The organism is Luteibacter sp. 621 (assembly GCF_050435445.1).
GTDB lineage: Bacteria > Pseudomonadota > Gammaproteobacteria > Xanthomonadales > Rhodanobacteraceae > Luteibacter.
The window spans coordinates 1-56,115 of record NZ_JBNDKI010000025.1 but is presented as its reverse complement, the minus strand read 5'-3'; the positions used below and the strand labels follow the sequence as shown (position 1 = coordinate 56,115).

Sequence of the window (56,115 nt, the reverse complement as noted above, 5' to 3'; positions counted from 1 at the left end):
GCCGGCAAGCTCGCGCTCGACAAGGTGGCGCCGTACGCCATGCAGCTGAACGTCACGCCCGCCAACCAGGAAGACCCGCTGTACGTCGCGCTGAAGCTTGATGGCGATACCGGGCATGCCGACCTGCGCGTGCCACCGCTCGCGCTGGCTGACTGGTGGACGGGCGTGCAGGCGGGCGGTGCACCCGCCCTGCCGCCCGCATTGGGCAGCGTGGATATGCAGGCACTGGACGCCGGTGGCGTGCAGGTGAAGGGTTTGCGGATACGCGCTACGCCCAACGTTCCGGTATCCACATCCAGCAGCGCGGCGGCGAGTGGCACAAAGTGAACCGTTTCGCCGAAGAACTGCTCCGCTGGTTTGACCACCACGGACGCAAGGATCTGCCCTGGCAACATCCGCGCGATGCGTACCGGGTCTGGCTGTCGGAGATCATGCTGCAGCAGACGCAGGTCATCACCGTGATCGGGTACTTCCAGCGTTTCGTCGATCGCCTGCCTACCCTGCGCGACCTGGCCGAAGCTGACGAGGACACGGTGTTGGCGCTGTGGTCCGGCCTGGGTTATTACCGGCGCGCGCGCTTCCTGCACCTTGCCGCCAAGCGCTGCATGGCGGAACACGGCGGTGAACTGCCGCGCGACCTGGATGCGCTGATGGCACTGCCAGGCATCGGCCGTTCCACGGCTGGCGCTATCCTCGCGCAGGCTTACGGGCTGCGCTTCCCCATCCTGGATGGGAATGTGAAGCGGGTACTCACCCGTTACCACGGCATCAACGGTTTTCCCGGTGAAAGTGCGATCGAGAAGCGCCTGTGGCAGCACGCCGATGCGCACACGCCGGAGCATCGCACCGCGGATTACACACAGGCGATCATGGATCTTGGCGCCACGGTGTGCGTACGGAGCAAGCCCGCTTGCCTGCTCTGCCCGCAGGCCGCGACGTGCGTGGCGCACCGCGACGGGCTGACCGCGGTGCTGCCCACGGCAAAACCCGGAAAGAAAATTCCCACGCGGTCCATCGCGATGCTCTTGCTGCGCGATGCGCGCGGCCGCGTGCTGCTGGAACGGCGCGGCCCTGCTGGCGTTTGGTCCGGCTTGTGGAGCCTGCCAGAGGCGCAGGACGCCGACAGCGCACCGAACGCGGCGGCGGCACTCGCCCGAGTGGGCCCCGCCGATGCCCTACCCGCCTTCACCCACGTATTCAGCCATTACCGACTGGACGTTTCCCCCATCCTGTTCGACCATGCGGCCCCGCTGCGCCGCATAAGCGACAGTGCCGACCGGCGCTGGTGCGCCCCGGGTGACCTGGCGAACCTCGGTTTACCCGCACCCGTGCGCACGCTGCTCGATAATCTTCCGGAGATCACCCCATGACCCGCATGGTCCAATGCGTAAAACTTGGCCGCGAGGCCGAAGGCCTCGATTTCGCCCCATGGCCCGGCGACCTTGGTAAGCGCATCTACGACAACGTATCGAAGGAGGCCTGGGCACAGTGGCTGTCGCACCAGACCATGCTGATCAACGAGATGCGGCTATCACCACTCGACCCGAAGACTCGGGCCTTCCTGTCTGGCGAGATGGAGAAATATTTCTTCGGCGGCGACGTCGTGCAGCCCGCCGGTTACGTGCCGCCCGACGAGGGGGCTTGACGGCGGCGGCCTCACCCGATTTAATACGCGGCTCCACACGCCGCAAGTCATGTTGCTGGCACTCGTGGCTCGGTAGCTCAGTTGGTAGAGCAGGGGATTGAAAATCCCCGTGTCGGCGGTTCGATTCCGTCCCGAGCCACCATTTATTCAGAAAAAAGCCCGCTCATTGAGCGGGCTTTTTTTGTGTCGCCGCATTCGCTTAAACAAGAACAGTTCTCGTTTAATCCCGGCGCGACCATCGCACCCGGCGCCGCGTTGCGCGAACCCGCCGATCTCGCACGAACTGCTACGCCGACGCACAAAGAGGGAATCGCCTACATACGAGACGCTAGGCAGATGCGAACCTAGGCCCTCTCCCCTAACTGGGCCAGTGCGCCTGAAGGACGCCCGATGACTGCAGAGTTCGTCGCCAACCTTGCCGAACGAGTCGGCCGGCTCGAAGTCGACGTCGGCCATATCTCCAGGAACGTTTCCGCGATTGAAGAGCGTATCGCACACATGCCCACCCGCGCCGACCTGTGGAAGACGGTCGCCGTGGCCGCCGGGGCCGTCATCGGCGCCATGTGGCTTGCACTCCAGTTCTTCGCCAAACCGTATCTCGATTCGCTGGCGCCGCAACTGGTCAACTAGGGAGAATAAAAATGCCGCCACGCAGTGTGCGCAACTCGCGATACGCCGCACCAGGGAACAATAACCTGGCGCTCGAAGCCCTGCTGAAAAGCATGGACGGCCGATTGAAAAGCATGGACGGTCGACTAAACGTCCTGGTCGATAAAGTCGGCGGGCTCGAGGCGAGCGTCGCAAGAATCGAAACGCGGCTGGACAGCATGGAGGATCGGGTCGATCGCATCGAACTCCGCCTTGATCGCATCGAGGCCAAGGTCGACAGGCTTGAGGTTCGCGTAGCGAGACTCGAACAGGACGTCGGTACACTCAAGGTCGACGTAAGCAAGCTGCAGGTCGACGTAAGCAAGCTGCAAGTCGACGTAAGCAAGCTACAGGTCGACGTCGGCAAGTTGCAGGTCGACGTCGGCAACTTACAAGTTGACGTGAGTAAGCTGCCAACATGGAAAGGCGTGGGCAGCGCGGCCGCCGCCACCGTTGCCACGACGGGTAGCGCGGTTGCGTGGCTCACCGCTGGAGGCGCCAGGTCGATCGCAAGGTGGTTCAATTAACTTTCGACGTCCCGCCCAGCCTGCGCCACACAAACGCGCAACGCATCGTCGACGATGGCTTGCTCGTCCTGCACATGTCCAGGCGTCGATCTCGACAGGCTGGCGATGCGAACATCCATGGCGGCGCGCAAGCGCTCCTGTGCCACCTGGCCGCATGGGGTGCGCGGCTTCCAGGCGCTGGTCGCGTCGGCTCGCTTCCGCAGCGTCGTGATCAGCGCATCTCGCTGGTCGGCCGACGCACCCTCCGCCGCCGTGACCTGGGCGCGCCAGTCACTGACCACGCCGTGCAGATCATCGCCATCCGCCACTATGGCGGCAGCATCGCGCTGGCGGGCGCCATGGGAGGCGGTCAGCGCGAAGATCAGGGTGGCTAGCGAGGCAAGGAAGGCAACGCCCACCACGGCGACCACAGCACGGCGGCCGTTGTTGGGGGGCCGGGAATCAGGGCTTTGTTCCGACACGGCGGAATCCTTCTGGGGTTCAGACGCTTATTGTGCCCCAGGACGCGCCGCAGGCCGCCCCTGCCCAACGACTCGCGACGAAATGCCCCACCGCCGCGGAAGAACGCGACCTACGTAACACGCCGCCGCCACGTTACGTCGTTATAGTCGAACGCTTCTCCACAGGAAGCCGACCGCATGTCCCGTCTGCGTCACCTCGCCCTCCTCGCCGCGCTCGCCGCCGTCTTTGCCGGCCCCGCGACTGCCACCGAAGACCTGAAGGTCATGTCCTTCAACGTGCGCACCATTACCGGTCCCGATGGCCCGAACCGCTGGGACATGCGCAAGGACCTGTTCGCCGACACGATCCGCCAGATGGATCCCGATGTGATCGGTACGCAGGAACTCGCTCAGCAGCAGGGTGATGACACCGTGGCCCGCCTGCCCCAGTTCGCCTGGTTCGGCCGCGACCGCTTCGGTGGGCACAAGGACGAGCACATGGGCATCTTCTACCGGAAGGATCGCCTGAAGCTGGTGAAGTCCGGTGATTTCTGGCTTTCCGATACCCCCGATAAGGTCGCCAGCATCACGTGGGGCAATATCTTCCCGCGCATGGTGAACTGGGCGCTGTTTGAGCGCCTTTCGGACCACAAGCAGTTCTATGTGCTCGATACACACTTCCCCTACCGCGATAACGACGAAGAGGCGCGCTCAAAGTCGGCGCACGAGATGGCCGAATGGGTGAGGAAGCTGCCCGCCGGGACGCCCGTGGTTATCACAGGTGACTTCAACACCGGGCCTGATAGCGAATCGCACCGCTCGCTTACCGCATCCTTCAAGGATGCGTGGCTGACCGCACCGAAGAAGGAAGGCCCCGAAGAGACCTTCCATAATTTCACCGGTACCGCGACGAAACGCATTGACTGGATCCTTTATCGCGGCCTCGAACCGAAGAGCGTGCGGACGATTACGATTTCGAAAGACGGGCGCTATCCGTCGGACCACTTCCCCGTTCAGGCCGATTTCGTCCTCTGAACCAGCTATGTCCTGGCAGGAGCGGGCTCGGCCTGCTCCTGCCTACGTAGCGGAAGCGCAGCGGGACTTGCGCGCGCGGGGCGCCGGGAAACACGTACTGCGAAAGCTGGATGCCCCAACGGTCGAACGTGCGGTCGAACAGCAATGCGGCTGCGATGACCACGGTGAACGTCGCCGGCGCGGTGAGCAGCGCCGCGGCAACCGGGCCCAGTGACAGGCGGCCAGACAGAAACACAAAGAACCACGCCGAGAAACTCAGCAAGATCGGCAGGTGGACCAGATAGAACGAGTAGGAAATGCGACCCATGAATTGGGCCGGGCGGCTCTGCAGCACGCGATCCAGCACGCCACACCGCACGACATAAAGCAGCATGACGCCACCGGCGACATTGAAGGCCGCCTTACGCACGTTATCGTCCAGCGGCAGCACGCGTGTCCAGTCATACCAGGGCGACACATCGAAACCACCGCAGACAACGGCGCCCACGAGTAACGCGCCGAGCAGCGGCTTAGAGCGCACAAGGGGCATCTCGCCGACATGGCTCCCGATCAGGAACGCCGCGTAGTACGGCCAGTCATTCGGAAAGAACCAAAGCAAAAGCGCCATCGCCATGGCAAAACACAATACGCGCGGCATCCCCTGCAGGAGCGCGCCTGCGCGCGATGCATCTCGTACCGCCAGCGCCCGATACGCAAATACGAAGATCGAGCCCAACAACTCAATCTTCATCGTCCAGAGCGTCGGGTTGAACCGCGACCACCCGCCCAGAATGGTCCCGTAAACGCCGTCTCGCAGCGCCTCCAGAACGTCCGGTGGCTTCTCCCAGAAATCTGCCACCCATGTCGAGCCGGAAAGCGCCCCCGCCTCCCGCGCCTGACTCCAACCCATCGCCATGACAAGCCAGGCAAACATAACCGAGCCGAAGATAGGCACGCCAAGCCTGAGGTATCGACGTGAGGCGCGAAGCCGAATGACAGACAGATCACCCGAGACGAGAAACGCCTTAGTCAGCACGTAACCGCTGAGCACAAAGAAAATGCATACGGCGAACTGCCCATTCCACAGTACAGAAAGGGGCTGAAAGGCAATGATGTGTTCGGCCGCGCCCTCCATCGCCGCAGGGGTCGTGGTATCCGGGTAGATATAAGCAAACCCACCGGGGAGGAACGCCAGGCAGAGGTGGCAGAGCAATACGTTGACCGCAGCCAGGCCGCGCAGGCCATCGGCGGAAAGATCTTTGCGCATCGAAACGTCCGCTGCGTAAAACCCTATCTAAGCAGGGCCGGCTTGGCTCCCGGGTGAATACCGGGGTGGGCTGTTGGGGAACCTTCCGGAACATAAAAGCGAGGTGACGGCTTGCGGTCCGTTACAGCTAACGCGATAGTCGCAATAATTTCCGGGGAGGTTCGGCCCATGCGCCGTTTGATGACAATTCTGTTGCTTGCATTTACGGCGTTCGCGGCTCATGCAGCGCCACCGCCGTCGTACTTCGACAACACCGGGCGCGACGACGTGCTTTCGGGCGGCGTCAAGATGATCACCATCGATACGCCCAAGGGAAAGTTCCGCGTGTGGACCAAGCGCGTGGGCAATAACCCTACGATCAAGGTGCTGCTCCTGCACGGCGGCCCTGGCGCGACCCACGAATACTTCGAGGCTTTCGATAGTTATTTCCCTGGTGCCAGCATCGAGTATTACTACTACGACCAGCTTGGCTCGGCATTCAGCGACAAGCCCACGGACGAATCCCTGTGGGAGATCCCGCGCTTTGTCGAGGAAGTAGAGCAGGTGCGCCAGGCGCTGCACCTGGACAAGGACAACTTCTACCTGCTCGGCCATTCGTGGGGCGGCGTCCTTGCCATTGAATACGCCCTGAAATACCAGCAGCACCTGAAGGGCCTGGTTATCTCGAACATGGTGGATAGCATCCCGGCGTACAACGTGTATGCGAAGACCGTGCTAATGCCTGCCATGGATCAGAAAAAGCTGGCCGAAGTGCAGCGCATGGAACGCGAGCACAAGACCAGCGATCCGGCCTACATGGCGATCCTGACCCCCATGCACTACGAACAGCACGTGCTGCGCATGCCGGCCGACCAGTGGCCTGACCCGGTCACCCGCGCGTTCGGTCACATAAACGAGCAGATCTACGTGTCCATGCAGGGGCCCAGCGAGCTGGGTGCGAGCGGCAAGTTGCTGCACTGGGACCGCAGCAAGGACCTGGCGAAGATCACCGTGCCGACCCTGGTGATCGGCGCCACGTACGACACCATGGACCCGAAGTACATGGAGGCCATGTCCAAGAAATTGCCCCACGGGCATTTTCTGCTGTGCCCCAAGGGCGCGCACCTGGCCATGTACGACGACCAGCAGACGTATTTCACGGGGCTGATCAGGTTCCTGAAGGAGACGGACACGGCTAAGCCCTGAGGCACATCCCATTGCGCGCAAGCGCGCTCCTGGAACAGCCGCCCTGTCGAGGCTATCTGTGATCCCTTGCAGGAGCGCCCTTGCACGCGATCCGGCCTTCCCCGCGCCCCAGTCTTCGCTCCTGAGACGTGTTTCTGGCACCATCCTCCGGTTAACGACGCGCCGAGGCGCGCTGCCGGATCGCTAAATACATGAATTTGCAAGCCAATTACGAACAGATCCCGCTCAAGGACTACGCCGAGCGTGCGTACCTCGATTACTCGATGTACGTGGTGCTCGATCGCGCCCTGCCCTTTATCGGCGACGGCCTGAAGCCGGTCCAGCGGCGCATCATCTACGCCATGAGCGAGCTCAGCCTGGGCGCCCAGGCCAAGCCGAAGAAATCCGCCCGTACCATTGGTGACGTGATCGGCAAGTTCCATCCGCACGGCGATTCGGCCTGCTACGAGGCCATGGTGCTGATGGCCCAGCCGTTCTCGTACCGCTACCCGCTGGTGGATGGCCACGGCAACTTCGGTTCATCGGATGATCCGAAGAGCTTCGCGGCCATGCGCTACACGGAATCGCGCCTGACCCCCATCGCCGAAGTGCTGCTTTCCGAGCTGGGCCATGGCACCACCGACTGGTCGGCCAACTTCGATGGCACGCTGGAGGAGCCCACGTGGCTGCCAGCGCGCGTGCCGCACGTGCTGCTGAATGGCTCCATGGGCATTGCGGTGGGCATGGCTACCGATATCCCGCCGCACAACCTGCGCGAGGTCGCCAGCGCGTGTATCCGCCTGCTCGACGACCCGGACGCCACCATCGCCGACCTGTGTGAGCATGTGCAGGGCCCGGATTACCCGACCAAGGCCGAAATCATCACGCCGCGCCGGGAACTGGTCGCGATGTACCAGACCGGCACCGGTTCGGTGCGTGCGCGCGCCATCTACGAGCGCGATGACAGCAATATCGTGATCACCGCCCTGCCCCACCAGGTATCGCCCTCCAAGATCCTGGAGCAGATCGCCGCGCAGATGCGTGCGAAGAAGCTCCCGATGATCGAGGACCTGCGCGACGAATCCGATCACGAGAACCCGATCCGCCTCGTCATCGTGCCGCGCTCGAACCGCGTGGATGTGGACGAGATGATGCAGCACCTCTTCGCCACGACGGACCTGGAGAAGAGCTTCCGCATCAACATGAACATGATCGGCCTGGATGGCCGCCCGCAGGTGAAGGATCTGAAGACGATCCTTGCCGAGTGGCTGCGCTTCCGCACCGATACCGTCACCCGCCGCCTGAATCACCGCCTGAGCCGCGTCGAGCGCCGCCTGCACCTGCTCGAGGCGCTGCGTATCGCCTACCTCAACCTGGATGAGGTGATCCGCATCGTCCGCACCGAGGAAGAGCCCAAGCCGGTGCTGATCGCTCGCTTCCGCCTCGATGAGGAGCAGGTCGACTACATCCTCGAAACCAAGCTGCGCCAGCTGGCCCGCCTGGAAGAGATGAAGATCAATGAAGAGCGCGACAAGCTCGAGGAAGAGCGCGCGCGGATCAACGTCCTGCTCAAGTCCCCGGCCAAGCTGAAGAGCCTGATCAAGGACGAATTGCGTGGCGACGCCGAAAAGTTCGGTGACGAGCGCCGTTCGCCGCTGATCGAGCGCAGTGTCGCCCAGGCCCTCGATGAGAGCGCACTGGTCGCTTCCGAGCCCGTGACTGTCGTGCTCTCGCAGAAGGGCTGGGTACGCGCCGGCAAGGGCCACGATGTGGACGGCGAGGCGCTGTCTTACCGCGAAGGCGATAGCCTGGCAGCCATCGCTCGCGCCCGTACCACGCAGCAGGTCGCGTTTATCGATTCGACCGGTCGTGCCTACGCGACGCCCGCCCACACACTCCCTTCCGCCCGCGGCAACGGCGAGCCCCTGACGGGCCGGTTCAGCCCGCCCGCCGGCGCACGCTTTGATGCCGTGGTCGCGGCCGACAACGACACCCGCATCGTGCTCGCCACCGATTTCGGCTATGGATTTGTGACGCGCTTCGAGGCCCTCACGGGCCGCCAGAAGGCGGGTAAACAGATCATCTCGCTGAGCGATGGCGCGCGCGTACTAGGCCCCGCCATCACGCCGGATCCGTCGCGCGACCGCATTGTGGTCGTGACCAGCGAAGGCCACCTGCTGATGTTCTCGGTGGCGGAGCTGCCAGAGCTCGACAAGGGCAAAGGCAACAAGCTCATCGAGATCCCGAAGGCCAAGCTGGCCTCGGGCGAAGAGCGCGTGGTCGGCGTTGCCGTGGTCACCGAGGGCAAGGGCGAAGTCACCATGTATGCGGGCGCCCGCAAGCTCACCCTGAAGTGGGCCGACCTGGTGGAATACGGCGGCAACCGCGCCACCCGCGGTGGCGTGCTGCCGCGCGGCCTGCGTCGCGTCGAACGGATCGAAACCAGCGGTTGATAACCGCTCCCTGCAGGAGCGCGCGTGCGCGCTCCTGCAGGTCACAAGCGGGTCGCGTTACAGCCGGGTATAGCTCCACGACACCATCCGCCCGTCCTTGTACGGCATGACGCCATGGAACGGCCGCGGGTCGGCATCGAAGACGAGCGGCAGGAAGTGACGATCGCCTTCCCACATGGGCAAGGCGTCCAGTTCATCCGCTTTCACCCATTCAAGGGTACCTTCCGGGTTGGAGGACAGGGCCTCACCTTCAAAACGGGTGATGACGAAGATAAAGCCCAGCCAGTCTTCGCCGTTCTTGCCGAAACCCGGCCAGTTCAGCGTCCCGCGCAGGCTCATTTCGGTGCATTCAATGCCCGCCTCCTCGCGAATCTCACGACGCATGCAGGCAGCAATATCCTCGCCCGGCTCCATCTTCCCGCCCAGGCCGTTGTACTTGCCCAGGTGCTGGTCATCCTTGCGGGCATTGCGGTGAATCATGAGCACGCGCTGGCCGTCGGGCGACAGCACATAGCCAAGGGTGGCGACAATGGGCGTATAGGGCATGGCGTGATGCGGCAGGGGTAAACCCTGGAGTTTACGCCTACCGGGGCTCGCGCTCCCGTCGCCGTACACGTGCCTTGCGCCAGCCCTTGCGCGCGCCCCGCCTGCCCGGCGAACATCGGTGGATGCCCCACCGTCGTATCCATCGCATGACCAGCCGTTTTCTCATCCGCAGCCTCCCCCTCGTGGGCCTCGCCGCCCTGTCCATCGGCTGCGCCGCGCCCGCGGACGCGGTGGAAGGACGCGAGGTGGTGTTCGATAGCCAGTCGTATTTCGTGGCCAGCGTGGATACGCGCCGCGAGGACATCGAGCTGTACTGGCGCAACCCGGACAGCGGGCAGCCTTTCGCGAGCCTCGAGGCGCTGAAGACGTGGACCGCGGCGAAAGGCCGGCCGCTGGTGTTCGCTACCAACGCGGGCATCTACGATCGTGATTTCCGCCCGCTGGGGCTGTACGTGGAGGACGGCAAGGCGGTCGTGCCGCTGAACCTGGCCCACGGCAATCCGCGTTCGGGCAACTTCTCGCTGCTGCCCAACGGCGTGTTCGCCATCTATGAGGATGGCACAGCCGAAATCCTCCCCACCGAGGCGTTCCGCGCCGCGGGAAAAAAGCCGCGCTGGGCCACGCAATCCGGCCCCATGCTGGTGATCGACGGCAAGGTGAATACGCAATTCGACGATAGTTCGGACAGCATGAAGTGGCGTAGCGGTGTGTGTGCAAAGACGCCGCACGACGTGGTCTTCGTGGTCAGCCGCGCCCCGGTTAACTTCCACTCGTTCGCCCGGCTGTTCCGCGACGAGCTCGGCTGTCGCGACGCGTTGTTCCTCGATGGCACCATTTCCCAGGCGTGGACACCCACCGCAGGCTACGCAGGGGCACCCGCCTTCATGACCAAGCCCTACGCCGGCATGGTCGCCGTGTTCCCCAAGAAACGCTGACCACGCATGCGCCTTGCCCGCCGCCTGTTGATCGGTCTCCTGATCCTGGTCGCACTGGTGGGAGCGGCAGGCTACGCTGCGCTATCGGGCAGCCTGGCGCAGTTGGATGGCACCCTAACCATGCAGGGCCCGGAAGCGCCGGTTACCCTCCAGCGCGATGGCGCGGGCACGCTTACCGTACAGGCGGCAAGCCGCCGTGACGCCGCATGGGCGCTGGGCTTCGCCCATGGGCAAGATCGCTTCTTCCAGATGGACCTGCTGCGCCGGGTAGCCGCCGGCGAGCTGGCGGCACTGGTGGGCGAGGCGGCGGTGGATGTGGATTTGCGGCACCGTGTACACCGCATGCGTGCCGTCGCGGAGGCGGCATACGCCTTCCTTCCGCCCGACCAGCGTGCCCTGGCCGATGCTTATCGGGATGGCGTCAATGCCGGCCTGGGCAGGCTCCACGTACGGCCGTGGGAATACCTGCTGTTGCGGCAGGCACCCTCCCCCTGGAAGAGCGAAGACAGCCTCCTGGTGCTCGGGGCTATGTATTTCGAGCTCAACGAGGATGGCACGAACGGCCGTGAACTCGGACTGGCGCGCTTGCATGCCGTGCTGCCCGGCCCGCTTGTCGATGCATTGGCCGCGCCCGATCCCACGTGGGAGGCGCCGCTGGACAGTTCACGCTCGCCCGATGTCGGGCTTCCGGGGCCCGATGTGATCGACCTGCGTGCGCAGCCCTCGATCGCCATGGCGACCATGCCGTTTCTCCCCGACGCGATGCCAGGCAGCAACAGCTTCGCCGTGGCCGGCGGCTTGACCGAGAACGGCGCCGCACTCGTGGCCGATGACATGCACCTCGGCTTGCGCGTACCGGATATCTGGTTCCGCGCGCGCTTGCGTTTTCCTGACGCAACAGCGCCTGGCGGCATGCGCGATCTCAACGGCGTGACGCTGCCGGGCACGCCGGCGCTGGTAGCCGGCTCCAACGGACAGATCGCGTGGGCATTTACCAACAGCTATGGCGACTGGATGGATTGGGTTCGCGTGGAACGCGACAGGGCCGATCCGTCGCGCTACGTCACGCCGGCCGGCAGCGCCGCATTCGATACCCACGATGAAATCATCGAGATCGCGCATGGCGAAGCACGCCATCTTACGGTCGAGGACACGCCATGGGGCCCGCTGGCGGCGACTGACGCCGATGGCACACCGCTCGCATTGTCGTGGATCGCGCACCGGCCGGATGCCTTCAACCTGGGCATCATGGGCCTTGAGCACGCCACGGGAGTGGCATCCGCGCTGGATGTCGCGCCTCATGCCGGCATGCCGCCGCAGAACCTGCTCGTGGGTGATCGCGCCGGGCATATCGGCTGGACGGTGATCGGCAATGCCATCCCGCTGCGCCAGCCGGGGACGCCCGGCTGGGCGGGCTTTGCCGATGCAACACGCTATCCGCGCATCATCGACCCCGCTGATAGCCGCCTGTGGACCGCCAACAATCGCACCGTGGGTGGCGATGCCCTCGCGTTGCTGGGCAATGGGGGCCACGATCTTGGCGCGCGCGCCCAGCAGATTCGCGATGACCTGCAGGCACGGGAGCACTTCGTGCCGGGTGACATGCTCGCCATACAGCTGGATGACCGGGCGGTATTCCTCTCCCGGTGGCATGACCTTCTCCAGTCGAGCCTCTCGCGCACGACCGACCCTTCACTCGAACCCCTACGGAAGGCGGTCGCGACCTGGAGCGGCCACGCAGCAGTCGACAGCGTCGATTACCGTATCGTGCGCACGTTCCGGCAAAACGTGCGTGACCTTGTCCTTGCCCCTTTCGATGCGCGCGCCAAACAGCGCTTTCCCGACTTCACGTGGCCAAGGGGCACGACAGCAGAAGGCGCCGTGTGGCAGATGCTCACGCTGCGTCCGCTGAACCTGCTGGATCCCAAATGGAAAAACTGGGATGACCTGCTCGCGGCGGCAGCGCGCAAGACGTATGACGATCTTGCGCAAGCACCGGGCGGCATCGGAGCGCGCACGTGGGGCGAGCAGAACACCGCACACATCGTCCACCCACTGTCATCAGCCCTGCCCCATTGGCTCTCGCACTTCCTGGATATGCCTGCGGAACCGCTGCCCGGTGACACGGACATGCCGCGGGTGCAGGCACCGGCGTTTGGCGCATCAGAGCGCTTCGCCATTTCGCCAGGCCATGAAGACGAGAGCTACCTCGAAATGCCCGGTGGCCAAAGTGGGCACCCTCTTTCGCCGTTTCATGGCGCGGGCCACGAAGAATGGGCCCAGGGGCACCTGACGCCGCTGCTCCCGGGCAAGGTCGAACACACACTGACCATCGAGCCGGGGCGCTAGCCAGCCTATCGCGACGGTAGCCTGAGTACGATCCCGTCCGACCACCCGACACGTGCCTTGGTGGGCAATTCGGGGGCGGGATATCGCCGGTAATCCTTGCAATGGTTTCCGTGCACGCACGTGTTCCAGCCCGCTTCGTATACCACGTGGTAGGGCAACTCACGCCCGGCATTACCCTGCAAGGGAACCTCCCAAACCATTTCGTGGCGCGGGTTAAGCGTCGCCGCCAGCGGCGTGGCCTTAGCCAGTGAGCCCGCATGCCGGCGCGCATCGATCCAACTCTGGATCGCGGGGATATCCGGCCGCCACCATGTACTTCGGTAGTACTGACTATCACCATTACTCCGCGTATCGGCCAGTGATAATGCGACCTGCACATTCGACGCGACGGTACGGAGCAGGTTAACCCCGAATGTCATGTCGATGGATGCCGAGTCTGTACTGGCTGTCCGCGTAACGCTGATATCCCCACCGACGCTAATGCTTTCTCCCGTCGACACCGTTACGGAACCGCCATGGGAGTCGTCCGGGAAAAGTTTGCGCAACACCGGCGCAAACGGGCATTCGTAGGGGCGAAACGCGTTCGGGCCATCACAAAGGAACAGATGGACGTTGCCGGAGGCCGGGAATGCCGAATTCAGAGGCCACGCGGTCACGACGCCGGGTGGTTCAATGGGGCCCCACCCTGAGTGAATGGCCGCGTCGAGCATGTCCCTGATGGCCAGGCTCGCCGGGTCATACCACGCATCCGAACCGTACCGGCGCGAGAACCCGGTGCCGGCGCCCTCACCCATGGTCCTCGTCCAGAACACATACGTGGTTGCGGCCGGATCTACTCGGTCTTCGTTACGCATCAGCGCCCACTCAGTCACCAGATTGAGCACGATGTTGTCATCGCCCCGGAATGGCTCGATCACATACTGCGGACCTTCGGCCGCGTGTACGGACAAATTCCCGTACTGGCACCAACGCCGAGCCTCTTTGCGAAAGGCACGTCGACTTGAGGTCGTCGGGGGAGTTTGTCCGAACAAGGCTTCGGCCATCTTGTGAGTGAAGTTCCTGCATGCCGCGGCGGGTGATGTGGCGAGCATGCTGAACTCGACACTTCGCCGCGTACCGGCTGCCAGCGCTATGCCGCGCCGATCCGGCCGGGCGGCCACGGAAAACAAGTCATCGCTCCAGGCCCACCGCCGCAGCATCCGGTTACGTGCATCCTCATCGACCGCATCGAACCCCGAGATACCTAACGAAATGCCAGGGTCGAGAACAATGGTATTCGTCGGCGGCCACGCCCTCGCAAAGTCGGGCCGCACGAGCGCAAGGTCACCGGAACTTCCCGAAAGGACCACGCGCTGCCCATCATCGATGAGCTGACGAATCCTCTGGCGTATATCCGCCGGACTGCCACCATCGCCTATCGCGATCGTTATGACGTCCCGTCCGCCTGCGTCGTTCGCGTCTCGCGCGATCGCTCCGGCGACGGGCACCATTGAGAGAAAGAGCCACTTCCGCATACAAACTCCCCCAGTAAGCCAGGGAAAAGCATGCGGCGGGCGAGAGCTACGCAGTAGCAGGCAAAGCCGTCAGGACGTGTAGTCCTCGCGGAAACGATGACTTCGCGAACGCTCACATCGCGTCAGGTTTTATCCAGGCAACGCTCGCAAATGGCCAGGTACAACCCCGGGAGGGCTTCAAGATCGGCGACGGAGACGCACTCATCGACCTTGTGGATCGTTGCGTTCACCGGGCCCAGCTCGATCACCTCAGCTCCCATGGGCGCGATGAAGCGGCCATCGCTGGTGCCGCCGCCGGTGCTTTGCTCCGGCTCTATCCCGCACAGGTCACGGCACACGCCAGCGACGATCTCGCGCAGGCGCCCGCCCGGCCGTGCCAGGAAGGGGTGACCGGACAGGTGCCAATCCACCTGGTAATCCACACCATGCGCGCGCAGGATGGCCTCCGCGCGTTCGCGCAACCCATCCGCCGTACTTGCGGTCGAGAAGCGGAAATTTATGAGTGCGACAAGCTGGCCGGGAATGACATTGTTCGCCCCTGTCCCGGCATTGATATTCGATACCTGGAACGAGGTCGGCGGGAAATCCGCGTTGCCCTCGTCCCACCGCTCAGCCGCCAGTGCAGCCAGCGCAGGCGCAAAGGCGTGAATGGGGTTCTTCGCCTTTTCAGGGTAGGCAACGTGGCCCTGCACGCCATGCACGGTGAGTGTGCCGGAGAGGGAACCACGCCGGCCGACGCGAATCAGGTCACCCAACGTCGCTTTCGCCGATGGTTCGCCGACAACGCAGTAATCGATCCGCTGGCCCGTGGTTTCAAAATGCGTGACCACTTCGCGAACACCATGCAGCGCGACGCCTTCCTCATCCGACGTAAGCAGCAGGCCCACGGTGCCGGCGTGGTCGGGATGCGTACGGACGAAGCGCTCCAGCGCCACCACCATGGCGGCCACCGAGCCCTTCATGTCTGCCGCACCACGACCGTAGAGCACCCCATCGCGCTGTGTGGGCACGAACGGCGGCGTAGCCCATTGCTCCTCCGGACCACTCGGGACCACGTCCGTATGACCAAGGAACGCCAGTACCGGCGCGTTCGAGCCGTGGGTGGCCCACAGGTTATCGACATCGCCGAAGCGCAGGTGTTCGATGCGGAACCCGAGCGCCGCGAGGCGCCCGGCGATCAGCGGGAGGCAGCCCGCATCCTCGGGGGTTACGGAGCGGCGGGCGATCAGGTCACGGGTGAGCTCGAGGACGTCGGACATATCAGATACCAAAGCGCTTCTTGTAAGCGTTGTCGGTAAAGCCCACGGCAACATCATCGCCCTGGACGAGCACCGGCCGCTTGATGAGGGCCGGGTATTCCTTCAACAGCAAGGTCCACTCGGGATCCGTGCGCGGGTCCTTGCGCTGTGGCAGCAGCGTGCGCCACGTGGTGGAGGCCTTGTTGATCAGCTTCTCCCAGCCACCCACTTTTTCCGACCACGCCTTCAGCGTGGCCGGGGGCACCGGGTTGGCGCGGTAATCCACGAAGGCATGCTCGATACCGAAGCGATCGAGCCAGTTACGCGCCTTCTTGCAGGTATCGCAGGTGGGCAACCCGTAGATCGTGACCGCCATGATGTCAGTCACCGCTACGCAGCAGTTCGTTGATACCGGTCTTGGAGCGGGTCTTCTCGTCCACCTGCTTCACGATGATCGCGGCGTACAGGCTGTGGCTGCCATCCTTTGCCGGCAGGCTCCCTGCGACGACGACGCTGCCCGCGGGCACGCGGCCGTAGCTGATTTCACCGGTCGAGCGGTTATAAATGCGCGTGGATTGGCCCAGGAACACGCCCATGCCGATCACCGAACCCTTCTCGACGATGACGCCCTCGACCACTTCCGAGCGCGCGCCGATGAAGCAGTTATCTTCAATGATCGTGGGGTTGGCCTGCAGCGGCTCGAGCACGCCACCGATGCCGACGCCGCCGGAAAGGTGTACGCCAGCACCGATCTGCGCACAGGAACCGACCGTGGCCCAGGTATCGACCATCGTGCCCGCGCCCACATAGGCACCGATATTGGTGTAGCTCGGCATCAGCACCGCGTCCTTCGCGATGTGGGCGCCACGGCGCACCAGCGCACCTGGTACCACGCGGGCACCGAGGTTGGCGTACTCGGTCGCATCACCATCGGTAAAACGCAGGGGCACCTTGTCGAAAGCGCTGGACGAGCCACCATCCATCACGCGGTTGCCGTTCATACGGAAGTACAGCAGCACGGCCTTCTTCAGCCACGCGTGGGTGACCCAGCCGCCCTTGCCATCCGGTTCGGCCACGCGGCGCTCGCCGGATTCGAGCAGGTTCAGCACCTGGTCGACGGTATCGCGCAGGCCGCTTTCGATTTCGGTCTGGGTCAGGTCGGCGCGACGCTCAAAGGCGTCCTCGATCACGGATTCAAGCGTTTGCATTTGCATCAAGGGTAGTCCTGGGGGTTTCGAAACCGATGTGGCGCAGCAGGCACTCGCGCAGGATGTCCTGGCGCTCGGGCGATAGCGGCGCATTGCTTCGGTCGGTGAGCTGGAAGAAATCTTCGACGCGCTCGCCGAACGTAGCGATACGCGCATCATGCACGCGCACCTCCGCTTCGGCCAGCGCCTGCGACACCGCCGCCAGCAGGCCGGGCCGGTCGGTGCACACGAGCGAAAGCTGCGTGCGTTCGCCAATCGGGTTGAAGGCAATGCGTGGCGGCATCTGGAAATGGCGCAGGTGGCGCGAGATACCACGCTTGGGCGCACTATGCCCCTCGGGGTGGTCCAGTGCGCGCATCAGGCGCAGGCGCAACTCCTCTGCACGCTGCAGGGTTGCCGGCGCCTGGGTATCCGATTCCAGCAGGAGGAACGTATCCAGCGCCATACCTGTATTCGATACGAGGATGCGGGCTTCGACGACGGAGAAGCGCAGCCGGTCGAGGACGGCCGTCACGGTGGCGAACAGGCCATCGCGATCGGGCGTATAGACGAACAATTCCGTGCTGCCGCGGACCGAGAACGGGTGCACTTCAACAAGCGGCGTAACGCCCCCGGCACGAAGGATCGCGGCGGTTTGCCAGGCCACCTGCTCGGGCCGGTGGCGCAGGAAGCTCAGGTCCGGGAATTCGGCCCACACCTTCGCGATGTCATCGGCGGCGAAGTGCTCCGCAACCAACATACCGAGCGCGCGCTCACGGCACTCGCGCACGCGCGAACCGACGATGGCGGCATGGCTGACATCACCACGCAGGGCGAAACGCGTGGCGGTGTACAGATCGGCCAGCAGGCGGTCCTTCCAGGCGTTCCACAGCTTGGGGCTTGTCCCGATGATGTCGGCGATGGTCAGCAGGTACAGGTGATCCAGGTGCTCCCAATCCCCGACCACGCTGGCAAAACGATGAACGACATCGGGATCGGTGATGTCCTGCCGTTGCGCGGTCGTACTCATCAGCAGGTGCTGGCGGACCAGCCAGGCGACCAGTTCCACCTGCTCCTCGGGAAGCCCGAGGCGGGTGCAGAAGGCGCGTGCATCTTCTTCGCCAAGCGCGGAGTGGTCGCCACCGCGGCCTTTGGCGATATCGTGGAACAGCGCCGCCAGCAGCATGAGCTCCGGGCGCTCGATATGCGGCCAGATCTCGCAACCGACCGGGAAATCGCGGCGAGCGGCGGGATCGGCAAAGCGCGCCACGTTACGGAGCACGCGCAACGTGTGCTCATCCACCGTATAGACGTGGAACAGGTCGTACTGCATGCGCCCGACCACTTTGCCGAACGCCGGCAGGATGGCGGCCAGAAGGCCATGGCGGTTCATGCGCCACAGCGCATCCACCGCGGGAGCACCCCGGCGCAGCAATGCGAGAAAGGCATCGAGCACGGCCTGGTCATCGGCCAGGCCCTCGCCATGCAGGGAAACCGCATGCTGGATTCGCCGCATGGTTTCCGCCGTGAACCCCGTGATGCCGGGTTCATCAAGGCGTGCAATGAAGATTTCGACCAGCGCAGCCGGCCTGCGCACAAAGAGATGGGGATTACGTAAAGCGATGCGTGCGCCGTAGCGCACGTAGTCGCTGCCCACGGGTTCCGGCTCGGTGGTCGGATCAAGCATCTCCTCGAAACGCTCGACCAGCTGCGTACCGGAGCGTTCGATCTGCGTGGCGGCGCGGTAATACCCCTGCATGAACTGCTCGACCCCGAGGTTCTTCGCGTGCTCGTCCTCGAACCCCAGCCGCTCGGCCAGGGCGCGCTGGTAGTCGAACAACAGCCGCTCTTCCGCACGCCCCGCTTCCAGGTGCAGTGCGTACCGATAGCGGCGCAACGTGGCTTCGGCGCGGCTGAGGTTCGCCGCTTCCACGGGCTCCAGAAGCCCTTCCGCAACCATCGCATCGAAGTCGGGCGCATTGGCCAGGCGGCGGCCCAGCCAGCGCAACGCATCAAGCGTGCGCAGGCCACCCGGGCCATCCTTCAGGTTTGGCTCCAGGTTCTGCGCGGTGTCGTCGTACCGGGCGTGCCGCGCATCGCGCTCGGCCAGGCGTGCAGCAAGGTATTTGCGCGGCGGCCACAGGGCCGGGTCATCCAGGATGCCGCGCAGCTGCTCGGCCAGGATAGGCCAGCCGGCAAGGCGGCGGCCATCCAGCAGGCTGGTGAACACGCTCGCGTCGCGGGCGGCCAGGTCACGACACTGCTCCACGGTTCGCACCGCGTGGCCCGGCTTCAGCCCGATATCCCACAGGCAGGCAAAGAAGTGTTCCAGCGCCCGGTACAGGGCGGGCGAACTCTCGCCCACCATGGCGAGCAGGTCTACATCCGAACAGGGGAAGAGCATGCCGCGACCGAACCCGCCCACGGCAAACAGGGCAGCGGCCGCCATATCGCCAAGACAGGCGCCCCAGGCGTGCACCACCACCTTTTCAACGATTTCGGCCCGGCGCCGGGCCAGCGCGGAGGCATCCTCGCCTTCACGGAAGGCGGTATCCAGCGCGCGGTCGGCATCACCGAGCAGTTGGCGCAATGAGCGGCGTGCCTCGGGTGAGACACCCGAGCGCGGAACGACGGCGGGCAGGCGTGGAAGCGGGGGAAGCGTCACGTCGGGGCCCCTAGGCGCGTGTTTGGGCGCCCCACGCGCCGCCAGGGCGCAGGGGGCGCAAGGATCGTCAGGCGGCGTCCGGCCAGGGTGTCAGGATTTCGAAGCCATCTTCCGTGACGGCCACGGTGTGCTCCCACTGGGCCGAGAGCGAGTGATCCTTGGTGACCACCGTCCAGCCATCGGGCAGCGACTTGGTGTGTGGCTTGCCGGCGTTGATCATCGGCTCGACCGTGAAAGTCATGCCGGGCTTCAGCTCCAGGCCCGTGCCGGCGCGGCCGTAGTGCAGCACCTGCGGCTCATCGTGGTAGACCTTGCCGATCCCGTGGCCGCAGTACTCGCGGACCACCGAGAACCCGGCGGCCTCGGCATGCTTCTGGATCGCCGCGCCCACGTCACCCAGCGTGGCGCCCGGCTTCACGGCCTCGATACCCTTCATCATGGCCTCGAAGGTGGTATCGACCAGGCGCTTGGCCAACACGCTCGGCGTGCCTACGAAATACATGCGGCTGGTATCGCCATGCCAGCCATCCTTGATCACGGTGACATCGATATTGATGATGTCGCCGTCCTTCAGGACCTTGGTATCGGTAGGAATACCGTGGCAAATCACATGGTTGACCGAGGTACACACGGTTTTCGGGAAGCCCCGGTAGCCGACGTTGGCCGGGATAGCCTTCTGTACGTTCACGATGTGGTCGTGGGCCAGGCGGTCCAGTTCTTCTGTGGTAACGCCCGGCTTCACGTGGGGCACCAGCATGGCCAGCACTTCGGCGGCCAGGCGGCCGGCCTCGCGCATGGCCTGGATCTCTTCGGGGGTCTTCGGTACGACTGCCATGGTGTCTCTCTCTTTTTCCTTTGCCCTCAGGGGGATGGGCCTTCCACCCACGTGGCGGCGCCCCCGGCGGATTTCCAGCCCCATCGCTTGCGGTGCGCCGGGGCCAGAGGCTACAATTAGCGAGTTTTGCTGCCCGGCGAAGCCACCAATGCGTGGCCACGGGAGCGAAACGACATGCGCAATTGTAACCGCACGGCGCCACCATTGGCCCCGGCGCAAGGCAATTGCTTTTAACGCCACACACGCATCGGCACCGCCTTCGGGGTGCCCTGTCCCGCCATCGACGAGCGAAAGGCTCCGTGGCAAGGACCGGGTCGAAGCCGGGGATGCGTGGAGGTCCCAACCCCCATAGAACCGCCTTCAGTGCGGTTCGCCCAGGAGTAATTCCATGGCACAAGTCACCATGCGCGAGATGCTGGAAGCCGGCGTCCATTTCGGCCACCAGACCCGCTACTGGAACCCCAAGATGGCTCCGTACATCTTCGGCGCCCGCGGCAAGATCCACATCATCAACCTCGAGAAGACCCTTCCGCTCTTCAATGACGCGATGAACTTCCTCTCGGGCCTGGCCCAGAAGGGCGGCACCATCCTGTTCGTCGGCACCAAGCGTTCGGCCCGCGAAGCCCTGGCTGAAGAAGCCGGCCGCGCCAACCAGCCGTTCGTCACCGCCCGCTGGCTCGGCGGCATGCTGACCAACTTCCGCACCGTGAAGCAGTCGGTTGCCCGCCTGAAGGAACTCGAAGCCGCCGAAACCGACGGTTCGTTCGATCGCCTGGTCAAGCACGAAGTGCTGGCCCGTCGTCGCGAGCGCGACAAGCTGCAGAACTCGCTCGGCGGCATCAAGGACATGAACCGTCTGCCGGACGCGCTGTTCATCGTGGACATCGGCCACGAAGACATCGCCGTGCAGGAAGCCCGCAAGCTGGGCATCCCGGTCGTCGCCGTTGTCGATACCAACTACGACCCGGCCCTCGTCGACTACGCCATCCCGGGTAACGACGACGCCATCCGCGCCATCCAGCTGTACGCCCGCGCCGCTGCCGATTCCATCCTGGAAGGCAAGGCCGCCGCTCCGCAGCACGCCGCCCGCGGCGATGCCAACGAGTTCGTCGAGCTGGACGAGGAAGGCAACCCGGTCGCGAAGGACGAAGCCCCGCGTGGCGAGCGTCGCAACGACCGTGGCGCACCGGCCAAGAAGGGTGCCCCGCGTCGCGAAGGCGGCCGTGACGGTGGTCGCGGTCGCGCCTAAGCGCCCCGCCCTGTCCAAAGCATCACCCGGCGCCGCGGCAAACCCGCCGCGGCGCCCTTCAAAACCATTGAGGAACTACCATGGCTGAGATCACCGCAAGCCTCGTCAAGGACCTGCGCGAGCGCTCTGGCGTCGGCATGATGGAGTGCAAGAAGGCACTCGTCGAAAACAACGGCGATATCGAAGCGGCAATGGAAGCACTGCGCAAGAGCGGTGCCGCCAAGGCCGACAAGAAGGCCGACCGCGTTGCCGCTGAAGGCCTCATCGCCGTCGCCCAGAAGGCCGGCGTTGCCGTCCTGGTCGAAGTGAACAGCGAAACCGATTTCTCCTCGCGCAACGAGCAGTTCATCCAGTTCACCAAGGATGTCGCCAACGTTGCCCTCGAGACCGGCGCCAAGGATATCGACACGCTGAAGGCCGCCAAGCTCGGCGACTCCACCGTGGAAGACACCGCCAAGTCGCTCACCCTCACCATCGGTGAGAAGTTCGACGTGCGCCGCATGGCCCGCATCGAGAATGACGGCCCGATCGGCGCGTACTCGCACGGTGGCCGCATTGGCGTGCTGGTGTCGCTCAAGGGCGGCTCGGAAGAGCTGGCCAAGGGTATCGCCATGCACGTGGCCGCGATGAACCCCAAGTTCATCAAGGTCGAGGACGTCCCGGCTGATTTCCTCGAGAAGGAAAAGGAAATCGAGCTGTCGAAGATGTCGGACAAGGAAAAGCAGAAGCCGGCGGAAATCCTCGAGAAGATCGTTTCGGGCAAGGTCAACAAGATCCTGGCCGACGTGACCCTCGTGGGCCAGGCCTACGTGATCGACACCGACCTGACCGTCGCCGAAGTCCTGAAGAAGGGCGGCGCCGAGATCGTGGCTGTCGAACGCCTGGCTGTTGGCGAAGGCATCGAGAAGGTGGTGGACGATTTCGCCGCCGAAGTGATGAAGCAGGCGGGCCTGGCGTAAGCCACCCCACCCCGCTGACGAAAAAGGCCGCGAGCAATCGCGGCCTTTTTTTATGCGGTTCATTCACCCGGGGGAATGAACCGATTCCATAGCGCAAGCGCGAATCGTCACGCCCGCGACATTTTTCACGTACCTGTAACAAAGAACGCACGCTACACTACGCCTGTTTTGCCCCACACAATCTGGAGACCCCCCATGAGCACCCCGCTGAAACACCGCCGAATCCTGCTCAAGCTCTCCGGTGAAGCCCTCATGGGCAGCGAAGACTATGGTATCGATCCCAAGGTCATCGGCCGCCTCGCCAAGGAAATCCTCGAAGTCATCGCCGCAGGCGTCCAGGTTGGCGTCGTCATCGGTGGCGGCAACATCTTCCGTGGCGCCGGCCTCGCTGCATCCGGCATGGACCGCGTCACCGGCGACCACATGGGCATGCTGGCCACGGTCATGAACGCCCTCGCCATGCAGGACGCCATCGAAAAGCTCGGCGGCGAAGCCCGCACCATGAGCGCCATCAAGATCAACGAGGTCTGCGAGGATTTCATCCGCCGTCGCGCCATCCGTCATCTTGAAAAGGGCCGCGTTGCCCTGTTCGCCGCCGGCATCGGCAACCCCTTCTTCACCACCGATTCCGCCGCCGCCCTGCGCGCCGTCGAAGTCGGCGCCGATCTCCTGCTCAAGGCCACCAAGGTCGATGGCGTCTACAGCGCCGACCCCAAGCGCGTGGCCGATGCCACCCGCTACGAACACCTCACCTACAACCAGGTGATCGAGCGCCGCCTCGAGGTCATGGATACCGCCGCCATCGCCCTCTGCCGCGAAAACAAGCTGCCCCTGCGCATCTACGACATGACCGAACCGGGCAACCTGATGAAAATCATGCAAGGCGAGCCCGTCGGCACCCTCGTCGACGCCGGGTAAGCCCCATCCCCGGCCCCTGGCGCGGTGCGGCACGGCCCCACCGCGCGCTTTGCTATACTCGCCTGCTGACCTGATCCACGGAAATACCGCCCATGATCAATGACATCAAGAAAGATGCTGAGACCCGCATGGGCAAGAGCATCGATTCGCTCAAGCACGACCTGAAGTCGATCCGCACCGGTCGCGCCAACCCGTCGATCCTCGATAACATCAAGGTGCCCTATTACGGCACGGATACCCCGCTCTCGCAGGTCGCCAACGTGACCACGCCCGATGCGCGTTCGCTCTCGGTCAAGCCGTTCGACAAGGCCATGATCGGCCCCATCGAGAAGGCCATCATGGCGTCCGATCTCGGTATCACGCCCACCACGATGGGCATGGATATCCGCCTGAATTTCCCGCCGCCGACCGAGGAGCGCCGCAAGGAGCTCGCCAAGAGCGTGGCGAAGGAAGGCGAGCAGGCCAAGATCGCCATCCGCAACGTGCGCCGCGACGCCATCCAGCACATCGACAAGCTCCTGAAGGACAAGGCGGTCACGGAAGATGACAAGAAGCGCGCCGATGACGACATCCAGAAGCTGACCGACAAGTTCGTGAAGGAAGTGGATGACGTGGTCAAGGAAAAGGAAAAGGAGCTGATGGCGCTCTGACGCGCCATCGGTCCTGCGCCCATGGCAGCGAAACCCGAGCCCCGGGTTCCCCGCCACATCGCCATCGTCATGGATGGCAACGGCCGCTGGGCGAAGAAGCGCCTGCGCCCGCGCACGTTCGGCCACCACGCCGGCCAGAAGGCCGTGCGTGAGGCCGTCGAGTTCTGCCTGCGCCGTGGCGTCGCTTCACTGACCCTGTTCGCGTTCTCCAGTGAGAACTGGGCCCGCCCCGAGGGCGAGGTCTCGGCACTCATGGAGCTGTTCCTGAAGGCGATCGACCGCGAAGTGGACGAACTGCACGGCAATGGCGTTCGCATTCGCTTCGTCGGGAATCTGGATGCCTTCGCCCCCGAACTGCGCGCGCGCATGCTCGGCGCCATGGAACGCACATCCGGCAATACCGCGCTGAACATGAACGTCGCCGTGAATTACGGTGGCCGTTGGGATATCGCCAACGCCGCACGCCTGGCCGCGGAAGCGATCGCCCGTGGCGAGTTCAGCGCCGCAGAACTCGACGAGCAACGCCTGCACACGTACACCTGCCTTGCCGACCAGCCGCCGCTCGACCTGTTCATCCGCACGGGTGGGGAACGCCGGGTCAGCAACTTCCTGCTCTGGCAGCTTGCTTATGCCGAGCTCTATTTCACCGACACCCTCTGGCCCGACGTCGACCACGCCTGCCTTTCCGAAGCGCTGGATGACTACGCCCGCCGCGAGCGCCGTTATGGCCGCACCGGCGAACAGGTCGCCACGAGCTAACGCCGGACCCCCATGCTGAAACAACGCATCATCACCGCGGCGATCCTCCTTCCGGTTGTACTCGCCCTTATCCTGCTGCCGCCCACGGGGTTCTTCGCCACGCTGGTCGCGATCGTATTCGTCGGGGCCGCATGGGAATGGGCCCAGCTGGCAGGCTTTCGTACGGCCGTCGGTCGTGGCGTCGTGGCGGCAGTGGCTGCCGCCGTCGTGGCCGTCCTGCTGCTCGTGCGCACGCACGGCCTGCTTGCCGCACTGACGTTCGCGGGCGTGGCGTGGTGGATCGGCTGCTGCTTCTGGCTGCGCCACTTCACGTTCGCGGCCGCGCCCAACAGCGAAAACCGCATGCTGAAGCTGGGTGCGGGCCTGCTGGTGATTGTGCCGGCACTCGCCGCCGCCACCGACCTGCACGCGAGTGACCGCGGCCACTGGTGGACCCTGCTCGCCCTGGTCATCGTGTGGGCGGCTGACACCGGCGCTTATTTCAGCGGCCGCTATTTCGGCAAACGCAAGCTGGCCCCGCGCATTTCCCCGGGAAAGACCTGGGCAGGCGTCTATGGTGCCCTGGTGGCTGGCGCCCTCGTCGCCCTGCTGGGCGGCTGGATGCTCGGCGTGGAGGACACCGGCAAGCTGGTTGGCCTGGTCATCCTTGGCATCCTGACCGTCGCCGTGGCGGTGGTCGGCGACCTGTTCGAAAGCCTGATGAAGCGCCACGCCTCCGTGAAGGATTCGGGAGCCCTGTTCCCTGGCCACGGCGGCCTGCTTGACCGCCTGGATAGCGTCTTCGCAGCCTTGCCGATCTTCGCGGCCGGCAAGCTGCTACTGGGGCTGTAGTCATGGCCATTCGCCAGGTAGGGGTCCTGGGCGCGACCGGATCGATCGGCACGAGCACGCTCGATGTCATCGCCCGGCACCCGGAGCGTTTCCGCGCCAGCGTACTCGTCGCCAACCGCGGCACCGAGGCATTGGCGAAGCTCTGCGAGCGCTTCCGGCCGGATCTCGCGATCGTGGCCGATCCGACCATGGAGGCCGATCTCGCCCGGCGCCTTGCCGCTGCCGGCGTCACCTGCGATGTCGCCTCCGGCGCCGATGCCGTGACGGCCGCCGCGGCGGGCCCCCTGTGCGATACCGTGGTGGCCGCCATCGTGGGCGCCGCCGGGCTCGACTCAACGCTTGCCGCGGCACGCGCTGGCAAGCGGTTGCTGCTGGCCAACAAGGAATCCATCGTGATGGGCGGCGAACTGCTGCTCCAGGCGCTGCGCGAAGGCGGCGGCGACCTTATCCCGGTCGATTCCGAACACAACGCCATCTTCCAGTGCCTGCCCGGCGGCCGCCCCGCCCTGGGCCGCGCCGGCGTGCGCCGCCTCATCCTCACCGCATCGGGTGGGCCGTTCCGTGGCCGCAAGCGCGCCGACCTGGGCGCCATCACGCCCGATGAGGCATGCGCCCACCCCAAGTGGTCCATGGGCCGGAAGATCTCGGTTGATTCGGCCACCCTGATGAACAAGGGCCTGGAGGTCATCGAGGCACACCACCTCTTCGGCGCGCCGGCCGATGCCATCGATGTGGTGGTCCATCCGCAAAGCCTGGTCCATTCGATGGTCGATTATGTCGACGGCTCGGTGCTGGCCCAGTTGGGCAACCCGGATATGCGCACCGCTATCGCCTGTGCGCTGGCCTACCCGGAACGCATCGACGCCGGCGTGGCGCCGCTCGACCTGGCCGCCCACGCGCGGCTGGACTTCGAGCAGCCCGATCTGGATACCTTCCGCTGCCTGGCCCTGGCGTTTGCCGCCCTGCGCGCTGGCGGGGATGCTACGGCCATCCTGAACGCGGCCAACGAGGTGGCGGTGGAGGCCTTCCTCGCCGGCACCCTCCCCTTCCTGGGGATCGCAGAGGTGGTTGAGAGAGTTCTTGAGGAACTGCCGGCCAATCCCGTGGTCGATGTCCAGACCCTTGTCGAGCGTGATGCTGAAGCTCGGCGGGCCGCCCGGGGCGTGCTCCACCGCGCTTACTGCTAAACTCGTTCCACCCAACGTTTTTTCGAGACCCGCCCCCTCAGATGAGCCCATTCCTCGGTTCCGTGTTCTGGCTGCTTGTGACGCTTGGCGTCCTGGTGACCTTCCACGAATTCGGCCACTACTGGGTCGCGCGGCGCTGTGGCGTTCGCGTGCTGCGCTTCTCCGTCGGCTTTGGCCGCCCCCTGTGGCGCCGCGTCGCGAAGGACGGCACCGAATACCAGATCGCCGCGATCCCGCTGGGCGGTTACGTGAAGATGCTGGACGCCCGCGAGGGTGACGTGCCCGAAAGCGAGCGCGCCCAGGAATTCACGGGCAAGTCGGTATGGAAGCGCATCGCCATCGTTGCGGCGGGCCCGGTGTTCAACCTGGTATTCACCATCGTGGCCTTCTGGGCCATGTACATGGTGGGCCGCCCCGATGTGGCCCCCATAATCACGGCGGCGCCGGGCACACCTGCCGCCGTGGCCGGCATCCATGCGGGCGACCGCCTGCTGGCGGTCGATGGCACGAACGTGTCCACCTGGAGCGATGCCACCGACGTCCTGTTCAACGGCCTGCTTGGCAATGAACCGGTGCCGGTGCACGTTCGCGGCACCGACGGCGCGGAGCGCAACGTCGTGCTCCCGGTGCAGAACCTCGCCTTCGGCGATGCTGGCAAGCGCTACCACGAGCTGGGGCTCGACCTGGAGTCGCCGCCGGCGGTCATCAGCGAAGTGGTGCCCGGCGATCCGGCCGCCCTCGCCGGCTTGCGTCCCGGTGATTGCATCACCAGCATCAACGGCAATGCCGTGGATGATTTCGCCTCGTTCACCAAGATGGTTCAGGAACAGGCAGCCAAATCGCCCAAACTGGCCCTTGGTATCCAGCGCGAAGGCCAGGCATCCACGATCGATGTCACGGCACGCATGAAGTCCGAGCAGGGCCAGCCCACCCGGTGGCTGGTGGGTATCGCGGGCAAGCCGATGGAAGCCGCCACGCTCCGTTATGGGCCGGTTCGCGCCTTCACCGAGTCCCTGCATGCCACATGGACCGGCACCACATCCACGCTGGGCATGATCGGCAAGATGCTCTCGGGGCAGGCCTCGGCGAAGAATATCTCCGGCGTCATCGGCATCGCGCAGGTGGCCAACAGCGCGGCCAACCAGGGCCTGGGCTGGTTCCTCAACTTCCTGGGCCTGGTGTCGCTGAGTCTTGCGATCTTGAACCTGCTGCCCATCCCCGTCTTGGACGGGGGACACCTGCTGTATTACCTTATTGAGTTGGTCAAAGGCAGCCCGGTCAGCGAACGCACCATGATCGCCGGCCAGTACGTTGGGCTCGCCTTGCTGTTCACACTGATGGGGTTGGCGTTTTTCAACGACATCCAGCGAATGCTCGTCTCGTGACGAGCGCGCATCTGTCTTACCCCGGCTACGGGCGCTTGCGCGCTCGCGGCCAGACGATGCCGGGCATGAGTCCGGCACGTGCTCCTCTTCGGTCCCCGGCCTCGTCCGCCGGTGGCTGGAATTAACCCATTGGAATCGACGATGAAGCGTATCGCCGCCCTGATCCTGCTTGCCTCCCTGTCCGCCAATGCGCTTGCCTTCGAGCCGTTTGTCGTTTCCGATATCCGTATCGATGGCCTGACCCGCATTGCGCAGGGTACGGTGCTGAGCTACCTGCCGATCGAGAAGGGCGACACCGTCAGCGATGACAAGGCACAAGCTGCCATTCGCGCCCTTTACCAGACCAAGTTCTTCAGCGACGTTGAAATCGATCGCGAAGGGGACATCCTGGTCATCAAGGTTATCGAGCGCCCGGCTATCGCCAAGCTCACCTTGCGTGGCAACAAGGACATCAAGGAAGACGACCTGCGCAAGGGCCTGAAGGAGATCGGCCTGGCCGAGGGTGAAACCTTCGATCGCCTGTCGCTCGATCGCGTCCAGCAGGAACTCATCCGCCAGTACTACAACCGCGGCAAGTACAACGTGTCGGTCGATCCGCACGTGACCCAGCTTGATCGCAACCGCGTCGCCATCGATATCGAAATCCGCGAAGGCAAGGCTGCCAAGATCAAGGAGATCAACGTCGTTGGCAACAAGGCGTTCACGGACAAGCAGATCCGCGACGGCTTTGAATCGAACACCTCCAACTGGCTGTCCTGGTACTCCAAGGATGACCAGTACTCGCGCGAGAAGCTCTCGGGCGACCTGGAAAAGCTCAGCAACTACTACATGAACCGCGGCTACGCCGATTTCGGCATCGATTCCACGCAGGTGGCAATCAGCCCGGACAAGCGCGCCATGTACGTGGATGCCAGCGTGAAGGAAGGCGAGGTCTACACCGTCTCTGACGTGAAGCTGCTGGGTGAACTCATCCTGCCGGAAGAGACCCTGCGCAAGCTGGTCTACATCCACAAGGGCGATACCTTCAACCGCGCCGCCATCGAAGCCTCGTCTGACGCGATCAAGGCCATCCTCGCCAACATCGGTTATGCCTTCGCCAAGGTCACGCCGGTGCCGAAGCTGGACAAGGACAAGCGCACCGCCGACCTCACCCTGTTTATCGAACCGGGCAAGCGCGTGTACGTGCGCCGCGTGGTGTTCCAGGGCAATACCCGCACCGAAGACGAGGTGCTCCGCCGCGAAATGCGCCAGCTCGAAGGCGCGTGGTACTCGCAGGGCGCGATCGATCGTTCGAAGACCCGCCTGCAGCGCCTCGGTTACTTCAAGACCGTCGATATCGACAAGCAGCTCGTGCCCGGCACGGTCGATCAGGTCGACCTGACCGCGAAGGTGGAAGAACAGTCCGCCGGTTCGCTGATGTTCGGCGTGGGCTACTCGCAGTACTCCGGCATCATCCTGTCGGCCTCGGTGTCGCAGAACAACTTCATGGGTACCGGTGACCGCTTCTCGATCGGCGCGGAAACCAGCACGTACTACAAGCGCGTCAACGCCAGCTACGTGAACCCGTACCTCACCGACTCCGGCATCTCGCTGGGCTATAACCTCGGTTACAGCAAGCTCGATTACGGCGACACCGACCTGGCGAACTACACCTACAGCACCAAGTCGTTCGAGACGACCCTGTCGTTCCCGATCACCGACTTCGATTCGCTGTCGACCAGCCTGGGTATCAGCTCGAACCTGATCAATAGCTCCTACTACACCCCGCGCCAGCTGACCGCTTACCAGGATGCGCTGGGCAACAAGACGATCCATTCGTGGACCTCGAGCCTGGGCTACACCCACGATACGCGTAACAGCTACTGGGCTCCGACCCGCGGCGGCCAGCTCTCGCTGTCGATCTCGGGCGCGCTGCCGGGCTCCACCGTGCAGTACTACAAGATCTTCGGCGAAGCCAACCATTACTGGCCGATCGGCAAGGGCTTCGTGCTCTACCTCGATGGCCAGGTGGGCTACGGCAAGACCTACGGCCAGACATACGACAACCCTGGTTACGACATCGATCCTGCCACTGGCAAGGTCCGTCTGGACGCGGATGGCAAGCCCGTCGAGCTGTACCACAAGGGCGACAAGGTGGCGTTCCCGTTCTGGGAGAACTACTACGCCGGTGGCGTGCGTGACGTGCGTGGCTTCCAGGACAACACCCTGGGTCCCCGCCTTTGCGATGGCGGCAGCACCAGCTCCACGCCGGACAAGAAGAACAACTGCTCGGGCGGTTACTACAGCTACGGCCAGCCGGTCGGTGGCGCGTTCAAGACCCTTGGCACCGCGCAGGTCTTCCTACCGCTGCCGTTCCTGAAGGACGTGAACACCGCCCGCGTGTCGTGGTTCATGGACGTCGGCAACGTGTACGAGAACGTCGGCGCCTTCAAGGCCAGCGAACTGCGTGCCTCCACCGGCCTTTCGCTGCAGTGGCAGGCGCCGATCGGCCCGCTGATCATCAACTTCGCGGTGCCGTTCCGTAAGCAGCCGGGCGACAACCGCTTCGTCGAGCGCATCCAGTTCACGTTCGGCAACCAATTCTAAAAACGCCGTAACGCGGTTTTGTACAATCCCGGGGTGGCAAGGTCCCAACCTTGCCACCCCTTCTCTTTTGGGAGTCCCCCCGTGAGCGGCAACCCCCACTACACCCTCGCCGAACTCGCCGAACGCTTCGGCCTGGAAGCGCACGGCGACCCGGCCACCTCCGTCGATGGCGTAGGCACGCTGGCCGCGGCTACGCCTTCACAATTCACATTCCTGTCGAACTCGAAGTACACCTCGCAGCTGGCCGATACCCAGGCCGGCATCGTGGTGCTGAGCGCCGATGCCCTGCCCTTGCGCAAGGGTGCGGCCCTTGTGGCCAAGGATCCCTACGTGGCCTACGCGAAGATCGCGGCGCTGTTCGAACCCATGGCCGATGCCCCCCGAGGGATCCACGCCAGCGCGGTGGTCGCCCCTTCGGCACGTATCCACGCCACGGCCAGCATCGGCCCGTGCTGCGTGGTGGAGGATGGCGCGGTCGTCGAAGAAGGCGCCATCCTGGGGCCCCATTGCACGATCGGCCCAGGGTGCGTGGTGGGTGCGGGCTCGCGGCTGGTTGCCCGGGTCACCCTCGTGATCCGCGTGACCCTGGGCAAGCGCGTCCTGGTCCATCCCGGCGCGGTGATCGGCTCTGATGGCTTTGGCCTCGCCTTTGACCGCGACCATTGGGTGAAATTGCCCCAGCTGGGCGGTGTACGAATCGGCGACGATTGCGAGATCGGCGCCAATACCACCATCGATCGCGGCGCCCTGGAAGACACGGTCCTCGAAGAAGACGTGCGCCTGGATAACCAGATCCAGATCGCCCACAACGTGCATATCGGCGCCCATACGGCCATGGCAGGGTGCTCCGCGGTGGCTGGTAGTGCGAAAATCGGCCGTTATTGCCTGATCGGCGGCAACGCGGGCATCCTCGGCCACCTCGAAGTGGCCGACCGGGTTACCATCACCGCGAAAAGCCTGGTCACGGCATCCATCCGGGATGCCGGCGAGTATTCGTCGGGCTCCCCGCTGCAGGAAAACCGCCAGTGGCGGAAGAACGCGGCGCGAATGAAACACCTAGATGAGTTTGCGCGCCGCCTGGCGGCGCTGGAAAAGGACAAAGGGCAATGACCGAAATGAAAGCTGCCGTGACGCTCCCGGTGGATGTCGAGCAGATCCAGCGGCTGCTTCCGCACCGCTATCCGTTCCTGCTGGTCGATCGCGTGATCGAGATCGATCCGGGCAAGACCATCACGGCGATCAAGAACGTCACGATTAACGAGCCGTTCTTCCAGGGTCATTTCCCCGGCCACCCGGTCATGCCTGGCGTGCTTATCGTCGAAGCCATGGCGCAGACCGCCGGCCTGCTCACCCAGATCACCAGCCAGGTGGAAGGTGCAGCCGGCAGCCCCCTGTTCTATCTGGTGAAGGTGGATAACGCCCGCTTCTCGGCCGTGGTCGCCCCGGGCGATCAGCTCGTCATGAAGGTATCGCTCAAGCGTCTCATCCGCGGCATGGGCCTGTTCGAGGCCAGCGCCACGGTCGACGGCAAGGTCGTCGCGTGCTGCGAGCTGATGTGCGCCGCGAGGAACGACAAATGATCCACCCGACCGCGCAGATCGATCCTTCCGCGCGGATCGCGGATAACGTCAGCATCGGTGCGTTCACCCTCATCGGTGCCGACGTGGTCATCGGCGAAGGTACAAGCATTGGGCCGCACGTGGTCATCGAAGGGCCGACCACCATTGGCCGCGATAACCGCATCCTGCAGTTCGCCTCCATCGGCGGGCCGCCGCAGGACAAGAAATGGCAGGGCGAGCGCACGGAAGTCATCATCGGCGACCGCAACCTCATTCGCGAATTCGTCACGATCAACCGTGGCACGGGCGATGGTGGCGGTGTCACGCGCGTCGGCAACGATAACTGGCTGCTCGCGTACGTCCATATCGCGCATGATTGCCAGGTCGGTAACCACGTGGTGTTCTCCAATTATTCCGCGCTTGCCGGCCACGCCGAAATCGGCGACTGGACCATCATGTCGGGCTATTCCGGCGTGCACCAGTTCTGCAAGGTGGGCGCGCACGCGTTCATCGGCATGGGCTGCCTGGTCGGCTCCGACGTGCCGCCGTTCGTGATGATGGCGAACGAAACCCGCGGGCGCCCGCGCGGCATCAACAGCGAAGGCCTCAAGCGCCGTGGCTTCGATACCGCCCGCATCGCCGCGATCAAGCGCGCGTATCGCACGCTTTACATGGCTGGCCTGCCCCTGGCCGAGGCACGCGAGCAACTGGTCACGCAGGCTGAAAACAGCGAAGACGTACGCCAGATGCTCGAGTTCCTCGACCGCAGCGAGCGTTCGCTCGCACGGTGATGGCCGTGCAGAAGCCCCCCCTCATCGCACTGATCGCCGGCGAAGACTCCGGCGATCAGCTGGGTGCCGATCTGCTCGATGCATTGCGCGCCCGCTACCCCGGTGCGCGCTTCGTCGGCATCGGCGGCCGGCGCATGATGGCCCGTGGTTTCGAATCCTGGTTCGATATCCGCGAGCTCTCGGTCATGGGCTTCGCCGAGGTCGTGAAGCACCTGCCGCGTCTGCTCAAGCTGCGCAAGGCCCTGGTACAACGCCTGCTCAATGAGCGGCCGGATGTCACCATCGGTATCGACGCGCCCGACTTCAACCTGGGCGTGGAGCGCAAGTTGAAAGCCGCGGGGCTGCGCACGGTCCACTATGTGAGCCCCTCTGTCTGGGCATGGCGCGAAAAGCGCGCGGAGAAGATTGGCCAGTCGGCCGACCGCGTGCTTTGCCTGTTCCCGATGGAGCCCCCGATCTACGCGAAACACGGCGTGGACGCGCGCTTCGTTGGCCACCCGCTGGCCGACACCTTCCCGATGGTTTCCGATCGCGCCGGTGCGCGCGATGCCCTTGGCATCCCGCACGGGGTCCCGGTGCTGGCCGTGCTGCCAGGCAGCCGGCCCAGCGAGATCGAGCGCATCGGCGCCATCTTCATCGAAGCCGCGAAGCGCATCGCCAGCACCCTGCCGAACCTGCAGATCGTGGTGCCGGCCGCCAACGAACGCGTACATGCGCGCCTTCGCGAACTGCTTTCCGGATTCCCGGGCACCCCGCCCCTCCTGACCGATGGACACTCGCACGAGGCCATGCTGGCGGCCGATGTCGTGTTGCTCGCCTCCGGCACGGCCACGCTCGAGGCCATGCTGGCCAAGCGGCCCATGGTCGTCGGATACCGGGTTTCGCCCACCAGCTACCGCATCGCCAGGGCGCTGCGCATGCTGAAGACCGACGTCTACAGCCTGCCGAATATCCTTGGCCGTGCTTGCGGCCTCGGGCGCGCTTTGCTGGTGCCTGAATTCATGCAGGATGACTGCACCGCCGCCAACCTTGCCGATGCCACCCTTGCCATGCTGGGCGACAGCGAGCGGCGCGGGACCATCGTGGCGGCGTTCGAGTTCCTTCACCAGGCGTTACGCGGTGGACTCGAGGGCCGCGCCGCAGACCACGCGGCCGACGCCATCGCCGATTTCGTCACGACACCCGCGTTGCCCGCCGCGGGTGCGGCGCACTAGGCTCCCGCCCATATGCCGCGCAAGAGCAACATCACGCGTCAGCTGAGTCCCGACCTGGTGGTAGCCGGGGTCGATGAGGCCGGCCGCGGCCCGCTTGCCGGCCCGGTCGTCGTGGCCGCGGTCATCCTCGATCCGGCGCGGGTCATCCGTGGCCTGAACGATTCCAAGCAGTTGGACGAAGCCACCCGCGAGAAGCTGTACGGCCGCATCGTGGAGCGCGCCCTGGCCTATAGCGTGATCTTCGTCGAGCGCGAGGAAATCGACACCATCAATATCTTCCAGGCCACGATGGTAGGTATGACCCGTGCGCTGATGGGCCTTTCGCTGGCCCCCACCATGGCCCTGGTGGATGGCAACCGCCTGCCGCGCACCTTGCCCTGCACGGCGCAGGCGGTGATCGGCGGCGATGCCACGGAGCCCGCCATCAGTGCCGCCTCGATCCTGGCGAAGGTCAGCCGCGACCGGCACATGAAAGCCCTGGATCAATTGCACCCGGGCTACGGCTTCGCCCGACACAAGGGCTACGGCGTGCCTGAGCACCTCGATGCGCTGGAGCGCCTGGGGCCGTGCGATGCGCACCGCCGCAGCTTCGCCCCGGTGAAGCGATGGTTCGAACCGGAAGGCTTGGGTGAGCCCGTGGCCGACCTTTTCCCGGCAACAACCTGAACCTGGCTTGCCGGGTTCGTTCAGAACCCTAAAGTCCCCGCCAAGACGGCCGATAGCCCAGCTAACGCCCCCCACAAGCCCCGGGCGTCCGCTTTAGCCATCGAAACAGGGATTATCATGAAGAAGATCGCCATCGCCGCCGTGCTGATGCTCGCCGCCCCGCTGTCCGCGCAGGCCGCGTGTGCCGTCAAGGATTTCACCATCGACGGCTTCGCCGTGAAACTGCAGCAGGGCTCGGGCCAGCCGCGTTTCAGCATGAAGGGCAACCTCGTGAACAAGTGCGGCGAAGCCGCCGCCGCCCAGATTCGCATCGATGCGAAGGATGCCTCGGGCAAGGTCATCGCCAGCAAGCAGGGCTGGCCGGCCGGTACCTCCAACATCGACCCGGGCAAGAGCGTCGATTTCGACCTGGGCCGCCTGTTCCGCTACTCGCCGGAAATGTCCGACTACACGGTCGTCGTTTCGGACGTGAAGGCCTGGTAATCCGCTTCTACAGTGCCAGCCAGGCGACCTTGTCGCCTGGCTGGAACGGCGTTTCGCGCGAGGGTAACCAGACCAGCGCATGCGCCGATGCCAGGTTGCTGAGCATGTGCGAATCCTGGCGTGGCAGCAGCACCAGGCGCGCCACCGCATCGCTCCTATCCAGGCGCATGCGTACCAGGCGGTCACGCTCACTATCGGCCTCGACGGTCCCGTCGAGCACGCCCTGCCGCCATTCGGGCTGGGGGGTCGTTTCGCCTTCCAGATGGCCAAGCACGGCGCGCGCATGCACGGCCAGGCACACGAGTACCGCAGCGGGATTACCCGGCATCCCGAGGAGTGCGCGGCCGTCGCGCACGCCAAACCACAACGGTTTTCCGGGCTTCTGCGCCACTTTCCAGAACACCTTGCGCACACCCAGCCGATCAGCCACGAGCGGCACGAAATCGCGATCACCCACGGAGACACCGCCACTGGTGACGACCAGGTCCGCACTATCCAGCGCCGCACTCATCGCTTCTTCCAGCGCGGCCTCATCGTCGCGGACATAGGCGACGACAGGCTCGCCGTAGCCGTTTTCCACGAACCAGGCGCGCAGTAGCGGCCCGTTTGCGTCATAAATCTTCGCCGGCAGCAGCGCTTCACCCACGCGCACCACCTCATCGCCGGTGATGAGCACTGCGACACGAGGGCGGCGGCGCACCTCCACGCTTTCGACACCAGCCATCGCCAGGGCGGCGAGGATACCCGCGTTGATGCGCTGGCCGGCCTGGGCAATGACCGTACCTTCGACCAGCTCTTCCCCTTCGTAGCGCACGCCTTCGCCCGCACGGACGGCTTCGCGCAGTGTGATTGCATCGCCATCACGATCAACGATCTCCTGCCGGGCGACGCTATCGGCACCTTCGGGCAGCATGCCGCCGGTAAGGATGCGTACCGCCTGGCCCGGCCCCACGACGGCGCGGGTGATTTCACCCGCCGCGGACGTTCCCACCAGCACGCGTGGCCGTTCGCCATCCCGGCTGCGCACGGCATAACCATCGAGCGAGCTTTGCGTAAAGCGTGGCAAGGCAATGCGTGATCGCGGCGATTCGGCCAGCACGGCGCCCAGGGCAAGTTCCACCGGGACGCGCTGCGTACCTAGCGGATGTAACGAATCCTTGTAACGTGCAAAGGCTTCGGCCAGCGGAAGCAACGCCATGTCAGGGTGCCTCGCCATAGCCACCCGGGTGGCGCCCACCGCTGCGCCCGGTCTCGAGCAGGTGTACCAAACCAGGCAAGGTGGCCGCCAGCGACTCACTGGCGCCGCCGCGGCTACCTGGGAAGGTCAGGACCAAGGTATCGCCTGCGTAGCCCGCCACGCCGCGCGAGAGCATCGCAAATGGCATGCGCTGCTGACCGAACGCACGGGCGGCCTCCATGATCCCGGGAATCTCCACATCGAGCATGGGCTTCACGGTATCCACCGTGATATCGCGCGGACCAAGGCCCGTCCCGCCCACGGTAATCACCAGCTCCACCTTGCGCTCGCGTAGCGTGCGCAAGGCACCGCCAAGCACGTGCGCATCATCGGGCAGCACGGTGTACTCAATGGGCGAGAACCCTGCGGCCTCCAGCGCATCGCGAACGTACGTACCCGCCGTATCCGGCTTGGCACCGCTGGCCACGGTATCGGAGAGCACGAGCACGGCGGCGCTACGCGGCTGCGCCAGCGTGCGGCGGTAATGCGATTTGCCACCCAGCTTGCGCTCGAGCCGGCAGTCCTCGATGTGTAGTTCCTCGGGCTCGGCATAGGGCTTGAGCATGTCGTATAGCGTCAGCGCGGCAAGGCTCGCTGCGGTCAGCGCTTCCATTTCCACGCCGGTCGGCCCGATGGTCTCCACCTCGGCGATAATGCGCACCGAGCTATCGGCCAGCTCGTAGGTCACGTCCGCACGGTATATGGGCAACGGGTGGCACAGGGGAATCAGCTCATCCGTGCGCTTGGCCGCGAGGATGCCGGCAACCCGGGCGGTCTTCAACGGATCGCCCTTCTCCGTGTCGCCACTGCGCAACAGGGCTATGCAGTGGGCAGGTGCGTGGAGGGTCGCTGTCGCGCGCGCAACGCGCTTCGAATCCGGCTTCTGGCTGACGTCTTTCATCCGTGGCTCGCGTGGGAATGGTGGCGGTGTGGCTTCGGTTCCGGCCCATCCAGGTCATCCCGGATGCAGCACCCCTCGACGAAGGCGCTGGTGCCATCCACGTAGAATTCTTCCTTCCAGATCGGTGCCGTGTGCTTCACCGCATCGACCGCGTGGCGGCAGGCCTCGAACGCTTCGGCACGGTGCGCTGCACGCACCACGCAAACGATCGCAACGTCACCGATCGCCAGGTCGCCCAGCCGGTGCACGACACGCACGTACGGCACGTTGAAGCGGCGGCGGGTATCTTCTTCCACCTCGCGGATCACTTTCGCGGCGAGGGGCTCGTGGGCGGTGTAAGCAAGGTGAAGTACCGGGCGGCCTTCGTGGTGGTCGCGCACGGTACCCACGAACATGGCCAGGCCGCCACATTCCGGGTGCGCATCGAGTTCAAGCAAGGGCTCAATCGCCAGCGGTTCATGGGAAAGCACGGTGTGCACCATGGTCAGCCCCCGGCCACGGGTGGCAGCAGCGCGATACGCCCATCGGCGGGGAGCGGATCGGCCCGGCGCACGATGGTGTCGCCCGAAACGCAGGCGCAGCGTTCCAGCGAACCGGCAAGCTCGGGGCGGGCCGTCGCCAGCAGCGCCAGGGCCTCACCGACAGTACGTACGCCAGCGGGCGCGGTCATGCCGTATTCGCGCGTTCCGGCCAACCGCTCCAGGTTGGCGTAGAGCTCAAAAGTAATGGGGATCATGGAATCTCTCGGGTGGGTTCAGCCGCCCATGGCGTGCATGGTTACCGTTCGCTCGACCGGGCCCGGACGGGACGCGTAGCCGGCGTCTTTCAGCCACACCGCCCGGCGCACCGTCGCCGACAGCGTTTCATCGTCCATGCCTTCGCGCATGCGCGCGCCCAACGGCGTACCGACCGGGGAGAACAGGCAGGTGAACAGTTCGCCCGTGGCGGTAAGGCGAAGGCGATCGCAGGTAGCGCAGAACGGATGCGAGACAGTGGAAATGATGCCCAGCGGGTAGTGCCCATCCACCCGGTAGGGTGAGGCCGGGTCACTGCTGCGCGGCAGTGTTTCAATCGTGTGGCTGGTACCGATCGCCTCGAGCATCTCCGCCTCGCTGACCACGGCATCCCGGCGCCAGTGCCCGGGGGCATCCAGCGGCATGTATTCAATAAAGCGCAGCGGCAGGCCCCTGGCCATGGCCCATTCCAGCAAGGGCACCAGCTGGCCGTCGTTATCGCCACGCACCACCACCGCGTTGAGCTTGATCGATGCGCCGGCATCGACCAGGGCCTGTATGCCATCCAGCACCGGCGCCACATCACGCAACGTGAGCTTGCGGAACACCTCCGCGTCCACCGCATCCAGGCTGACATTGAAATCATCGATGCCAGCGGCCACGAGGGTGGCTGCCATGGGCGCGATGCGCGAGGCGTTGGTGGTCATGGAGAGGCGGCGCAGGCCGCGTTCGCGCAACGCGCCGATCTCGCGAACGCACTCCACCAGATCGCGGCGCAGCAGCGGTTCACCGCCCGTCAGGCGGATCTGGTCGATCCCCTGGTCCACGAACAGCCCGGCCAGGCGCACGACCTCCTCGCGCGCCAACAGGCTCTTGCGGGGGAGCCAGTCAGGGTGCTCAGGCATACAGTACGTACAGCGAAAATTGCAGCGATCTGTCAGCGAGATCCGCAACTTGCGCTTGGTACGGCCGTGGCTGTCGATCAGTGGGGACATAGGCCTAAGGTATGCCACATCGGGCCGGACTTCACGTACGTCCATGACCTTTGGCGGTGAATTTTCCGCAGCGCGTCACGGGGAGCCTGAAAAAAAGGTGCATCGAATGCGAAAAATCTTCTTCAACCCTATTTTCAGCGGACGAAAGCAACGCTAGAGTGAGTCGCCCGCTGGGCACCGGCCTTTAAGGGCCGCCTCATTCGATCAAAGTGACAAGGAATATCATGGCCACGACCAAAAAAACGGCGGCAAAGAAGGCCGCTGCCAAGGCTCCCGCCAAGGCTGCTAAGGCGCCTGCCGCGCTCAAGCCGATCAAGGATCCGCTGTCGAAGTCGTCGCTCGTCTCGCACATCGTCGAGCAGAGCGGTGTGGATTCGAAGAGCGTGAAGGCCGTCCTGGCCTCGCTCGAAGGCGCGATCAGCGCTTCGGTCCACAAGAAGGGCGCTGGCACGTTCACGCTGCCGGGCCTGCTGAAGATCACCTCCGTTGCCGTGGCTGCCAAGCCGAAGCGCAAGGGTAAGGATCCGTTCACCGGTGAAGAGCGCTGGTTCGCTGCCAAGCCTGCCTCGGTGAAGGTCAAGGTCCGTCCGCTCAAGAAGCTGAAGGACGCCGCCGCCTGATCCCTTGCGGCGGCCTGAGCCGCCGCGGATCGACGAGGTACCTGAAAGCCCCTGCCTTACGGCGGGGGCTTTTTTATTGGTTCATTCGCATTCGCGCCAGCGAATGAACCGATTCGCTGGCGCGTGGCCGAAGGCGAGGCAGGCACTTGACGACAACTGTAGTCAGGCGCATGCTGCCTACAAATGTAGTCAGGAGCTTGGCATGGCAAAGAAGACCATCGGCGACCAGGAACTCGCCTTGTTGCAACACATCGAGGAAGCACCGAAAAGCTCGGTCGCCGAGGTGTGCGCAGCCTACGGCGAAGCGCGCGGGCTTGCCCGCTCCACCGTGCTCACCATGATGGAACGCCTTCGTGCCAAGGGCTACCTCACCCGCCGCAAAGCCGAAGGCGCCTATCGCTACAGCGTCACCGGCGAATCGGGCGAAGTGATGAACGGCGCCGTCGCACGCTTTGTCGAGCGAACCCTGCAAGGCTCCGTATCACCCTTCGTCGCCTGGATGGCCGAACGTGGCCAGGTCAGCGATAGCGAACTGGCGGAACTGGAGGCCCTCGTCGGCCAGCTCCAGTCGCGGCGCAAGGGGCGCTGAGCATGGATGCCCTCCTCGACACCTTATCGAGCCGCCTCGTGGCCGCATCGCTACAGACGCTATTGTTCGCGACGTTCATATGGGTTCTGTGCCGCCTGATGCCCACGCTCAGCGCCTCCACGCGTTCATGGATGTGGTGGCTGGTAGGCGCGCAGATGCTGCTTGGCCTGTGCGTGCCCGGCACGATCGACCTGCCCCTCCTGCCTGCACATGAAACCGTCGCTGCAGCCGCCACGAGCCAGCAGGCGGCAGTGACACTTGCCGTCATGCCCGATGCCCCGCTTGCCGTCACGGCGGAATGGTGGTCATGGACCACGGCGCTGCTTGCCGCCTGGGCCGTGCTGGTCGCCGTGCAGGTTGCCATCGGCATCGCACGCTGGCACCACCTGGCCGGTATCGTGGCCCGCGCCCTGCCGCATGACGATGTGCGCCTGGAAACGTTGTGCGCCCAGCGTGCTCGCGCCTTGGGGCTGCGCCGTTCGCCGCGACTTGCCGTATCGGCTGAAGTGGATTCGCCGCAAGTGGTCGGCCTGTTCCGGCCCACCATCCTGCTACCGCTGGACGATACGTTCGGCGACGACGAGCGCGAAATGGCACTCATGCATGAGCTCGCCCACGTACGCCGGGGTGACCTTGTACTAGGTGGTATTCCGGCCCTCGCCCGCACCCTGTTTTTCTTCCACCCCATGGCTTACGTCGCGGTACGCGAATACGCCCTGTGCCGTGAGGCCGCCTGTGATGCCCTTGCCGTCGATCGCGGACGCCTTGCGCCCGGCACCTACGGGCGTCTGTTGCTCCGCCTTGGCGTAGCGCCGCATCCGCACCACGCCCTGCCCGGTGCCTCGCCCACCTTCCGCATCCTGAAACGGAGACTCGATATGCTTGGCCAATCGCAGGACACGCACCCGCGCGTCGCCACCACGCTGTTTGTCGCCACCCTTGCACTCGCCGCCGCGCTGCCCTGGCGTGTCGTCGCCGCCTCGCAGCAGGTGGATGCACCCATGAGCATCGCCGCAGCCACGCCACCGGCCGATGTACCCGTGGGCACCGCCGCTCCTGCGGCAAAGCCGGTCGCCGCCGTGGCACCCGCGCCCGCCGCGACGCCCACGCCCGCAGCGGCACCCGCCGCTGTCGCGGTCATCGTGGACAAGGGCCGCCCGGCCAATCCGCCCCTGAAGCATGCCAAACCCATGCTGATGCTGGCGTCCGCCACGCCAGCCACTGCGGCTATGCCTGCTACGCCTGCCACTCCAGCCACTCCAGCCACTCCAGCCACGCCTGCAGCACCTGCAGCCCCGGCCGCAGCACCCGCACTGGCGGGAGCGCCTTTGCGTGACCTGCCGGCGCCGCCGCCCCCTCCGCACGCACCGCCGGCACCCGCAGCCCCCGCCGCGCCAGCAGCACCGGCGCCGATGGCCGGCGTGCACATCCACGCGATCTCGACCATTGAAGATCACGGCCCGCTGCATTCGCGCGGCACCGACGGCAAGGACGGCTACATCACCATCGTCAACGAAGATGGCCAGTGGGAACTGCGCGACCCGGCCTATCTCGCACGTATCCGCGCCATCTATGCCGATGCGTTCAAGGGCGCCCCACCGCCGCCGGCCACGGATCGCAAGCGCGAGATGGAGCTCGACCAGCGCCAGGCCGTGCTTAACGAACAAATGCAGAAGCTCGCCGAACGCCGGGCGGCACTTTCCATCCAACAGGCGAACCCGACGCACCCCACGGACCGTGAAGCGTATGCCGAAGGCAACGCCGCGATCGGCCGCGAGCAAGCGGATATCGCGCGACAGATGGCCGAGATCGGCCGCCAGCGCGCCGAACAGGGCCGCACCCAGGCGGAGTGGGGCCGCACCCAGGCCGAGGCAGGCCGCAAGGCGAATGAACAGGTACAGGCCGTCATCGCCGATGCACGCCGCAACCACAAACTGACGCCTATCAACTGACGCGCAGGCCGCGCTCCGGTATCGTGAGGGGCTTACCGCGCCATGCGGTGCCCCTCGCGATTCCCCGGAGGCAACATGCGGCTTCAACCCGGCCAGGCGATCAACGCCGACGCCCTGCTCTTCGATATGGATGGCACGCTGATCGATTCGCGCGTCGTTGTCGAAAAAATCTGGAAGCGCTGGTGCGATGAGGTGGGCCTGGACTGGCATTTCGTCCTGCCCCGCCTGCACGGCGTGCGCATGTACGATTCCATCAAGGAATTCGCGCCCATGGCCGGGCAGGACATCGATACCGTCTACGAGCGCCTTTACCGCGAAGAAGTCGAGGACGTGGATGGCATCGTGCCCATTCCCGGCGCCATCGAACTGCTTGCGGCGCTGCCCTCGGATCGCTGGACGATCGTCACATCGGCAGACACGGTATTGGCAAAGGCGCGCCTTGGCGCCGCGGGCATCGTGCCGCCACCGCGCATGGTGACGGGCGAAGTCGTAACGCACGGCAAGCCACACCCGGAAGCGTACCTGCTGGGCGCCGAACGCATGCACGCCGCGCCCGCGGATTGCCTGGTGTTCGAGGATGCGAAAGCCGGCATCGATGCGGGCCGCGCCGCCGGCGCACGCGTGCTGGCGATCGCGGGTGATCACCCCTCCGAGGTGGCCACGGGCGTCGAGTGGGTGACCGACCTCACGTCGCTGCGCTACGACGGCACCCACGACGGCAAGGTGCGCCTCGTATGCATCTGAAGCTGCGCGCTCCCTACGAGAACCTGGTGACGCTGGCGAACTTCATCACGCTGTGCTCGCTGACCTGTGCGGTACTCATCATCAACCGCGCCCTGTCGGGTGAACTCGCCTACCTGGGCACGTTGTTCATCGCGTGCCTGGTCTGCGACGGCGCGGACGGCTTCGTCGCGCGCAAGACCGGCAAATCCAGCGACCTGGGCACGCAACTGGATAGCCTCTCGGATGCGATCGCCTTTGGCGTGGTCCCGGTCGTGGTTGCCGGCACCTACCTGCGTTCGATCGGGGCTGAGGCGTTCCTTCCCGCGCAGATCGCCTTCTGCGCCTGTGCGGTCATGCGCCTGGCCATGTTCAACGTGCAGAAAGACAAGACGATCTTCCTGGGCCTGAACACGCCATCGGCCGCATCACTGGTGGTGGTGCTGATTGCGATCGGCCGCTACAGCGGGGCGAGCTGGCCTGCCGATACCATCCAGGGCGTGATCAACGTCATGCTGTTCGTGCTGGCGGCATCCATGATCAGCCCGTTCCGCTACCTGAGCAGCAAGTCGCTGAAGCTGAAGCTGAACGCCACTACCGTGCTCATTGGCGCTGTGTTCGTCGTCGGTTCGATCTGGTTCTCACCGTGGTCGGTATACGCCTACCTCGTGGTGTATGCGTTATCCGGTCCGATCACCGCAACATGGCTGCTGCTTCGCCGCCTGCGCCGCCCGCGGGGCAATCGCTAATACACGTCGCGGCGGTAACGCCCCGCCGCGGCCAGCGCTTCCACCTGGCGATCGCCAAGCACCTCGCGCAACGCGGCGTCCACGCCCGGGGCCATGCCGGCCAGGCTGCCGCACACGTAAATGCTTGCCCCTTCGCCGATAAAACACCGCAACGCGTCGCCGGCGCCACGAAGGCGATCCTGCACGTAGCGCGGACCACGCGATTCGCGCGACCACACCAGGTCGAGGCGCTCGATAGCGCCATCAGCGCGCCAGTTTTCCAGTTCATCCACGTGCAGGCGATCGACGCGCTCGTGGCGCTCGCCGAACACCAGCCAGTTGCGCATGTGGCCGCGCGCCACGCGGGTCTTCAGCAGCGCGCGCAAGGCGGCAATGCCCGTACCGTTACCGATGAGCAGCACGGGCCTGGCATCCGCAGGGGCGTGAAAGCCAGCATTACGCCGCACCCGCAGGTCGATGGTATCGCCCTCCTGCGCAAGCGCGGTAAGCCAGCCCGATCCCGCGCCGAGTGCGCCATCGGGGCTACGCTGCTGGCGTACGACAAGATGCAGTTCGCCATCGGCAGGCACCGAAGCGACAGAGTACTCGCGGTGCGGCAACAGCTCGTCATGCCCGCGCCCACGGCGGGGGCCGATCTCGGCAATGTCACCCGCATCCCAGCGAAGGTGCATGCCGTCATCGGGCACAAGCGATACGTGGAAGCACGGCGCGCCCGCGCTCCCGGGGTTGAGCAGGCGCCGCTCGCGCAGCCGCCACGACTGATACGCGGGCCGCGACCAGTCCGGCTGCTCTTCCGCTCCCGCGAGCTGGGTCACCTGGCCCTGCCAGTGGCGCAACGCGCCATCGTCGCCATTATCGACATCGACCCGATCGAACCACGGCATCGCACCGCGCTCGCGTAACCACCGGTCCAGGTCACGGCCGAAAGCGCAAAAGTCCTCGTAGTCACGATCGCCCAGCGCCAGCACGGCATACGTCAGGTGGTGCAGGTCAATGGCCGAACGCATGACCTCGCGCTGGAATGCGGTGGCGTTATCAGGGGCATCCCCCTCGCCCGTGGTGCTGGCCACGAAGAGTGCACGAGCGTGGGAGGACAGGTCGGCGGCCGTCAGCGCCGCCATCTCGCGCAGGTCGACCGCCATACCACCGGCACGCAGCAACCCCGCTGTCCGCTCGGCCAGCTCCGTGGCGAACCCCGTCTGCGAGGCATGCACCACCAGGATGCCATTCGGCGCCTGCCGGGCGTCAAGACGGCGGCGCGGCCATGCCACTGCGACAGCCCAGGTGGCCCAGCCCGCCGCGGCAGCACCTGCCCAGGCGGCGCGGCCAGGCTGCCCGATATGCAGGCTGGAGAAATCCTGCCAGTGCGCGAACAGCACGATCGCCAGTAACAGCATGGCGCCGATACCGAGCTGCCCCGCCACGCTTTTCACCGCACGGCCTTCTTAAACGCTGGCGACGTACGTTCCTCGAACGTGCCATCGCCGCGGTACAGGACGAACAACACGGCGATGTCATGCTGCTTCGCGTACGCCATGCCCTCGTCCGGGCCAAGCACGGTCATGGTGGTGCCGAGCGAATCGGCGTGCATGCAATCGTCACCCACGATGCTTACGGACGCGACGGTGTGCGCCACGGGATAGCCGGTACGGGGATCGATGTGGTGCGAGTAGAACGTGCCACCGGTCTCGAAGAAATGCCGGTAGTCGCCGGAGGTCGCGATCGCCTTATCCGTCAGCGAAACAATGCGCCCTACTTCATCGACATTATCAACCGCACCCGATGCGGCCCCAGGGCGCTCGATACCTATGTGCCACGGCGTGCCATCGGGCTTGCGGCCATGGGCGCGAAGTTCCCCGCCCACTTCGACCAGGTATGACGCCACACCCGCGCGATCGAGGAAGCGTGCCACCTGGTCCACGCCAAACCCCTTGGCAACCGAGGAAAGATCGACATAGACGCCGCCGGGCTGGAACGCCCGATGACCGTCATCGTCGAGCTTGATGCGCTGCCAGCCCACGCGAGCGCGCGCCGTGGCGATCGCCGCTGCATCGGGCGTATCGTGCGGGCGCTTGTCAGGACCAAAGCCCCACAGGTTCACCAGTGGCCCCACGGTGGGGTCGTAGGCGCCACCGGAATCCTTCGCCAGCGAAAGGGCGTAACGCAGCACGCCATAGAACTCCGGCGGCAACGTCTGCCAGGTTCCCGCCGGTGCACGATTGAAACGGCTCAGGTCGGAGTCGGCTTCATACGTGCTCATCTGCGCGACGACGCGATCGACTTCCGCCTGGATGCCGCGATCGATGGCCGCCTCGTCGGCTTTCGGCGGCAGTACCGCGTTCACCGACCAGGTGGTGCCCATGGTTTCGCCTTCGAAGCGGCGGACATCAGTAGCGCTGGCGGTGAAACACATCAGCCACAGAAGCAAGGCGAGCCCCCTGTAGGAGCGCGCTTGCGCGCGATGTGGCTTGCGGCAACGTGCCTCGCGTGCAAGCACGCTCCTACAGGGAACGGCGATCACTGCGGCAGCACTTCCAGGGTGGCGGTGTAGGCGACGCGGCGCTGCTTCGCTTCCTTGCTCGAGGTCTTGTCATCTTCGGTCGAGGCGTTCACCCAGTACATGCCAGGCGTGGCGAACGTGAAGCTGAACTTGCCATCCTTGTCGGTCTGCGTATCCATCTCGTCCTGCGCGTTGCGGTAACGCGTGGCGCCATCGATCGCGGTGACCTTCAGGTTGCTGGCCGGCTTGCCATCCAGCAGCAGCTGGAACGTGGCCTTCTCGCCCGTCACCAGGTCGTTCGGCTGCGTGACCGGCACGAGCTCCAGGCCCTTGCCGGTAGGCTTGAGCGCCGCACCGCCGGGCTTGCCCTGGGTCACGAAGGTTTCAACGCGCGAGGCCATCTCGCTTACCTTCACGTCTTTTGCGTTGGCGGGAATAGCGGCTTTCAGCTCGGCCGCGTTACCGCGCCAGCGCTTCTTCTGGCCATCCACTTCGTAGTTGGCGAACAGGCCCTGGTTCACCAGCGCGATGCGGTACGTGCCCTTTTGCGGCACCGGCAGGTCAAACGCGCTGCGGTATTTGCCGGTCCACGGATTCTCAGGCTTCACCTGGGTGCCGTCCGGCGCGGTGATCACCAACTGGTCCAGCTGCGCCGGGAAATGGTCGGGGTAGTACAGGTCGTTGGAGACGGCGGCATCCACGGTCACCCACGCATCGTCGCTGGAGACGACCGTGGTAGAGGGAACGATCCACATCTTGTGCGCCTGCGCGCCGAGGGGAAGGGCCAGCGCCACGGCAAGGGCGGCGCGAACAAACACATGCTTCATGGAAAGCTCCGGTCAGGGATTAAGGTCGAGGGTGATCTGGCCGAGTTCATCGGTACCCTTGGCGGCAAGGTGCACGGGCGCCTTCACCGGCCAGTCGAACGCGATGCGCTGCGTCTCGTGGCCGCCGACTTCGCGCGCAGCCTCGACGATCAGTTCGTAGTGCCCCGGGGCTAGCGTGCCCAGCGGCGGCTTGCCATCGGTGAAGCGCAGCTGGTGCTGCCCGGCGGGGCGCGTCGCACCCGAGACGCCGTCAATCGGCATGGTCTGGTCGCGTCCGCTGCGGCGCCACCACTGGCGCATGTCCTTCAGCCACTTGGTGCCTTCGCCGCTGGCCTTCTTCACGTCGTACCACACCGCCAGGTTGGCGGCGACGCTGTGGTCTTCGCGTTCGACCCACACGGCAACGTAAGGACGGTGGTATTCGGCCACCTTGAGCGTGGGGATCTCGACCGTGAGGTTCATATCCGCCGCAGCCACCGGGGCGGCGAGGAAACAGAGCGCGAGGGGAAGCATCCGGCGCATGGCGATCCTTGGGTTAGTGAATGAAAAGCAGGGCAAGCACCAGCGGCAGCACGAAACCGAGCGCCACGAGGGGCCAGGTCATGCCACGCTGGCTGGCGTGCATCTTGAGCAGGAGCAAGCCGGTGGCCGCGAACACCACGCAGGCCAAGGCGAACACATCGATGAACCAGCGCCACGCGGGCCCGGTATTGCGCCCTTTGTGCAGGTCGTTGAACCAGGCGAGCCAACCGCGATCGGTGGATTCGTACTGCACCTCGCCCGTCTCGCGATCCATGCTCACCCAGGCATCGCCGCCGGGACGGGGCAACGAGATGTACACCTCGTCGTCGCTCCAGTCGCCGTCGCGGCCGGCGATGTCGGCCCCGGTTTGTTCACCCACGAAGGCGGCGACAGCGGGGTCGACGGGCGCGGATTTGCGGCCAGGATCGACCAGGCGCCGCACCAGGTCGGCAGGCAGCGTAGCCCCGTGGCGCACCACCGTTGGGCTCGCTTCGATCTGGGCCGCGTGGTTCAGCGTGAACCCCGTGACCGAAAACATGAACAGCACCACCAGCGATACCGCGGAACTGATCCAGTGCCAGCGGTGCAGGTGTTTGAGCCAGAACGCGCGGCGTGGCCGGTCAACGGTGTCGCGCATGCGTGGTCAGGGCCCCTGTCGCGGTTCGGAAAGCCTGCCGATGTTAACCTCAATGCGAATCGTTCGCAATTAGCGGAAAGGGATGGGAAAGCCTGCCGCGACAACATGCGAACACCCCACCACGGAGCGTATGCTTGCCCACCATGCGCATACTCCTAGCCGAAGACGACGCCTCCATCGCCGCGGCGGTACGCTCCGCCCTGCAGCAGGGCGGCCACGCTGTTGACCACGTTTCCGACGGCGCCAGCGCCGACCACGCGCTGCGCGACCACGATTACGACCTGCTGGTACTGGACCTTGGCCTGCCCCAACTGGATGGCAGCGACGTGCTCAGCCGCGCCCGCAAGCGCGGCGCCAGCCTGCCTGTGCTCGTGGTTACCGCCCGCGAAGGCCTGAAGGAACGCGTTCGGGTGCTCGACCTGGGCGCCGACGATTACCTGGTGAAACCCTTTGCCCTGGCGGAATTCGAGGCACGCGTACGCGCCTTGCTCCGCCGCCGCGCCAGCAACGGCACGCCGGAGTTCCGGATCGGCCGGCTCCGCCTGGATATCCCCGGCCACCGGGCATGGATCGGCGATACGCCTCTGGACCTCACGGCCCGTGAGTTCGGCCTGATCGAGGCACTGGCCACGCGTGCGGACAAGGTCACCAGCCGCGCACAGCTGGTGGAAGCCCTGTGCAACTGGGATGAGGACCTGACCGACAACGGCCTGGATATCGCCCTGCACCGCCTGCGCAAGAAACTCCAGGGCTCGGGCACGAACGTGCGCACGATCCGCGGCCTGGGCTACCTGCTCGAAGAAACGGCCGATGCCTGAACGCCGCCATGCGGCGCGCCGGCCGGCGCGCCCCAGCCTGCGCCGGCGCCTCCTTACCTTCCTGCTCGTGCCCGTGCTCGGCGTGCTGGTGGTGGATGCCGTGGTGGGCTACTTCGTGGCGTTGGCCTACTCCAACCGCGTGCACGATGCCGATCTTTCCGATTCGGCGCTGACGCTGGCCGAGATGATCGGCAGCGATGCGCTGAACGGCGAATTGACCGCCCAGGCGCGCTTCCTGCTGGAGTACGACCCGGATGGGCGTAACTACTACGAAGTCATCAGCGACCACCACGGCCGGATCATCGGCAACGCCGAGCTGGCCGTGCCGAGCCGGAACCCGGTCGAGGTAGACGCCGCCCCACTGCTTTACGACACCGATCTCGGCCACAAGGCCGTGCGTGCCGCAGTCATGCGTGTGGCCAACCGGCATGACGCGGGCGACACGATCACGATCAAGGTGGCTGAGAACCTGCGTGACCGCCACCAGCGTGCCCGCGAAATCCTCCTGCTCACCCTGCCCATGCAGGCACTGCTGATCATCGCCGTGTTATCGCTGGTGTGGTTCGGCGTGAGCCACGGCCTGGGGGTGCTGGAACCGCTCACCACGCGCCTCAGCCGCCGCGGCCACGACCTGGGCCCGATCGGCGAAGAAGACGTGCCGGTGGAAATTCTCCCGCTAACCCGCACCATCGATGACCTGTTCGCCCGCATGCGCAACATGCTGGGCCTGCAGGAGCGGTTTATCGCCGATGCAGCACACCAGTTGCGAACCCCCCTGGCGGGCATCCAGCTGCACGTGGAGCGCGTAGGCCATGGCAGCGATCCCGCGCAGCAAGCGGATGCGCTGGCCCACATCCACCGCCTGGCGGCCCGTGCGGCGCGTACATCGGCCCAGTTGCTGGCGCTCACCCGCACCCAGTCGCCTGACTTGCCCGACCACGACGGCATGGCGGTGATCGACCTGTCACAGGTCGTACCTGAAGCGGTGGGCATGCGCGTGCACCAGGCGCTGAACCTGGGGGTCGACCTGGGCTACGAAGGCGCCGATGGCGCGTGCCTGGTCCGCGGCGATGCGCTGCAGATCCAGGAGGTGATCGATAACCTGGTCGACAATGCCTTCCACTACGCCGGCCGTGGCCACTGCGTGACCGTATCCGTGGCCTGCGCGGGCGATGATTCGGTACTCGCCGTGGACGATGACGGCCCCGGGGTCGATGAAGCGTTCCTCGACCAGCTAGGCGAGCGCTTCTTTCGCGTGCCCGGCGGCGATGAGGACGGTACCGGGCTAGGCCTGGCCATCGTGGAGAGCATCGCCGAACGCCATGCGGCGCGCGTGCAATTTAGCCGTTCGGCGCTGGGCGGCCTGCGGGTGGAGCTGCGCCTGCCGCGAATTCTTGCGGTTGACTGACCCGCGGAAAGCTCGCTGAAACCACGCCTTGCGAGCATGCGTGCCATGAGAAGGCGAAGGCGCGAGGCCCTGGCGTGAGCGATGCGACGGAATTCCAGTTCGAAGGCGGGCGCGATGGCGTCCTGCTCATCCACGGGCTGACCGGCACCCCGACCGAGATGCGCATCCTTGGCAAGGGCCTGAACCGTGCCGGGTTCACCGTGGTGGGGGTGCGGCTGGCCGGCCATTGCGGCACCGAGGACGACCTGCTGGCCACCACCTGGCAGGACTGGTATGCCAGCGTGGAAGCCGCTGCAGAACAGTTGCGCGGCAAAGTGGATCGCCTGTTCGTGGCGGGCCTGTCCATGGGTGCCATCCTGGCGCTGCGACTGGCCGCCGTGCGCCCGAACTGGGTGGATGGCGTGGGCGTATATGGCGCCACGTTCCGCTACGACGGATGGTCCATTCCGTGGACGGGCCGGCACCTCTCGTTCATCCTGCCCATCTGCAAGCGCCTGGGCATCGGCCGCACGCGCAGTTTCATCGAACAACCACCTTACGGCATCCGCGACGAGCGCCTGCGCGCGCAGGTGAGCGCCGCCATGTTCTCGGGCGATAGCGAAGCGGCCGGCCTGCCCGGCAACCCGTGGCATGCGCTGGCCGAAATGGTGTGGCTCGCACGTGATGTGCGCAAGCGCCTGCCCGATGTCGTGGCCCCCTGCTTTATCGCGCACGCCGCGGACGATGATGTCGCCAGTACGGCCAACGCGGACATGGTGGCCCGCCGCGTACGCGGCCCCGTCGAAATGTTGTTGCTGGCCGATAGCTACCACATGATCACGATCGATCGCGAACGCCGCACGCTGATCGAGCGCAGTGCGGATTTCTTCACCCGCATCGCCCGTGACGCCCGCCCCGCGCGCATGGCCGCCTGAGCATGAACGGGCTGGCATTCGCGCTATGGCTCGCGAACCTGCTGCTGGATACCGGCGGCCAGCTGGCGTTCAAGGCCGCCGCGAGCGATGAGCGCGCCGGTGATGGCCTGGCCCGCTGGAAATACATGCTGGGCCGGCCGTGGATCTGGGCGGGCATGGCCTGCTACGTGGTCGAATTCGTGGTGTGGATCGCGTTCCTCTCCCTCGTGCCGCTGTCGCAGGGTGTGCTCCTGGGATCGATCAACATCGTGGCCATCATGATCGCAGGGCGTTTCCTCTTCCGCGAGCGCCTGAGCCCCATGCGCGTGACCGGCATCCTGCTGGTAGCCGTCGGTGTCGCCATCGTGGGAGCGGGTACGTGAAGCGTTTCTACATCATCGGTTTTGCGCTCCTGCTCGCGTTCGATACGCTCAACCTCGTGTGCTTCAAGCTTGCGGGCAACCATGCGCTACCCGTGGAAATGAGCACGGCCTGGTTGGCTCGCGTGTTCTCGCACCCGTGGATCTACGGGGCCGTGGTGGGTTATCTGGGCGCGTTCGTGAGCTGGATGAGCCTGCTCAAGCACGCGCCCGTCGGCCCCGCGTTCGCCGCGTCGCACCTGGAAGTGGTGAGCGTGATGGTGCTGTCGTACTGGGTATTCAGCGAGCCGGTGACACCCACTCAAATGCTCGGTGCGCTGGCCATCGTTGCGGGCATCATTTGCCTTGCGTTCGCCGAAGGCGATGAAGGTACCGGCGATGTGGTTCCGGCCTGAGCGCGAAGCACCGCCGACCGCAGGCATGCCGCTTGGCATGGCCGACCTGGGTGGCGAGGTACGCGCGCCACTGACGGCGCTGGCCGCGCAGTGGCTTGGCGTGGAAGAAACGCAACTGGAGTGTTCCGGCACCGCCGCGTTCACCGTCGCGCTGACGGCACTCTCAGGCCACGCGCGCAACCGCCGCGAGGTCATCATCCCTGCCTTTACGTGCCCGCTCGTGCCGCTGGCGATACGCCGCGCCGGGCTGGAACCGCGCCTGGTCGACCTACGGCCCGGGCACTTCGACATGGACCCCGAACGCCTGGCCGCAGCCTGCGGCGAGCAGACGCTGGCCATCGTACCTACCCATCTCGGCGGCCGTACCGCCGATGTGACCACGGCCAGCGCCATCGCCGCCGCCACCGGGGCTTACGTCATCGAGGATGCTGCCCAGGCGCTTGGCGCCACCCTCGACGGGCGAGCGGCGGGCACGCATGGCGATGTCGGCTTTTACAGCCTGGCCGCGGGCAAGGGGCTCTCCATTTTCGAAGGTGGCCTGCTCGTTGCACGTGACGATGCCGTTCGCGACAGCATCCGCCGCACGGGGCGGCGCATCGCTGGCTGGCACCCTGGGTGGGAGCTGCGCAGGACAGTGGAACTGGCCGGTTACACCGCGCTCTACCGCCCACGCGGGCTGGCCCTGGCCTACGGCAACCCACTGCGCCGCGCGCTGCGCCGGGGTGATCTGCTGGGCGCTGCCGGCGAATATTTCGATGTCAATTTCCCGCTACATCGCGTGGGCCGGTGGCGCCGCGCGGTGGGGGCCCGCGCGTTTCACCGTCTCGCGCCATTCATCGCATCGACGACGGCCCAGGCCCGGGCACGGCTGCCTGCCCTGACCTCGATTCCTGGCGTGCACGCGTTCTCCGACGACGGCGGCACCTGGCCCTACCTCATGCTGCTCATGCCCGATGAAGCGACCCGCGATGCCGTGCTTCAGCGGCTTTGGGCCTCGCGCCATGGCGTGTCGCGCATGTTCGTGCACGCACTGCCGGATTACCCGTACCTTGGCACCATGGCCGGTGGCGACGACGTGCCGAATGCACGCGATTTCGCCAGGCGTACCCTGACGGTGACTAACAGCCCCTGGCTCGACGATGCATCGTTCGAACATGTGTGTGCCGTGATCGAAGCGACCGTCGTGGCCCGCCCGGGGCAAAACCAGCCGGGCGCCATGAATGGATGGTCGTCTGCCGTGGCATAAGGCACCGACGCTACCGCGCATACTGCCGCCCATTGCCCGCAAATGCCTGCGAATTGCCCTCCCCCACGCCGCGCGTAACCCGCCCCCCACGCCAGCCTGTCTCCGACCATTCGAGGAAGGGGACCCACCATGTTTCGCTGGACGCAATCCATTACCGCCAAGGTGCTTGGCATCGGCGTGCTCGCCTTGTTGATGCTGATACCCCTCACCCAGGCCGATGGCCTGGTTCGTGAACGCCAGGGTATGCGCGATACGGCTATCCGCCGTGTCTCCGATGGCTGGGGCGGCCCGCAGGGTATCGGCGGCTTCGTCATCGCCATGCCATCGCTGGAACCGGCACGCGATCCGCATAGCGGCGGCGCCACCACGCGTGATGCCGTGCACGTCGTACTCGCCGATGAGATGGCGACCACGGCCGATCTTGCTGTCACCAAACGCCGCAGTGGCATGTACGAGGTGCCGGTCTATACCGGCGATGTGACGATCCGCGGCCGCTTTCTACCCGCCGATGTGGAACGTGCAGCGAGGGAGAGTGGCGCCACGCTCTACCCGGAACGAGCGGAACTGCGTTTGCTCATCGCCGATACCGTCGGCCTGCAGGGAATCACCGCCGTGACCGTGGATGGGCGGCCGGTGCGGCTGGCTTCGTCGTCGGCGCGCATGGGGCCGTACAGCGTGCTGTCAGTGCCTTTCCCTGTCGATACCGCCCGCGAAACCCCTATCGACTTCGCGCTCACCCTACGCATGGCGGGAACCGAAGCCTTCTCGGCGCTGCCGCTGGCGCGCTCCAGTACGGTGCGGCTGCGCTCGGCGTGGCCGGATCCATCATTCCAGGGCGCGCTGCTACCGGGCAAGAGCCAGGTCACACCCCGAGGCTTTGATGCCACCTGGCAAGCACTGGATCTCAACCGTGCCTACGGGCAGCACTGGGATGCGACAGACCAGGAAATCAACGGCCGCTTGCAGGCGTCCGCTTTCGGCGTGCGGCTGGTCCAGCCGGGCAGCGTCTACCAGCAGAATGATCGTGCGGGGAAATACGGGCTGCTATTCATCGCCCTCACCTTCGTGGCGTTCTTCCTGTTCGAGGTGCTGAAGGGCCTGCGCCTGCACCCTGTGCAGTACCTGCTGGTGGGCGCGGCCATGGCCAGCTTCTATGTGTTGCTATTGGCCCTTTCCGAACAGATCGGCTTCGGCTTCGCCTACCTCGCCGCAGCCGCCACCGTGGTGCTTATCGTGGGCGGTTATGCCTCCGCCGTACTGCGGGCCCGCGGCGCCGGGCTGGTGCTGGGCGGCGTACTGAGCCTGGTTTACGCCATACTGTATGGCCTGATCGGCGCGGAGCAGTACGCGCTGCTGATCGGCTCGGTCGTACTGGTCGCCGTCATCGCGCTGCTCATGTACCTCACGCGCCGCATCGACTGGTACGCCTACGGGGTACCGTTCAACAGCCAGACGGAAACGCCATGAACTTCCTCGCCATCGAAACCTCCACCGAAGCCTGTTCCGTCGCGCTCGTCCATGGCGATGAGGTGATCGAACGCAGTGAGATCGCGCCGCGCCGCCACGCCGAACTGGTGTTGCCGATGGCAGACGCCCTGCTCGCAGAGGCGGGCCTCTCCCGCGATGCCCTGCACGGCATTGCGGTGGGCCGCGGCCCCGGTGCCTTTACCGGCGTGCGCCTGGGCGTATCGCTGGCCCAGGGCATGGCCATGGCGCTAGACCTGCCCGTGGTCACGGTCTCCTCGCTCGAAGCACTGGCACTGGAGGCCCCGGAAGATGACGCAGCGATCCTGTCGATCATCGATGCGCGCATGGGCGAAATCTATGTCGCCGCGTGGCGCCGCGAGGACGATGGCCGCGTAAGCCTGCTGGACCACGAGCGCGTGGATACCGCCGCCGCGCTGGTCTTGCCGGAAGCAACGGCGTGGCATGTGGTCGGCACCGGTTGGGCTACGTACGAGTCCGTGCTGCGCGAACGCATCCGCACGCCCATCCGATCGGCGGATGGCGCGCGCTTCCCGCAGGCAAGGCATGTGGCAGAGATCGCCGCACCGCGCTTCCGCCACGGCGATGCCGTGGCGCCGGAGCTGGCGCTGCCGGTGTACCTGCGTGACAAGGTGGCGCTAACGCTGGTGGAACAGGGCAAGGCCTGAGCGCTTGCTGCGCATGACCCGCTTTTTGTAGGAGCGGGGGGGGGGGGGGGGGGGGGGGGGGGGGGGGGGACACACCCCCCCCCCCCCCCCCCCCCCGGGGGGGGGGCCCCGGTTATAAATAGAGGGGGGGTGAGGAGTTTATTGTGAAAAAGGGAACGAGGAGTAGGGGATAAGA

57 protein-coding genes and 1 tRNA gene (1 of these 58 only partly in view) are annotated in these 56,115 nt (G+C 65.3%); 39 read left to right on the top strand and 19 right to left on the bottom strand.

Annotated elements, in window-relative coordinates; all coding sequences use genetic code 11:
• From ABIE56_RS20435 to ABIE56_RS20410, 6 genes are all read left to right on the top strand, one after another.
• Positions 1-327, top strand: partial view of a membrane assembly protein AsmA gene (locus ABIE56_RS20435; RefSeq protein WP_429245641.1) — the final stretch only. 720 nt of this gene lie to the left of the window's left edge; the window shows 327 of its 1,047 coding nt (coding positions 721-1,047); the start codon falls outside the window, past its left edge; the stop codon is at positions 325-327.
• The gene (mutY, locus tag ABIE56_RS20430; RefSeq protein ID WP_429245640.1) at positions 324-1,370 is read left to right on the top strand and encodes an A/G-specific adenine glycosylase; all 1,047 of its coding nucleotides are present in this window, start codon (positions 324-326) and stop codon (positions 1,368-1,370) included. Before ABIE56_RS20435 ends, mutY begins: the two co-directional genes overlap by 4 nt.
• Positions 1,367-1,645 (top strand): oxidative damage protection protein, encoded by a 279-nt coding sequence (locus ABIE56_RS20425; protein WP_429245639.1) that lies wholly within the window; start codon positions 1,367-1,369, stop codon positions 1,643-1,645. Before mutY ends, ABIE56_RS20425 begins: the two co-directional genes overlap by 4 nt.
• Positions 1,646-1,711: 66 nt before the next feature.
• Positions 1,712-1,787, top strand: a tRNA-Phe gene (locus ABIE56_RS20420).
• Between the two features lie 248 nt (positions 1,788-2,035).
• Positions 2,036-2,275 carry a hypothetical protein gene (locus ABIE56_RS20415; RefSeq protein ID WP_429245638.1) on the top strand — a complete coding sequence of 80 codons (240 nt, stop codon included), beginning with the start codon at positions 2,036-2,038 and terminating at the stop codon, positions 2,273-2,275.
• Positions 2,276-2,286: 11 nt separating this feature from the next.
• A complete protein-coding gene (locus ABIE56_RS20410; protein ID WP_429245637.1) occupies positions 2,287-2,820 on the top strand; it encodes a hypothetical protein in 534 nt (177 codons plus the stop codon).
• Here the strand turns inward: ABIE56_RS20410 and ABIE56_RS20405 are convergent.
• Positions 2,817-3,281: a hypothetical protein gene (locus ABIE56_RS20405; protein WP_429245636.1), complete on the bottom strand. Its 465-nt coding sequence runs from the start codon at positions 3,279-3,281 to the stop codon at positions 2,817-2,819. The genes ABIE56_RS20410 and ABIE56_RS20405 overlap by 4 nt on opposite strands.
• Positions 3,282-3,458: 177 nt before the next feature.
• Between ABIE56_RS20405 and ABIE56_RS20400 the strand changes: the two genes are divergently transcribed.
• On the top strand, positions 3,459-4,295 hold the full coding sequence (locus ABIE56_RS20400) for an endonuclease/exonuclease/phosphatase family protein (RefSeq protein ID WP_429245635.1): 837 nt from the start codon (positions 3,459-3,461) through the stop codon (positions 4,293-4,295).
• Here ABIE56_RS20400 and ABIE56_RS20395 read toward each other — a convergent pair.
• Entirely contained in the window at positions 4,228-5,541 is a 1,314-nt protein-coding gene (locus ABIE56_RS20395) for an acyltransferase family protein (RefSeq protein ID WP_429245634.1), read from the bottom strand. The genes ABIE56_RS20400 and ABIE56_RS20395 overlap by 68 nt on opposite strands.
• Positions 5,542-5,709: 168 nt before the next feature.
• Between ABIE56_RS20395 and ABIE56_RS20390 the strand changes: the two genes are divergently transcribed.
• Positions 5,710-6,726 carry a proline iminopeptidase-family hydrolase gene (locus ABIE56_RS20390; RefSeq protein ID WP_429245633.1) on the top strand — a complete coding sequence of 339 codons (1,017 nt, stop codon included), beginning with the start codon at positions 5,710-5,712 and terminating at the stop codon, positions 6,724-6,726.
• Positions 6,727-6,917: 191 nt separating this feature from the next.
• Entirely contained in the window at positions 6,918-9,158 is a 2,241-nt protein-coding gene (gene parC / locus ABIE56_RS20385; RefSeq protein ID WP_429245632.1) for a DNA topoisomerase IV subunit A, read from the top strand.
• A gap of 57 nt (positions 9,159-9,215) precedes the next feature.
• On the opposite strand, the gene ABIE56_RS20380 is transcribed toward parC, so the two are convergent.
• Positions 9,216-9,704 carry an NUDIX hydrolase gene (locus ABIE56_RS20380; protein ID WP_429245631.1) on the bottom strand — a complete coding sequence of 163 codons (489 nt, stop codon included), beginning with the start codon at positions 9,702-9,704 and terminating at the stop codon, positions 9,216-9,218.
• Positions 9,705-9,850: 146 nt separating this feature from the next.
• Here ABIE56_RS20380 and ABIE56_RS20375 point away from each other — a divergent pair, with 146 nt between their 5' ends.
• Positions 9,851-10,639, top strand: a complete 789-nt coding sequence (locus ABIE56_RS20375; protein WP_429245630.1) for a phosphodiester glycosidase family protein — start codon at positions 9,851-9,853, stop codon at positions 10,637-10,639.
• A 6-nt stretch (positions 10,640-10,645) separates the two neighbouring features.
• The gene (locus ABIE56_RS20370) at positions 10,646-12,988 is read left to right on the top strand and encodes a penicillin acylase family protein (protein ID WP_429245629.1); all 2,343 of its coding nucleotides are present in this window, start codon (positions 10,646-10,648) and stop codon (positions 12,986-12,988) included.
• 5 nt (positions 12,989-12,993) lie between these two features.
• Here ABIE56_RS20370 and ABIE56_RS20365 read toward each other — a convergent pair whose 3' ends face one another.
• The 6 genes from ABIE56_RS20365 to map all read right to left on the bottom strand — a co-directional run bounded on the left by ABIE56_RS20365 (position 12,994) and on the right by map (position 20,427).
• Positions 12,994-14,502 carry a hypothetical protein gene (locus tag ABIE56_RS20365; RefSeq protein WP_429245628.1) on the bottom strand — a complete coding sequence of 503 codons (1,509 nt, stop codon included), beginning with the start codon at positions 14,500-14,502 and terminating at the stop codon, positions 12,994-12,996.
• Between the two features lie 122 nt (positions 14,503-14,624).
• Positions 14,625-15,761: a succinyl-diaminopimelate desuccinylase gene (gene dapE / locus ABIE56_RS20360; RefSeq protein WP_429245627.1), complete on the bottom strand. Its 1,137-nt coding sequence runs from the start codon at positions 15,759-15,761 to the stop codon at positions 14,625-14,627.
• 1 nt (position 15,762) lies between these two features.
• Complete coding sequence (locus ABIE56_RS20355) at positions 15,763-16,116, bottom strand: Spx/MgsR family RNA polymerase-binding regulatory protein (RefSeq protein WP_429245626.1); 354 nt, start codon at positions 16,114-16,116, stop codon at positions 15,763-15,765.
• Between the two features lie 4 nt (positions 16,117-16,120).
• Entirely contained in the window at positions 16,121-16,948 is an 828-nt protein-coding gene (dapD, locus tag ABIE56_RS20350; RefSeq protein ID WP_429245671.1) for a 2,3,4,5-tetrahydropyridine-2,6-dicarboxylate N-succinyltransferase, read from the bottom strand.
• Positions 16,935-19,592 carry a [protein-PII] uridylyltransferase gene (glnD, locus tag ABIE56_RS20345; RefSeq protein ID WP_429245625.1) on the bottom strand — a complete coding sequence of 886 codons (2,658 nt, stop codon included), beginning with the start codon at positions 19,590-19,592 and terminating at the stop codon, positions 16,935-16,937. The genes dapD and glnD overlap by 14 nt, the downstream gene beginning before the upstream one ends.
• A 67-nt stretch (positions 19,593-19,659) precedes the next feature.
• Positions 19,660-20,427 (bottom strand): type I methionyl aminopeptidase, encoded by a 768-nt coding sequence (map, locus tag ABIE56_RS20340; RefSeq protein ID WP_429245624.1) that lies wholly within the window; start codon positions 20,425-20,427, stop codon positions 19,660-19,662.
• Between the two features lie 388 nt (positions 20,428-20,815).
• On the opposite strand from map, the gene rpsB reads away from it, so the two are divergent.
• From rpsB to ABIE56_RS20265, 15 genes are all read left to right on the top strand, one after another.
• Positions 20,816-21,676 (top strand): 30S ribosomal protein S2, encoded by an 861-nt coding sequence (rpsB, locus tag ABIE56_RS20335; protein WP_429245623.1) that lies wholly within the window; start codon positions 20,816-20,818, stop codon positions 21,674-21,676.
• Between the two features lie 80 nt (positions 21,677-21,756).
• Positions 21,757-22,635 carry a translation elongation factor Ts gene (tsf, locus tag ABIE56_RS20330; protein ID WP_429245622.1) on the top strand — a complete coding sequence of 293 codons (879 nt, stop codon included), beginning with the start codon at positions 21,757-21,759 and terminating at the stop codon, positions 22,633-22,635.
• Positions 22,636-22,830: 195 nt separating this feature from the next.
• Positions 22,831-23,553 (top strand): UMP kinase, encoded by a 723-nt coding sequence (gene pyrH / locus ABIE56_RS20325; protein ID WP_429245621.1) that lies wholly within the window; start codon positions 22,831-22,833, stop codon positions 23,551-23,553.
• A gap of 92 nt (positions 23,554-23,645) precedes the next feature.
• Positions 23,646-24,203, top strand: a complete 558-nt coding sequence (frr, locus tag ABIE56_RS20320; RefSeq protein ID WP_247428959.1) for a ribosome recycling factor — start codon at positions 23,646-23,648, stop codon at positions 24,201-24,203.
• A gap of 21 nt (positions 24,204-24,224) precedes the next feature.
• Entirely contained in the window at positions 24,225-24,962 is a 738-nt protein-coding gene (gene uppS / locus ABIE56_RS20315) for a polyprenyl diphosphate synthase (RefSeq protein ID WP_429245620.1), read from the top strand.
• 12 nt (positions 24,963-24,974) lie between these two features.
• Positions 24,975-25,793 (top strand): phosphatidate cytidylyltransferase, encoded by an 819-nt coding sequence (locus tag ABIE56_RS20310; RefSeq protein WP_429245619.1) that lies wholly within the window; start codon positions 24,975-24,977, stop codon positions 25,791-25,793.
• An 8-nt stretch (positions 25,794-25,801) separates the two neighbouring features.
• Positions 25,802-26,980: a 1-deoxy-D-xylulose-5-phosphate reductoisomerase gene (locus ABIE56_RS20305; RefSeq protein WP_429245670.1), complete on the top strand. Its 1,179-nt coding sequence runs from the start codon at positions 25,802-25,804 to the stop codon at positions 26,978-26,980.
• 41 nt (positions 26,981-27,021) lie between these two features.
• Entirely contained in the window at positions 27,022-28,365 is a 1,344-nt protein-coding gene (gene rseP, locus ABIE56_RS20300; RefSeq protein WP_429245618.1) for an RIP metalloprotease RseP, read from the top strand.
• Between the two features lie 141 nt (positions 28,366-28,506).
• Positions 28,507-30,951, top strand: coding sequence for an outer membrane protein assembly factor BamA (gene bamA / locus ABIE56_RS20295; RefSeq protein WP_429245617.1), 2,445 nt, complete (start codon positions 28,507-28,509; stop codon positions 30,949-30,951).
• 81 nt (positions 30,952-31,032) lie between these two features.
• Positions 31,033-32,061, top strand: a complete 1,029-nt coding sequence (gene lpxD / locus ABIE56_RS20290) for a UDP-3-O-(3-hydroxymyristoyl)glucosamine N-acyltransferase (RefSeq protein ID WP_429245616.1) — start codon at positions 31,033-31,035, stop codon at positions 32,059-32,061.
• Between the two features lie 5 nt (positions 32,062-32,066).
• The gene (gene fabZ / locus ABIE56_RS20285; RefSeq protein WP_429245669.1) at positions 32,067-32,531 is read left to right on the top strand and encodes a 3-hydroxyacyl-ACP dehydratase FabZ; all 465 of its coding nucleotides are present in this window, start codon (positions 32,067-32,069) and stop codon (positions 32,529-32,531) included.
• Positions 32,528-33,301 (top strand): acyl-ACP--UDP-N-acetylglucosamine O-acyltransferase, encoded by a 774-nt coding sequence (gene lpxA / locus ABIE56_RS20280; RefSeq protein WP_429245615.1) that lies wholly within the window; start codon positions 32,528-32,530, stop codon positions 33,299-33,301. Before fabZ ends, lpxA begins: the two co-directional genes overlap by 4 nt.
• A complete protein-coding gene (gene lpxB / locus ABIE56_RS20275) occupies positions 33,301-34,515 on the top strand; it encodes a lipid-A-disaccharide synthase (RefSeq protein WP_429245614.1) in 1,215 nt (404 codons plus the stop codon). Before lpxA ends, lpxB begins: the two co-directional genes overlap by 1 nt.
• A gap of 12 nt (positions 34,516-34,527) precedes the next feature.
• Positions 34,528-35,181 carry a ribonuclease HII gene (gene rnhB, locus ABIE56_RS20270; RefSeq protein WP_429245613.1) on the top strand — a complete coding sequence of 218 codons (654 nt, stop codon included), beginning with the start codon at positions 34,528-34,530 and terminating at the stop codon, positions 35,179-35,181.
• A gap of 117 nt (positions 35,182-35,298) precedes the next feature.
• Positions 35,299-35,664 (top strand): hypothetical protein, encoded by a 366-nt coding sequence (locus ABIE56_RS20265; RefSeq protein ID WP_429245612.1) that lies wholly within the window; start codon positions 35,299-35,301, stop codon positions 35,662-35,664.
• Between the two features lie 7 nt (positions 35,665-35,671).
• On the opposite strand, the gene ABIE56_RS20260 is transcribed toward ABIE56_RS20265, so the two are convergent.
• The 5 genes from ABIE56_RS20260 to moaA are packed head-to-tail and all read right to left on the bottom strand — an operon-like array spanning position 35,672 to position 39,531.
• Positions 35,672-36,862, bottom strand: a complete 1,191-nt coding sequence (locus ABIE56_RS20260) for a molybdopterin molybdotransferase MoeA (RefSeq protein ID WP_429245611.1) — start codon at positions 36,860-36,862, stop codon at positions 35,672-35,674.
• A 1-nt stretch (position 36,863) separates the two neighbouring features.
• Complete coding sequence (moaCB, locus tag ABIE56_RS20255) at positions 36,864-37,802, bottom strand: bifunctional molybdenum cofactor biosynthesis protein MoaC/MoaB (protein ID WP_429245610.1); 939 nt, start codon at positions 37,800-37,802, stop codon at positions 36,864-36,866.
• Positions 37,799-38,284 (bottom strand): molybdenum cofactor biosynthesis protein MoaE, encoded by a 486-nt coding sequence (locus tag ABIE56_RS20250; RefSeq protein WP_429245609.1) that lies wholly within the window; start codon positions 38,282-38,284, stop codon positions 37,799-37,801. The genes moaCB and ABIE56_RS20250 overlap by 4 nt, the downstream gene beginning before the upstream one ends.
• Positions 38,285-38,286: 2 nt before the next feature.
• Positions 38,287-38,538: a MoaD/ThiS family protein gene (locus ABIE56_RS20245; RefSeq protein WP_429245608.1), complete on the bottom strand. Its 252-nt coding sequence runs from the start codon at positions 38,536-38,538 to the stop codon at positions 38,287-38,289.
• An 18-nt stretch (positions 38,539-38,556) separates the two neighbouring features.
• Positions 38,557-39,531, bottom strand: coding sequence for a GTP 3',8-cyclase MoaA (gene moaA, locus ABIE56_RS20240; protein WP_429245607.1), 975 nt, complete (start codon positions 39,529-39,531; stop codon positions 38,557-38,559).
• 221 nt (positions 39,532-39,752) lie between these two features.
• On the opposite strand from moaA, the gene ABIE56_RS20235 reads away from it, so the two are divergent.
• The 5 genes from ABIE56_RS20235 to ABIE56_RS20215 all read left to right on the top strand — a co-directional run bounded on the left by ABIE56_RS20235 (position 39,753) and on the right by ABIE56_RS20215 (position 44,161).
• On the top strand, positions 39,753-40,151 hold the full coding sequence (locus ABIE56_RS20235) for an HU family DNA-binding protein (protein ID WP_247436862.1): 399 nt from the start codon (positions 39,753-39,755) through the stop codon (positions 40,149-40,151).
• Positions 40,152-40,353: 202 nt separating this feature from the next.
• Positions 40,354-40,740, top strand: coding sequence for a BlaI/MecI/CopY family transcriptional regulator (locus ABIE56_RS20230; RefSeq protein ID WP_429245606.1), 387 nt, complete (start codon positions 40,354-40,356; stop codon positions 40,738-40,740).
• 2 nt (positions 40,741-40,742) lie between these two features.
• The gene (locus ABIE56_RS20225) at positions 40,743-42,692 is read left to right on the top strand and encodes a M56 family metallopeptidase (RefSeq protein WP_429245605.1); all 1,950 of its coding nucleotides are present in this window, start codon (positions 40,743-40,745) and stop codon (positions 42,690-42,692) included.
• A gap of 75 nt (positions 42,693-42,767) precedes the next feature.
• The gene (locus ABIE56_RS20220; RefSeq protein ID WP_429245604.1) at positions 42,768-43,436 is read left to right on the top strand and encodes an HAD-IA family hydrolase; all 669 of its coding nucleotides are present in this window, start codon (positions 42,768-42,770) and stop codon (positions 43,434-43,436) included.
• Complete coding sequence (locus ABIE56_RS20215) at positions 43,427-44,161, top strand: CDP-alcohol phosphatidyltransferase family protein (RefSeq protein ID WP_429245603.1); 735 nt, start codon at positions 43,427-43,429, stop codon at positions 44,159-44,161. Before ABIE56_RS20220 ends, ABIE56_RS20215 begins: the two co-directional genes overlap by 10 nt.
• Here ABIE56_RS20215 and ABIE56_RS20210 read toward each other — a convergent pair.
• The 5 genes from ABIE56_RS20210 to ABIE56_RS20190 form a co-directional block, all read right to left on the bottom strand.
• Positions 44,158-45,558, bottom strand: coding sequence for a sulfite reductase subunit alpha (locus ABIE56_RS20210; RefSeq protein ID WP_429245668.1), 1,401 nt, complete (start codon positions 45,556-45,558; stop codon positions 44,158-44,160). The two genes, ABIE56_RS20215 and ABIE56_RS20210, sit on opposite strands and share 4 nt — an antisense overlap.
• A 32-nt stretch (positions 45,559-45,590) precedes the next feature.
• Positions 45,591-46,574, bottom strand: coding sequence for an FAD:protein FMN transferase (locus ABIE56_RS20205; protein ID WP_429245667.1), 984 nt, complete (start codon positions 46,572-46,574; stop codon positions 45,591-45,593).
• Positions 46,575-46,678: 104 nt separating this feature from the next.
• Complete coding sequence (locus tag ABIE56_RS20200; RefSeq protein WP_429245602.1) at positions 46,679-47,488, bottom strand: DUF4198 domain-containing protein; 810 nt, start codon at positions 47,486-47,488, stop codon at positions 46,679-46,681.
• A 12-nt stretch (positions 47,489-47,500) separates the two neighbouring features.
• Entirely contained in the window at positions 47,501-48,010 is a 510-nt protein-coding gene (locus ABIE56_RS20195) for a DUF2271 domain-containing protein (protein WP_429245601.1), read from the bottom strand.
• 13 nt (positions 48,011-48,023) lie between these two features.
• A complete protein-coding gene (locus tag ABIE56_RS20190) occupies positions 48,024-48,647 on the bottom strand; it encodes a PepSY-associated TM helix domain-containing protein (protein WP_429245600.1) in 624 nt (207 codons plus the stop codon).
• 143 nt (positions 48,648-48,790) lie between these two features.
• Here ABIE56_RS20190 and ABIE56_RS20185 point away from each other — a divergent pair, with 143 nt between their 5' ends.
• The 8 genes from ABIE56_RS20185 (at position 48,791) to tsaB (ending at position 55,940) form a co-directional block, all read left to right on the top strand.
• A complete protein-coding gene (locus ABIE56_RS20185) occupies positions 48,791-49,465 on the top strand; it encodes a response regulator (protein WP_429245599.1) in 675 nt (224 codons plus the stop codon).
• On the top strand, positions 49,458-50,873 hold the full coding sequence (locus ABIE56_RS20180) for a sensor histidine kinase (RefSeq protein ID WP_429245598.1): 1,416 nt from the start codon (positions 49,458-49,460) through the stop codon (positions 50,871-50,873). The genes ABIE56_RS20185 and ABIE56_RS20180 overlap by 8 nt, the downstream gene beginning before the upstream one ends.
• A 74-nt stretch (positions 50,874-50,947) precedes the next feature.
• Complete coding sequence (locus tag ABIE56_RS20175) at positions 50,948-51,787, top strand: alpha/beta hydrolase (protein WP_429245597.1); 840 nt, start codon at positions 50,948-50,950, stop codon at positions 51,785-51,787.
• A gap of 2 nt (positions 51,788-51,789) precedes the next feature.
• Positions 51,790-52,149 carry an EamA family transporter gene (locus ABIE56_RS20170; protein ID WP_429245596.1) on the top strand — a complete coding sequence of 120 codons (360 nt, stop codon included), beginning with the start codon at positions 51,790-51,792 and terminating at the stop codon, positions 52,147-52,149.
• Positions 52,146-52,541, top strand: coding sequence for a DMT family transporter (locus ABIE56_RS20165; protein ID WP_429245595.1), 396 nt, complete (start codon positions 52,146-52,148; stop codon positions 52,539-52,541). The genes ABIE56_RS20170 and ABIE56_RS20165 overlap by 4 nt, the downstream gene beginning before the upstream one ends.
• Complete coding sequence (locus ABIE56_RS20160; protein WP_429245594.1) at positions 52,525-53,787, top strand: DegT/DnrJ/EryC1/StrS family aminotransferase; 1,263 nt, start codon at positions 52,525-52,527, stop codon at positions 53,785-53,787. Before ABIE56_RS20165 ends, ABIE56_RS20160 begins: the two co-directional genes overlap by 17 nt.
• Positions 53,788-53,916: 129 nt before the next feature.
• A complete protein-coding gene (gene creD / locus ABIE56_RS20155) occupies positions 53,917-55,254 on the top strand; it encodes a cell envelope integrity protein CreD (protein WP_429245593.1) in 1,338 nt (445 codons plus the stop codon).
• Positions 55,251-55,940 carry a tRNA (adenosine(37)-N6)-threonylcarbamoyltransferase complex dimerization subunit type 1 TsaB gene (gene tsaB, locus ABIE56_RS20150; protein ID WP_429245592.1) on the top strand — a complete coding sequence of 230 codons (690 nt, stop codon included), beginning with the start codon at positions 55,251-55,253 and terminating at the stop codon, positions 55,938-55,940. The genes creD and tsaB overlap by 4 nt, the downstream gene beginning before the upstream one ends.
• The last annotated feature ends 175 nt before the right edge of the window (positions 55,941-56,115 follow it).

Excerpts from the sequence above, each read along its gene's own strand:
- ABIE56_RS20425 (WP_429245639.1), top strand. The coding sequence starts at position 1,367 with ATGACCCGCATGGTCCAATGCGTAAAACTTGGCCGCGAGGCCGAAGGC.
- ABIE56_RS20415 (WP_429245638.1), top strand. The coding sequence starts at position 2,036 with ATGACTGCAGAGTTCGTCGCCAACCTTGCCGAACGAGTCGGCCGGCTC.
- ABIE56_RS20410 (WP_429245637.1), top strand. The coding sequence starts at position 2,287 with ATGCCGCCACGCAGTGTGCGCAACTCGCGATACGCCGCACCAGGGAAC.
- ABIE56_RS20400 (WP_429245635.1), top strand. The coding sequence starts at position 3,459 with ATGTCCCGTCTGCGTCACCTCGCCCTCCTCGCCGCGCTCGCCGCCGTC.
- ABIE56_RS20395 (WP_429245634.1), bottom strand. The coding sequence starts at position 5,541 with ATGCGCAAAGATCTTTCCGCCGATGGCCTGCGCGGCCTGGCTGCGGTC.
- ABIE56_RS20390 (WP_429245633.1), top strand. The coding sequence starts at position 5,710 with ATGCGCCGTTTGATGACAATTCTGTTGCTTGCATTTACGGCGTTCGCG.
- parC (WP_429245632.1), top strand. The coding sequence starts at position 6,918 with ATGAATTTGCAAGCCAATTACGAACAGATCCCGCTCAAGGACTACGCC.
- ABIE56_RS20380 (WP_429245631.1), bottom strand. The coding sequence starts at position 9,704 with ATGCCCTATACGCCCATTGTCGCCACCCTTGGCTATGTGCTGTCGCCC.
- ABIE56_RS20375 (WP_429245630.1), top strand. The coding sequence starts at position 9,851 with ATGACCAGCCGTTTTCTCATCCGCAGCCTCCCCCTCGTGGGCCTCGCC.
- ABIE56_RS20370 (WP_429245629.1), top strand. The coding sequence starts at position 10,646 with ATGCGCCTTGCCCGCCGCCTGTTGATCGGTCTCCTGATCCTGGTCGCA.
- ABIE56_RS20365 (WP_429245628.1), bottom strand. The coding sequence starts at position 14,502 with ATGCGGAAGTGGCTCTTTCTCTCAATGGTGCCCGTCGCCGGAGCGATC.
- dapE (WP_429245627.1), bottom strand. The coding sequence starts at position 15,761 with ATGTCCGACGTCCTCGAGCTCACCCGTGACCTGATCGCCCGCCGCTCC.
- ABIE56_RS20355 (WP_429245626.1), bottom strand. The coding sequence starts at position 16,116 with ATGGCGGTCACGATCTACGGGTTGCCCACCTGCGATACCTGCAAGAAG.
- dapD (WP_429245671.1), bottom strand. The coding sequence starts at position 16,948 with ATGCAAACGCTTGAATCCGTGATCGAGGACGCCTTTGAGCGTCGCGCC.
- map (WP_429245624.1), bottom strand. The coding sequence starts at position 20,427 with ATGGCAGTCGTACCGAAGACCCCCGAAGAGATCCAGGCCATGCGCGAG.
- rpsB (WP_429245623.1), top strand. The coding sequence starts at position 20,816 with ATGGCACAAGTCACCATGCGCGAGATGCTGGAAGCCGGCGTCCATTTC.
- tsf (WP_429245622.1), top strand. The coding sequence starts at position 21,757 with ATGGCTGAGATCACCGCAAGCCTCGTCAAGGACCTGCGCGAGCGCTCT.
- pyrH (WP_429245621.1), top strand. The coding sequence starts at position 22,831 with ATGAGCACCCCGCTGAAACACCGCCGAATCCTGCTCAAGCTCTCCGGT.
- frr (WP_247428959.1), top strand. The coding sequence starts at position 23,646 with ATGATCAATGACATCAAGAAAGATGCTGAGACCCGCATGGGCAAGAGC.
- uppS (WP_429245620.1), top strand. The coding sequence starts at position 24,225 with ATGGCAGCGAAACCCGAGCCCCGGGTTCCCCGCCACATCGCCATCGTC.
- ABIE56_RS20310 (WP_429245619.1), top strand. The coding sequence starts at position 24,975 with ATGCTGAAACAACGCATCATCACCGCGGCGATCCTCCTTCCGGTTGTA.
- rseP (WP_429245618.1), top strand. The coding sequence starts at position 27,022 with ATGAGCCCATTCCTCGGTTCCGTGTTCTGGCTGCTTGTGACGCTTGGC.
- bamA (WP_429245617.1), top strand. The coding sequence starts at position 28,507 with ATGAAGCGTATCGCCGCCCTGATCCTGCTTGCCTCCCTGTCCGCCAAT.
- fabZ (WP_429245669.1), top strand. The coding sequence starts at position 32,067 with ATGAAAGCTGCCGTGACGCTCCCGGTGGATGTCGAGCAGATCCAGCGG.
- lpxA (WP_429245615.1), top strand. The coding sequence starts at position 32,528 with ATGATCCACCCGACCGCGCAGATCGATCCTTCCGCGCGGATCGCGGAT.
- lpxB (WP_429245614.1), top strand. The coding sequence starts at position 33,301 with ATGGCCGTGCAGAAGCCCCCCCTCATCGCACTGATCGCCGGCGAAGAC.
- rnhB (WP_429245613.1), top strand. The coding sequence starts at position 34,528 with ATGCCGCGCAAGAGCAACATCACGCGTCAGCTGAGTCCCGACCTGGTG.
- ABIE56_RS20265 (WP_429245612.1), top strand. The coding sequence starts at position 35,299 with ATGAAGAAGATCGCCATCGCCGCCGTGCTGATGCTCGCCGCCCCGCTG.
- ABIE56_RS20260 (WP_429245611.1), bottom strand. The coding sequence starts at position 36,862 with ATGGCGTTGCTTCCGCTGGCCGAAGCCTTTGCACGTTACAAGGATTCG.
- moaCB (WP_429245610.1), bottom strand. The coding sequence starts at position 37,802 with ATGAAAGACGTCAGCCAGAAGCCGGATTCGAAGCGCGTTGCGCGCGCG.
- ABIE56_RS20250 (WP_429245609.1), bottom strand. The coding sequence starts at position 38,284 with ATGGTGCACACCGTGCTTTCCCATGAACCGCTGGCGATTGAGCCCTTG.
- ABIE56_RS20245 (WP_429245608.1), bottom strand. The coding sequence starts at position 38,538 with ATGATCCCCATTACTTTTGAGCTCTACGCCAACCTGGAGCGGTTGGCC.
- moaA (WP_429245607.1), bottom strand. The coding sequence starts at position 39,531 with ATGTCCCCACTGATCGACAGCCACGGCCGTACCAAGCGCAAGTTGCGG.
- ABIE56_RS20230 (WP_429245606.1), top strand. The coding sequence starts at position 40,354 with ATGGCAAAGAAGACCATCGGCGACCAGGAACTCGCCTTGTTGCAACAC.
- ABIE56_RS20225 (WP_429245605.1), top strand. The coding sequence starts at position 40,743 with ATGGATGCCCTCCTCGACACCTTATCGAGCCGCCTCGTGGCCGCATCG.
- ABIE56_RS20220 (WP_429245604.1), top strand. The coding sequence starts at position 42,768 with ATGCGGCTTCAACCCGGCCAGGCGATCAACGCCGACGCCCTGCTCTTC.
- ABIE56_RS20215 (WP_429245603.1), top strand. The coding sequence starts at position 43,427 with ATGCATCTGAAGCTGCGCGCTCCCTACGAGAACCTGGTGACGCTGGCG.
- ABIE56_RS20210 (WP_429245668.1), bottom strand. The coding sequence starts at position 45,558 with ATGCTGTTACTGGCGATCGTGCTGTTCGCGCACTGGCAGGATTTCTCC.
- ABIE56_RS20205 (WP_429245667.1), bottom strand. The coding sequence starts at position 46,574 with ATGTGTTTCACCGCCAGCGCTACTGATGTCCGCCGCTTCGAAGGCGAA.
- ABIE56_RS20200 (WP_429245602.1), bottom strand. The coding sequence starts at position 47,488 with ATGAAGCATGTGTTTGTTCGCGCCGCCCTTGCCGTGGCGCTGGCCCTT.
- ABIE56_RS20195 (WP_429245601.1), bottom strand. The coding sequence starts at position 48,010 with ATGCGCCGGATGCTTCCCCTCGCGCTCTGTTTCCTCGCCGCCCCGGTG.
- ABIE56_RS20190 (WP_429245600.1), bottom strand. The coding sequence starts at position 48,647 with ATGCGCGACACCGTTGACCGGCCACGCCGCGCGTTCTGGCTCAAACAC.
- ABIE56_RS20185 (WP_429245599.1), top strand. The coding sequence starts at position 48,791 with ATGCGCATACTCCTAGCCGAAGACGACGCCTCCATCGCCGCGGCGGTA.
- ABIE56_RS20180 (WP_429245598.1), top strand. The coding sequence starts at position 49,458 with ATGCCTGAACGCCGCCATGCGGCGCGCCGGCCGGCGCGCCCCAGCCTG.
- ABIE56_RS20170 (WP_429245596.1), top strand. The coding sequence starts at position 51,790 with ATGAACGGGCTGGCATTCGCGCTATGGCTCGCGAACCTGCTGCTGGAT.
- ABIE56_RS20160 (WP_429245594.1), top strand. The coding sequence starts at position 52,525 with ATGTGGTTCCGGCCTGAGCGCGAAGCACCGCCGACCGCAGGCATGCCG.
- creD (WP_429245593.1), top strand. The coding sequence starts at position 53,917 with ATGTTTCGCTGGACGCAATCCATTACCGCCAAGGTGCTTGGCATCGGC.
- tsaB (WP_429245592.1), top strand. The coding sequence starts at position 55,251 with ATGAACTTCCTCGCCATCGAAACCTCCACCGAAGCCTGTTCCGTCGCG.